Annotated in this window: 49 protein-coding genes and 3 tRNA genes (1 of these 52 running past the window's edge); 28 read left to right on the top strand and 24 right to left on the bottom strand. The window is 43.7% G+C overall.

All coding sequences use genetic code 11. The annotated features are described in order from the left end of the window. Positions 1-219 precede the first annotated feature (219 nt). The 5 genes from BTW00_RS06070 to BTW00_RS06050 form a co-directional block, all read right to left on the bottom strand. Positions 220-1,647 (bottom strand): FAD-binding oxidoreductase, encoded by a 1,428-nt coding sequence (locus BTW00_RS06070; protein ID WP_075106670.1) that lies wholly within the window; start codon positions 1,645-1,647, stop codon positions 220-222. A gap of 96 nt (positions 1,648-1,743) precedes the next feature. Beyond that, positions 1,744-3,402, bottom strand: coding sequence for an AarF/ABC1/UbiB kinase family protein (locus tag BTW00_RS06065; RefSeq protein WP_075106669.1), 1,659 nt, complete (start codon positions 3,400-3,402; stop codon positions 1,744-1,746). Between the two features lie 118 nt (positions 3,403-3,520). Further along, positions 3,521-4,225, bottom strand: a complete 705-nt coding sequence (locus BTW00_RS06060) for an SCP2 domain-containing protein (protein WP_075106668.1) — start codon at positions 4,223-4,225, stop codon at positions 3,521-3,523. 80 nt (positions 4,226-4,305) lie between these two features. Beyond that, positions 4,306-5,355, bottom strand: coding sequence for a bifunctional demethylmenaquinone methyltransferase/2-methoxy-6-polyprenyl-1,4-benzoquinol methylase UbiE (gene ubiE / locus BTW00_RS06055; protein WP_058025894.1), 1,050 nt, complete (start codon positions 5,353-5,355; stop codon positions 4,306-4,308). An 84-nt stretch (positions 5,356-5,439) separates the two neighbouring features. Beyond that, positions 5,440-6,144, bottom strand: a complete 705-nt coding sequence (locus tag BTW00_RS06050) for a hypothetical protein (protein WP_058025893.1) — start codon at positions 6,142-6,144, stop codon at positions 5,440-5,442. Positions 6,145-6,492: 348 nt separating this feature from the next. On the opposite strand from BTW00_RS06050, the gene BTW00_RS06045 reads away from it, so the two are divergent. Beyond that, a complete protein-coding gene (locus tag BTW00_RS06045) occupies positions 6,493-8,172 on the top strand; it encodes an ATPase (RefSeq protein ID WP_075106667.1) in 1,680 nt (559 codons plus the stop codon). A gap of 640 nt (positions 8,173-8,812) precedes the next feature. Further along, complete coding sequence (locus BTW00_RS06040) at positions 8,813-10,420, top strand: inorganic phosphate transporter (protein ID WP_075106666.1); 1,608 nt, start codon at positions 8,813-8,815, stop codon at positions 10,418-10,420. A 100-nt stretch (positions 10,421-10,520) separates the two neighbouring features. On the opposite strand, the gene BTW00_RS06035 is transcribed toward BTW00_RS06040, so the two are convergent. Then, positions 10,521-12,059, bottom strand: a complete 1,539-nt coding sequence (locus BTW00_RS06035) for an aminotransferase class I/II-fold pyridoxal phosphate-dependent enzyme (protein WP_371915060.1) — start codon at positions 12,057-12,059, stop codon at positions 10,521-10,523. A gap of 483 nt (positions 12,060-12,542) precedes the next feature. Here BTW00_RS06035 and msrB point away from each other — a divergent pair, with 483 nt between their 5' ends. The 9 genes from msrB to BTW00_RS05990 all read left to right on the top strand — a co-directional run bounded on the left by msrB (position 12,543) and on the right by BTW00_RS05990 (position 17,935). Further along, a complete protein-coding gene (msrB, locus tag BTW00_RS06030; RefSeq protein ID WP_075106664.1) occupies positions 12,543-12,968 on the top strand; it encodes a peptide-methionine (R)-S-oxide reductase MsrB in 426 nt (141 codons plus the stop codon). 143 nt (positions 12,969-13,111) lie between these two features. After that, a complete protein-coding gene (locus BTW00_RS06025) occupies positions 13,112-13,597 on the top strand; it encodes a glutathione peroxidase (RefSeq protein WP_075106663.1) in 486 nt (161 codons plus the stop codon). Between the two features lie 363 nt (positions 13,598-13,960). Next, positions 13,961-14,036: transfer RNA gene (locus tag BTW00_RS06020), tRNA-Val, on the top strand. A 37-nt stretch (positions 14,037-14,073) separates the two neighbouring features. Continuing rightward, positions 14,074-14,150, top strand: a tRNA-Asp gene (locus BTW00_RS06015). Between the two features lie 348 nt (positions 14,151-14,498). Continuing rightward, positions 14,499-14,765, top strand: a complete 267-nt coding sequence (locus BTW00_RS06010) for a YrhK family protein (RefSeq protein WP_075106662.1) — start codon at positions 14,499-14,501, stop codon at positions 14,763-14,765. A gap of 216 nt (positions 14,766-14,981) precedes the next feature. Beyond that, positions 14,982-15,344, top strand: a complete 363-nt coding sequence (locus BTW00_RS06005; protein WP_075106661.1) for a helix-turn-helix transcriptional regulator — start codon at positions 14,982-14,984, stop codon at positions 15,342-15,344. Positions 15,345-15,392: 48 nt separating this feature from the next. After that, a complete protein-coding gene (gene arsC, locus BTW00_RS06000) occupies positions 15,393-15,800 on the top strand; it encodes an arsenate reductase (glutaredoxin) (RefSeq protein ID WP_075106660.1) in 408 nt (135 codons plus the stop codon). Continuing rightward, positions 15,787-16,560, top strand: a complete 774-nt coding sequence (arsH, locus tag BTW00_RS05995) for an arsenical resistance protein ArsH (protein ID WP_083603586.1) — start codon at positions 15,787-15,789, stop codon at positions 16,558-16,560. Before arsC ends, arsH begins: the two co-directional genes overlap by 14 nt. Before the next feature lie 67 nt (positions 16,561-16,627). Next, positions 16,628-17,935, top strand: a complete 1,308-nt coding sequence (locus BTW00_RS05990) for an arsenic transporter (protein WP_075106659.1) — start codon at positions 16,628-16,630, stop codon at positions 17,933-17,935. A gap of 231 nt (positions 17,936-18,166) precedes the next feature. Here BTW00_RS05990 and BTW00_RS05985 read toward each other — a convergent pair. After that, positions 18,167-18,242, bottom strand: a tRNA-Asn gene (locus BTW00_RS05985). 256 nt (positions 18,243-18,498) lie between these two features. Beyond that, complete coding sequence (locus BTW00_RS05980; protein WP_075106658.1) at positions 18,499-19,701, bottom strand: pyridoxal phosphate-dependent aminotransferase; 1,203 nt, start codon at positions 19,699-19,701, stop codon at positions 18,499-18,501. A gap of 522 nt (positions 19,702-20,223) precedes the next feature. Here BTW00_RS05980 and BTW00_RS05975 point away from each other — a divergent pair. The 4 genes from BTW00_RS05975 to BTW00_RS05960 all read left to right on the top strand — a co-directional run bounded on the left by BTW00_RS05975 (position 20,224) and on the right by BTW00_RS05960 (position 25,448). Continuing rightward, positions 20,224-20,961: an SDR family NAD(P)-dependent oxidoreductase gene (locus tag BTW00_RS05975; protein ID WP_071001945.1), complete on the top strand. Its 738-nt coding sequence runs from the start codon at positions 20,224-20,226 to the stop codon at positions 20,959-20,961. A 66-nt stretch (positions 20,962-21,027) separates the two neighbouring features. Further along, positions 21,028-22,755 (top strand): NAD(P)/FAD-dependent oxidoreductase, encoded by a 1,728-nt coding sequence (locus BTW00_RS05970; protein ID WP_075106657.1) that lies wholly within the window; start codon positions 21,028-21,030, stop codon positions 22,753-22,755. A 60-nt stretch (positions 22,756-22,815) separates the two neighbouring features. Then, positions 22,816-23,871, top strand: coding sequence for a DUF1365 domain-containing protein (locus BTW00_RS05965; RefSeq protein WP_075106656.1), 1,056 nt, complete (start codon positions 22,816-22,818; stop codon positions 23,869-23,871). A 122-nt stretch (positions 23,872-23,993) separates the two neighbouring features. Next, entirely contained in the window at positions 23,994-25,448 is a 1,455-nt protein-coding gene (locus BTW00_RS05960) for a cyclopropane-fatty-acyl-phospholipid synthase family protein (RefSeq protein WP_083603585.1), read from the top strand. A 116-nt stretch (positions 25,449-25,564) separates the two neighbouring features. On the opposite strand, the gene BTW00_RS05955 is transcribed toward BTW00_RS05960, so the two are convergent. Continuing rightward, positions 25,565-26,737 (bottom strand): MFS transporter, encoded by a 1,173-nt coding sequence (locus BTW00_RS05955; RefSeq protein WP_075106655.1) that lies wholly within the window; start codon positions 26,735-26,737, stop codon positions 25,565-25,567. 105 nt (positions 26,738-26,842) lie between these two features. On the opposite strand from BTW00_RS05955, the gene BTW00_RS05950 reads away from it, so the two are divergent. The 4 genes from BTW00_RS05950 to BTW00_RS05935 all read left to right on the top strand — a co-directional run bounded on the left by BTW00_RS05950 (position 26,843) and on the right by BTW00_RS05935 (position 30,151). Next, the gene (locus BTW00_RS05950; RefSeq protein ID WP_256714014.1) at positions 26,843-27,733 is read left to right on the top strand and encodes a LysR family transcriptional regulator; all 891 of its coding nucleotides are present in this window, start codon (positions 26,843-26,845) and stop codon (positions 27,731-27,733) included. Positions 27,734-27,772: 39 nt separating this feature from the next. Next, complete coding sequence (locus BTW00_RS05945; protein ID WP_071001940.1) at positions 27,773-28,183, top strand: DUF2177 family protein; 411 nt, start codon at positions 27,773-27,775, stop codon at positions 28,181-28,183. A 154-nt stretch (positions 28,184-28,337) separates the two neighbouring features. Then, positions 28,338-28,889: an acyl-CoA thioesterase gene (locus tag BTW00_RS05940; protein ID WP_058025103.1), complete on the top strand. Its 552-nt coding sequence runs from the start codon at positions 28,338-28,340 to the stop codon at positions 28,887-28,889. A 173-nt stretch (positions 28,890-29,062) separates the two neighbouring features. Continuing rightward, positions 29,063-30,151 (top strand): cation diffusion facilitator family transporter, encoded by a 1,089-nt coding sequence (locus BTW00_RS05935; RefSeq protein ID WP_075106653.1) that lies wholly within the window; start codon positions 29,063-29,065, stop codon positions 30,149-30,151. A 188-nt stretch (positions 30,152-30,339) separates the two neighbouring features. On the opposite strand, the gene dps is transcribed toward BTW00_RS05935, so the two are convergent. Continuing rightward, positions 30,340-30,822 (bottom strand): DNA starvation/stationary phase protection protein Dps, encoded by a 483-nt coding sequence (gene dps, locus BTW00_RS05930; protein WP_058025104.1) that lies wholly within the window; start codon positions 30,820-30,822, stop codon positions 30,340-30,342. Positions 30,823-31,276: 454 nt separating this feature from the next. Between dps and uvrB the strand changes: the two genes are divergently transcribed. From uvrB to BTW00_RS05915, 3 genes are all read left to right on the top strand, one after another. After that, positions 31,277-33,388 (top strand): excinuclease ABC subunit UvrB, encoded by a 2,112-nt coding sequence (gene uvrB, locus BTW00_RS05925; protein WP_075106652.1) that lies wholly within the window; start codon positions 31,277-31,279, stop codon positions 33,386-33,388. A 201-nt stretch (positions 33,389-33,589) separates the two neighbouring features. Next, the gene (locus tag BTW00_RS05920; protein ID WP_256714013.1) at positions 33,590-33,850 is read left to right on the top strand and encodes a hypothetical protein; all 261 of its coding nucleotides are present in this window, start codon (positions 33,590-33,592) and stop codon (positions 33,848-33,850) included. Between the two features lie 213 nt (positions 33,851-34,063). After that, positions 34,064-34,441, top strand: a complete 378-nt coding sequence (locus tag BTW00_RS05915; protein WP_058025107.1) for a hypothetical protein — start codon at positions 34,064-34,066, stop codon at positions 34,439-34,441. A 107-nt stretch (positions 34,442-34,548) separates the two neighbouring features. On the opposite strand, the gene BTW00_RS05910 is transcribed toward BTW00_RS05915, so the two are convergent. Both BTW00_RS05910 and BTW00_RS05905 read right to left on the bottom strand, forming a co-directional pair. Continuing rightward, positions 34,549-34,938 (bottom strand): hypothetical protein, encoded by a 390-nt coding sequence (locus tag BTW00_RS05910; protein ID WP_058025108.1) that lies wholly within the window; start codon positions 34,936-34,938, stop codon positions 34,549-34,551. A gap of 173 nt (positions 34,939-35,111) precedes the next feature. Continuing rightward, the gene (locus tag BTW00_RS05905) at positions 35,112-35,627 is read right to left on the bottom strand and encodes a hypothetical protein (protein WP_075106651.1); all 516 of its coding nucleotides are present in this window, start codon (positions 35,625-35,627) and stop codon (positions 35,112-35,114) included. A gap of 316 nt (positions 35,628-35,943) precedes the next feature. Here BTW00_RS05905 and recJ point away from each other — a divergent pair, with 316 nt between their 5' ends. Then, a complete protein-coding gene (gene recJ, locus BTW00_RS05900; protein WP_075106650.1) occupies positions 35,944-37,782 on the top strand; it encodes a single-stranded-DNA-specific exonuclease RecJ in 1,839 nt (612 codons plus the stop codon). Between the two features lie 68 nt (positions 37,783-37,850). Here the strand turns inward: recJ and BTW00_RS05895 are convergent, their stop codons facing one another. The 9 genes from BTW00_RS05895 to BTW00_RS05850 all read right to left on the bottom strand — a co-directional run bounded on the left by BTW00_RS05895 (position 37,851) and on the right by BTW00_RS05850 (position 45,816). Then, the gene (locus tag BTW00_RS05895) at positions 37,851-38,516 is read right to left on the bottom strand and encodes a trimeric intracellular cation channel family protein (RefSeq protein ID WP_075106649.1); all 666 of its coding nucleotides are present in this window, start codon (positions 38,514-38,516) and stop codon (positions 37,851-37,853) included. A gap of 71 nt (positions 38,517-38,587) precedes the next feature. Then, entirely contained in the window at positions 38,588-39,223 is a 636-nt protein-coding gene (locus BTW00_RS05890) for a trimeric intracellular cation channel family protein (protein WP_058025112.1), read from the bottom strand. Between the two features lie 105 nt (positions 39,224-39,328). Continuing rightward, positions 39,329-40,429 (bottom strand): multidrug resistance efflux transporter family protein, encoded by a 1,101-nt coding sequence (locus tag BTW00_RS05885; protein WP_075106648.1) that lies wholly within the window; start codon positions 40,427-40,429, stop codon positions 39,329-39,331. Between the two features lie 104 nt (positions 40,430-40,533). Continuing rightward, entirely contained in the window at positions 40,534-41,265 is a 732-nt protein-coding gene (gene queE / locus BTW00_RS05880; RefSeq protein ID WP_075106647.1) for a 7-carboxy-7-deazaguanine synthase QueE, read from the bottom strand. Positions 41,266-41,510: 245 nt separating this feature from the next. Further along, positions 41,511-42,332, bottom strand: coding sequence for a 2,3,4,5-tetrahydropyridine-2,6-dicarboxylate N-succinyltransferase (dapD, locus tag BTW00_RS05875; protein ID WP_058025115.1), 822 nt, complete (start codon positions 42,330-42,332; stop codon positions 41,511-41,513). Between the two features lie 247 nt (positions 42,333-42,579). Then, on the bottom strand, positions 42,580-43,536 hold the full coding sequence (locus BTW00_RS05870; RefSeq protein ID WP_075106646.1) for an alpha/beta fold hydrolase: 957 nt from the start codon (positions 43,534-43,536) through the stop codon (positions 42,580-42,582). Positions 43,537-44,035: 499 nt separating this feature from the next. Next, the gene (locus BTW00_RS14290; RefSeq protein WP_371915059.1) at positions 44,036-44,428 is read right to left on the bottom strand and encodes a transposase; all 393 of its coding nucleotides are present in this window, start codon (positions 44,426-44,428) and stop codon (positions 44,036-44,038) included. A gap of 70 nt (positions 44,429-44,498) precedes the next feature. Further along, positions 44,499-44,849 carry an IS630 transposase-related protein gene (locus BTW00_RS05855; protein WP_075106644.1) on the bottom strand — a complete coding sequence of 117 codons (351 nt, stop codon included), beginning with the start codon at positions 44,847-44,849 and terminating at the stop codon, positions 44,499-44,501. An 82-nt stretch (positions 44,850-44,931) separates the two neighbouring features. Next, positions 44,932-45,816 carry a LysR family transcriptional regulator gene (locus BTW00_RS05850; protein WP_075106643.1) on the bottom strand — a complete coding sequence of 295 codons (885 nt, stop codon included), beginning with the start codon at positions 45,814-45,816 and terminating at the stop codon, positions 44,932-44,934. 164 nt (positions 45,817-45,980) lie between these two features. Between BTW00_RS05850 and BTW00_RS05845 the strand changes: the two genes are divergently transcribed. Beyond that, entirely contained in the window at positions 45,981-47,120 is a 1,140-nt protein-coding gene (locus tag BTW00_RS05845) for an alkene reductase (RefSeq protein WP_075106642.1), read from the top strand. Here the strand turns inward: BTW00_RS05845 and BTW00_RS14180 are convergent, their stop codons facing one another. After that, the gene (locus tag BTW00_RS14180) at positions 47,121-47,414 is read right to left on the bottom strand and encodes a hypothetical protein (protein WP_256714012.1); all 294 of its coding nucleotides are present in this window, start codon (positions 47,412-47,414) and stop codon (positions 47,121-47,123) included. A gap of 357 nt (positions 47,415-47,771) precedes the next feature. Here BTW00_RS14180 and BTW00_RS05835 point away from each other — a divergent pair, with 357 nt between their 5' ends. The 3 genes from BTW00_RS05835 to BTW00_RS05825 are packed head-to-tail and all read left to right on the top strand — an operon-like array spanning position 47,772 to position 51,343. Continuing rightward, positions 47,772-48,791: a TAXI family TRAP transporter solute-binding subunit gene (locus BTW00_RS05835; protein ID WP_075106641.1), complete on the top strand. Its 1,020-nt coding sequence runs from the start codon at positions 47,772-47,774 to the stop codon at positions 48,789-48,791. Beyond that, positions 48,769-49,329 (top strand): DUF1850 domain-containing protein, encoded by a 561-nt coding sequence (locus tag BTW00_RS05830; RefSeq protein WP_071001924.1) that lies wholly within the window; start codon positions 48,769-48,771, stop codon positions 49,327-49,329. Before BTW00_RS05835 ends, BTW00_RS05830 begins: the two co-directional genes overlap by 23 nt. Beyond that, a complete protein-coding gene (locus tag BTW00_RS05825; protein ID WP_083603584.1) occupies positions 49,301-51,343 on the top strand; it encodes a TRAP transporter permease in 2,043 nt (680 codons plus the stop codon). Before BTW00_RS05830 ends, BTW00_RS05825 begins: the two co-directional genes overlap by 29 nt. 127 nt (positions 51,344-51,470) lie before the next feature. On the opposite strand, the gene lipA is transcribed toward BTW00_RS05825, so the two are convergent. Together lipA and BTW00_RS05815 are read right to left on the bottom strand one after the other, a co-directional pair. Continuing rightward, positions 51,471-52,514, bottom strand: coding sequence for a lipoyl synthase (gene lipA, locus BTW00_RS05820; RefSeq protein WP_075106640.1), 1,044 nt, complete (start codon positions 52,512-52,514; stop codon positions 51,471-51,473). A 148-nt stretch (positions 52,515-52,662) separates the two neighbouring features. Continuing rightward, positions 52,663-53,058: a carboxymuconolactone decarboxylase family protein gene (locus tag BTW00_RS05815; protein ID WP_075106639.1), complete on the bottom strand. Its 396-nt coding sequence runs from the start codon at positions 53,056-53,058 to the stop codon at positions 52,663-52,665. Between the two features lie 336 nt (positions 53,059-53,394). Between BTW00_RS05815 and acnB the strand changes: the two genes are divergently transcribed. Beyond that, a protein-coding gene (gene acnB, locus BTW00_RS05810) for a bifunctional aconitate hydratase 2/2-methylisocitrate dehydratase (protein ID WP_075106638.1) crosses the window boundary here: on the top strand, positions 53,395-53,817 show its start. The gene runs 2,181 nt beyond the window's last position; only the first 423 of its 2,604 coding nucleotides appear in the window; it begins with the start codon at positions 53,395-53,397; its stop codon lies off the right edge, out of view.

Here is a 53,817-nt window from a genome sequence, read left to right as displayed (position 1 = left end):
GGGACAGGACTCTTTTTTGCCGCTTCATCGTTAAAAATAAGCGCTTAGAGTGACTAAACTTATTATTTTTAACATCGAATCGCCTAAAAAATAGTCGCTGTCAGTGCCATGGTCGAATGTTCAACACGCCCTAAAAAAGCGCCTATTTTTGATTGAAAGTAGGCGCTTTTTTTTGGTTATTGCTTTGACTCTATGTGTGTTTTGATTTTTATCAGATTATTAAGAAATAGATAGCGCTTCAGGCCATATTTTCCCCGGGTTCAATATATTCTTGGGATCAAGGGCTGACTTGACAGCTTGCATAAGGATTAGGGCGTTACCATGCTCTTGCTGCATGTATTTCTGTTTCCCTTGTCCAATACCATGTTCACCTGTACAGGTACCATCCATCTCAATAGCGCGCGTAGCTAGGCGTCCGATAATTGCCTCAGCGGTGGTGACTTCTTCAAGATTTTTGGTATCGACCAGCAACAGAACATGAAAGTTTCCATCGCCAACGTGACCGACAATCGGTCCAATCATCCCCGATGCTTCGATATCTTTTGCCGTCTCACTGACGCACTCAGCTAGACGTGAGATAGGCACGCAGGCATCAGTCGATAACGCGCTGGCTTCAGGCCTCAGGGCAGAACTGGCATGATACGCATTGTGCCTCGCTTGCCAAAGGCGCTTGCGCTCAGCCTCATTGGTATCCCAAGCAAAATCGCGACCACCAAATTCTTCGATGATATCGGTAAAGAGCTTGGCTTGCTCAGCAACGCTCGCTTCTGTGCCATGGAATTCGACAAATAACGTTGGTGTCTCAGTTAGACTGAGGTTGTCATATTGATTGCATGCTTTTATTTGCATCGCGTCAAGTAGTTCAATACGAGCAATAGGTAAGCCCATCTGAATAGTCAGCATCACTGCTTGACAAGCATCTTCGATGCTCGAAAAATGACAAATGCCACTACCTATGCATTCGCTAATACCAAACAGTTTCAGCGTGATTTCAGTGACAATTCCCAGTGTCCCTTCCGAGCCGATCATCAAGCGTGTTAGATCATAGCCTGCGACAGATTTTTTGGCTCGTGTGCCTGTTCTTACGAAATCGCCACTTGCGGTCACTACTTCTAGTGCGAGTACCACATCTTTCATGGTACCGTAGCGTACCGCATTGGTGCCCGACGCACGAGTGGCGACCATGCCACCGATACTGGCATTGGCGCCGGGATCTATCGGAAAAAACAGCCCTGTATCGCGCAGATAATGGTTTAGTTGCTCACGCGTCACGCCAGGCTGAACGGTAACGGTCAAATCTTCATTATGAACCTGCAAAATGGCATTCATTGCGTGCATGTCGATGCATAACCCACCATGAGGTGCATTGAGCTGGCCTTCCAAAGATGAACCGATACCAAAAGCATTCACTGGCATCTCATACTGATTACAAATATCGACCGCCGCTGCTACTTCCTGTTTGTCCTGTACCGTTAATACTGCATCTGGTGGCTGATTGGTGAGCCACGTCATGGTATGATCGTGCTGCTCACGCACTGTCGAATTCACACTCAACTGCTTACCGAAGCGCTCTTGTATGGCTGCAATGGCGTCGCTGTGGTTTGAGTTTTCGGTTCTTTGAGTCTGTGACAATGGTAGTGATAACATAAGGTCTCCTATAGACAATGCGATTGCTTGGCATTAAATTAGCATATTCAGCATCCATCTGATATGAGACAATGACGGGCATTTGTTCTTTTTGATCTAAATCAGAATGCGCCACACAACCACTAAAATCGCCAATAAGTAAAAGACAGGCGCAAACCAGCCCACTTGAGTTGCAATACCAATACTAATCCCAAATCCTGCCAACGCTAACCAGTCGCGGCGACGGTCGTTGAGCATATCAGCACGGATTTGTTGTATCTCACGCAGTTGGCTGTCTTGGCGTGATCCTTGTGAGGCAAGGCTTTGTAAACCTTGGTCCAGTAGCTTTGGGATATCGGTGGTAGACAAGAGCAGCTCAGGCAATTGCTGGCGCAACTGTTGCAGATTACGCATGGGATCTAGCTGCTCTTTAATCCAGCTACTCAAAATTGGCTTGGCAAGTGACCAGATATCAAGATCAGGATACAAGTCGCGACCAAGTCCCTCTACATGAACTAATGTTTTGAGCAAGAGCATTAGCTGCGGCGGTATACTCATATGATGGCGACGGGCAATGTCTAAAATCTGCATCAGTACACCAGCAAAATCGATATCATTGATTGATTTTTGTAGCATCGGGCCAACAGTGCGTTTCATATCACGCATTAGGGCATGTTTATCCGCATTTGGTGGTATCCAACCTGCACGGCTAACGATATCAACGACCGCAGTAAAGTTGTTATTCATGACCGCAAGTAACATACGTGCTACGATAAGCTGATCATCTTTTGATAGGGTGCCCATGATGGCGCAATCAAGCCCGATATAGCGTGGCTCATGACCCAAATCAACCGCTGCCATCCCTTCATGCAGTGTTTTGACAGGCGGTGTTTCTACGAAGACATTGCCTGGATGCATATCAGCATGAAAAAAGTTATCACGAAAAACTTGGGTAAAAAATATCGTCAAGCCTTTCTCTGCAAGCGCGGCACGGTCATAACCCAACTGATCAAACACCTCAACTTGTGAGATGGGAACGCCTTGGATACGCTCCATGACCATCACGTTTTTGGCAGCATCATAGACTTCAGGCACATACATCAATGCTGAACCCAAAAAGTTATTGCGCATCTGGGTAGTGTTGTCCGCCTCAAGGGTCAAATCCAGCTCATTGAGCATTACTTGTCGATAGTCTTCAACAATATCTATAATATGGACGGCACGCGCCGCTTCGATACGCGCCGATGCCCAACTTGCCATTTCTCGCAATAATTCAAAATCAGAGACAATCACCGTGCGAATATCAGGACGCACGACTTTAACCACCACTTCACGCCCATCATGCAGAGCTGCAGTATGGACTTGGGCGATAGAGGCTGCCGCTAGTGGTTTAATATCAAATCGTGCAAACAATGTATCGATGGACTGACTGAGGCCATGTTTTGGATGCTCAATTTGAGCGACAGCAATATCAGCATCGAAAGGTTTAACTTTATCCTGTAGCTGTACTAACTGAGCGATGATCTCAGGCGGTACCAAGTCTCGACGCGTTGAGAGTAATTGACCCAATTTGAGAAACAGCGTACCCATCTCTTCAAGCGCGTACTTGATTCCATTTGGCTGATGCTTTTTACTCCATGCTGCTGGGTGCGTACGAATTAATCGTGCTAAAGGTTGCAGCTGCGGCGCTTCTTCGACAGATAAATGGGTATCAAGGCGATAAGTTGCGGCGATACGCCAAAGCTCTAGTAGACGGGCGCGGTGAGATAGTAGCATGGGATTGGGTACTCTGGACAAAAACGAAAATAGGGTAGGCGCTATGCGTCATTATAGACAATGCTATCAGTAATAGCGTGTGCTCATTATTGATAAGACGAGCTACTAATAAAACAAACTACTGGTGAAACGAATTGTTGAGGACACGTGCTTGCTCTTCTTTGATAGCCGCAAGCTTGGCCTCTTCACGTTCAATATCAGCACGCAACTTTAGAATCTGCTGTTTGAGATCGTTGACTTCAGCGACCTCAATAGGGTCAGGCGCGCTATTGCCTGCCACATCATTGGCCCAATCGCTGACATCGTCAAATGCGCGTTTGGCACTATGACGCCAGCTGCCTTTAAGCTGAGAGATAAGAAGATGTAATTGGCTGGCCATTGGTTTGCCGATGAATGGCTCAAGCTGCCCAGCCAAATCAGGATCAAAGCCAGCCACCAGCTGTTTAAGCTGCATCAGTACTTTGTAATCGCCCGCGATTGGTAAGTTACCCTCCGCGCCGCGCATCAGATTGAGTAGCTGCGCAGGATTATCGACTGTGATGGTACAGTCCGGACGGCTATGACCAAAACGGGCACGCTCCATACTGGCTTTTTGGCGCTCATTCATCTGACCACTTGGCTCAAATACACTGTCTGTCGTGACTGGCTCAAAACGCAACCGTTCATGAGTGAACAACACGTCCAAATGAATGTCAGGCATGCCCATGTTGAGACGCAGTACTTTACCAGCAAGCGGCGCTAACCCTGCCTTGGTAATCTCGTCACCCGCAATAGCAATGTTAATCAGCTTCTCGGCACCAGCCAATAGTAAAACAGTCAGCATAAGGCTCTCGCATCATTAATTGAGCGCCTTTGAGTCAGCGCGTAGTATGTTGAGTTCAATATAGTATTGTTAATTGTATTTTATGCTTTAAAACCACGATGTACAGCGACAATGCCAGCAGTCAAGTTATGATAATCACAGTTCTCAAATCCTGCTTGTTGCATCATTTGTTTGAGTGTCTGCTGATCAGGGTGCATACGGATTGATTCCGCCAAGTATTGATAGCTTTCAGAATCATTAGCAATCAGTTTGCCCATCATTGGCAGCGCTGTGAATGAATACAAGTCATATGCTTTAGATAATGGCTCAAATACGGGCTTTGAGAATTCTAAAATCAATAAGCGACCACCCGGCTTTAGGACACGGTACATCGCACGCAGCGCTGCATCTTTGTCGGTGACATTACGTAAACCAAAGCTGATGGTGACCAAATCAAAGCTGTTGTCATCAAATGGTGCCAAAGTTTCAGCGTTCGCCAATACAAAATCAACGTTATTGCAGCCGGCATTGATTAAGCGCTCGCGGCCCACTTCTAGCATGGCAGCATTGATATCAGATAATACAACATGGCCATTTCTACCGACTTCACGGCTGAATACTTTGGCTAAGTCGCCTGTACCGCCCGCGATATCGAGTACATGCTGACCGGCACGAACCCCTGATAGGCTAATGGCGTAGCGCTTCCATAGACGATGAATACCAAATGACATGAGATCATTCATGATGTCGTATTTTTTGGCGACAGAGGTGAATACATCAGCCACACGTGCTTGTTTTTCGGCTTTGTTGACCGTCTTATAGCCAAAGTGAGTTTGCTCATTGCCATCAGTTTCAGGCGTATGTGGGTTATTGATATCATCACGCTGATTGAAAAGCGCTTGCCTTTCTGTGCGTACTGAAGTATCCGTGCTGGTTGGTTTTTCGGTATTTGGCATAGTCGTTTGTTGGCCTTGTGGCGTTCCAGTTGGTAGGTCTTGGACTTTAGTAAAGTCATTATTGCTGTTATCTTTATTAGATGCAGCTGTCTGCGCGCGTAATATTTGCGCGCTGATATCTTGGTTGTGATCGATACTGTCTTTTACCAATTTGTTCTGCAAATGAGCGTTGTTATTACTTGATGTGTCGGTCATCACATTATCCTAAGATTTGTTTTTATTAGGCTATGTACAGCCTGAGATATGCCAAGAATTAATTAGCTATTTAGCGTATTTATTCTATGATACACCAAACCCTACTGGCTTACCGCCATTATGTACTTCATCAACAATTAGCAGTTCACGTTCACAAAACGGTTCAATAAAACTGCTTACGCTACTTAAAGGTTTCATAGCTTTGAAGCCTGCGTCGATGAAATCATAAAGTGGCTGGTAATTGCTGCGATAAGCAGCACCTTTTGCCAATGCAAAGGCCTTTTTGAGCATAAAGGTATTTAAGTGTTTGTCAGTACGGTAACAAACGTCTTTTAGGTTAGCAATCTGTACTCGGCGTTCAGCTTCCTCATCAACCGCACGGTAGGCAGCTAGCATATTGTCTGCATTCACTGGTAAGTTTTGATCGAGTAGCCACTCAGCCAAATGTAGATCGAGCTCAATGGCCAAAATTGCTGCTTGAATACCCATGCTACCAGCTTCTAATGCAGACTCTTTGGCAAGACGTTCTAGTTTTTTGGCTTTTGGCAGGATACGGGCCAGTTGTTTTGCTAGTATCTCGAACTCATCACCACCATATAGCTTCGTTAAAAAGTAATCTGCCATTAGCTGGTTTTTGGGTTGTTCAAATAGTGCACGATGGGTGTGACGGATACGTACTTGTTGCCATGTTTGTACTTCGTTGAGCTTGGCTCTCAGTACATCATTTTCATGGTGAGGCAGAGCCCAAAAACGTGTCAAATGCTGTTGCAAGTCGGCTAAAGCGGTCATGGCAGTAAATCCTATAATAAAAATAGATAATATTGAAAATTTGAGGCAGCGTTATTGTGGTTATCTAACCGCGTAGGCTTTTGAATGGCTATTTTAGCAAGTATTAAAAATTGTGTTCACCATAAAAGAAAATAAATGAGAATACAAATGTCAAACTGTTACATAGCAATATTATTTACTCGATTGGCGCAATGCTATGATGAAATAGTTTTAATATTTTTGATGTAATCACTCTAGCATAAAACGCAGTGTCAAAAAGAGTCTGCCGAGCGAGAGTATCTAATATCGTTCAATGGCAAAGCAGTGTAATAACAATATCATTCAATAACAATAAAAGTGAGTCCAATCATGTCCCAGAAAAATGATACTACTGAACCAGAGGCACCACAAGCGGTCAGTTCGCAGTTTAGTGAGCAAGTCGTCGAGGAGCGTCTAACGCCTAATCCTTTGAGTCAGTTTTCTATGGACAAGGATGCACTTAGGCTCGCCTTGGTTACGGCGCAGTATGCGCTAAGAGCCACCCGGCAACAGACACCGCCAACCCTTAATAAACCAACGGGGCTTCTGGTACTTGTCAATGGGATGGAGCAGGCAGGCAAGGGTACTGCTGTTAAGCAATTGAGGCAATGGGTCGATCCAAGATTGCTTAAAGTTGAGGCAACCGTCGGTCATGCGCCGCTAAGCTATCAGCCTATTTGGCAAGTTCATACCGGCGCGATGCCGCGCCATGGCGATGTGATGGTTTATTTTGGTAATTGGTATGCTGACTTGTTATACAACGTCATGCGCATAGCAACATCAAATAATGAAGATAAAAAGAAGCAATCGAAAAATCAAAAGCATATCGATAAAAATGCGCTTCCTATTACGAAATGGCAAGCCTATTTACAGCAGCAGTTAGCTGAGCTCAAAGCATTTGAGCAGGATCTTATAGCCAATCACACTAGGCTACTGAAATGCTGGTTCCATGTGGATATGGAAACACTGCATAGCCGTCTACAAGATAGTGAGGCTGATCCGCAGTTTTTGTATCAAATTGACTGGAACAGCAAAACAGTGATCGAAAAATTTAATGAGGTTGCAGCCACTCTCTTACGGCAACAAGATGACTGGATCATCATCGATGGTGATGATAAATCGGCAGCGGCTGATGATTTTTGTCATGAAGTCTTACATGCGATGCAAATGGCGCTCGTTAGTAGTCGTACCAGTACAACTGAATCTACAGAAAAAAAATCATCGTCCAAGACAAAAAAATCCAAACTAAAAGTTGAACAGGCGCCGTTTGAACCGGTAAAGATACCGAAAAGCTTGAGCAATATTGATGATTCAAAGATTAGTAAGTCTGAATATAATGATGCTTTGGCAAAGAAGCAAACACGTCTCGCTGAATTACTACGGGCGCGTCAAGGTCGTCATGTTGTCTTTGCCTTTGAGGGCATGGATGCGGCTGGGAAAGGAGGCGCAATCAAAAGGCTAGTTGCCGCACTCGATCCACGTGAATATCAAATTTACAATATCGGCGCACCGATGTTATACGAGACTCAGCACCCTTATTTATGGCGCTTTTGGACGAAATTACCTAATGAGCAAACAAACCATGTTAGCCGTATCGCTATCTTCGATCGCACTTGGTATGGGCGCGTGCTGGTTGAACGTATTGAAGGGTTTGCCACCGATGAGGAGTGGCAGCGTGCCTATGATGAAATCAATCGTTTTGAATCAGACTTAGTGGAGGCTGGGACACTGGTCATCAAATATTGGTTAGCTATTGATAAAAAAGAGCAGCTAAAACGCTTCGAAGCCCGTCAAGATACACCGCACAAGCAATTCAAACTCACTGATGATGATTGGCGCAATCGTGATAAATGGTCAGATTACGTGCAATCTGCAGCAGATATGCTGGCACGCACCAATACAAAAACAGCGCCATGGTGTATTATCGCGACCAATGAAAAGCGACAAGCGCGTTTAGACGTCTTAGATCATGCTATACAGCAGTTATCGGAAGCATCTGATGGCAAATAGCTATCACAAAATAACTAAGATTTACAGGTTATTTATACTTTTAAAAAACCATTTTTTCCCAATTTTGCTTAGGGAAACATACGAAATCTAATCTGTCATTGATAAAGGATGAATTCTGTGGACACGCTCACAGTTACAAATCTTGCAATATCATTATGCATTATGTGATTATATTTAATATAATAGGGCCGCAATTGTCTTTACCCTGTCATAAAATGTGCTGACAGATGCATATCTTATGATGGGTACAGATATTTAAAAGACATTATCGCCGTATCTAAGTATTGATAAACACTGTATTGATAAAAAATGTACTGATAAAGACCGTAACATCACCAGAAAGATAAGCCGCAAGATGCTGTAATCAAATGATTGGGCAATATACCTTGCGGCTTTTTGATATGTGATGCGTTTTTACAGAGAAGCGTATCAACGCCCTGAATCAAGCATAGATGAATGATTCTAAGGTACGGCAGCAAAATCCGCTAAACATTATTGTTTAGTATTCATTGTTTAAAAAGCACGTTGCGCATTTATCATCATGCTACTTTAGTGTGTGGTTTTAAAACTCACATGTATGGCTGCGCAATGTTACTAATCGCATATAATTTCAATCAGCTTACGCAGGACGTATTAACGTATGGGTATTAGCAACAGTTCTACAGGGCCAACCCAATCAGTCGGCTCTACGAAAGTAAATCTATTTTTTGCCATTTTATTGATTGCGATGACCATCTACTTTTTGTGGTGGGGTTTAGATTACACCATGCGTCAGCAAACGACGCTGTTTATTGTAGCGACCGCGTTTGGTGTCTTTATGGCATTCAATATCGGTGGTAACGATGTCGCCAACTCCTTTGGTACTTCAGTGGGTGCAGGGACGCTGACTATCCCGCAAGCATTGGGTATCGCAGCGATATTTGAGGTGTCGGGCGCCGTACTGGCAGGTGGTGAAGTAACCGATACCATCCGAAGCGGTATTGTCGATTTAGATGGCCTCTCAGTCGAGCCCAACCAGTTTATTTATGTCATGCTCTCAGCGCTGTTTGCTGCTGCGTTTTGGTTGTTATTTGCTACCAAAAAAGGTCTGCCAGTGTCGACCACCCATGCGATTATTGGCGGCGTGGTGGGTAGCTCCATCGTATTGGGTATCACGTTAGGTGGTACTGAAATGGCGTTATCAACGGTAAGTTGGAGCAAGATTGGCACTATCGCTATCTCTTGGGTTCTATCACCGTTACTAGGCGGCGTTTTGTCTTATCTACTATATGGCCAAATCAAGAAAAATATCATTGAATATAACGATAGAACAGAAGCACATATTGGTGAGCTAAAAGCCAATAAAAAAATATTAAAGCAAAACCATAAAGAGTTTTTGGATGGTCTAACCGAGTCAGAGCAATTGGCTTACACGTCAGCGATGTTACGAGATCAAGAAATTTATAAAGACGATGACTGTGTTGTTGAAGATTTAGAGACCGACTATTATAAAGAGCTGTATGAGATTGAGAATGAGCGCAGCAGCCTTGATACGCTAAAAGCGCTCAAGCAATGGGTGCCTACGATTGCGGCTATAGGCGGTGCAGTTATGGCCTCACTGGTTGTCTTTAAAGGTCTGAAAAACGTCAATAACGGTATGACGACGCTGCAAGGCTTTTTAATCATGGGGATGATTTCAGCCCTCGTTTGGCTTGCAACCTACATTTATACCAAGAGTATCCGCGGTAAGCACAAAGAAGATCTGACCAAAGCCACCTTTATTATGTTTAGCTGGATGCAGGTCTTTACCGCGTCAGCCTTTGCTTTTAGTCATGGTTCAAACGATATTGCCAACGCGGTTGGTCCTTTTGCTGCGATTATGGATGTCATTCGTACCAATAGCATCTCGACCGAAGCGGCGGTACCCCCTGCTGTTATGCTGACTTTTGGTGTGGCGCTAATCGTTGGTCTTTGGTTTATCGGTAAAGAAGTCATTCAAACCGTCGGTACCAACCTAGCGAAGATGCATCCAGCTTCTGGATTCTCAGCTGAGCTGGCCGCTGCTGCTGTCGTTATGGGCGCATCAACGATGGGTCTACCTGTATCGAGCACGCATACCTTGGTTGGTGCGGTACTCGGTATTGGTATGGTCAATAAAGATACCAATTGGGCGCTCATGAAGCCAATCGGTTTGGCATGGGTCATCACCTTGCCAGTCGCTGCTGGTCTATCAGCGATCAGCTATATTGTATTGAGCAATATTTTTTAATCCTAAGGCGATAAAGTTCTGTACTAAAGCTTATTTTAGAGCCATAAAAAACGCTTATCAGCATGACGCTGATAAGCGTTTTTTAATGTCATATGAGGGTTTACTCAGTGCCAAACTGCTGGCGTTTTTTTGCAAAAAATCGGTCCAATCTATCCATTGCATTTTCTAAGTCAAGCAAGTTAGGCAAAAAGACCAAACGAAAATGATCTGGCTTGTCCCAGTTGAAGCCTGTGCCTTGTACCATCAACACGTTTTCTTCGACGAGTAAGTCCATCATAAAGTCCATATCATCCGTGATGGGGTAAACCTCTGGATCCATTTTTGGAAAACAGTAAAATGCACCTTGCGGCATGGTACAAGAAATACCTTTAATCGCATTGAGACGTGACACCGCCATTTCGCGCTGCTTATATAAGCGACCTGATTCAGAGGTCAAGTCTTGCATACTCTGATGGCCGCCCATTGCTGTTTGGATAGCGTATTGTCCTTGAACATTCGAGCATAGGCGCATAGATGCCAACATATCTAAGCCTTCAATAAAGTCAGCCGCGTGTTGTTTGCGTCCAGACACCATCATCCAACCTGAGCGAAATCCAGCAATACGGTGCGATTTTGACAAGCCATTATACGAGAGTACCAATACTTCATCAGTCAAGGTGCTCATCGGGGTATGCACATTATCATCATAGAGAATACGATCGTAAATCTCGTCCGCCATGATGATTAAGTTGTGCTCTTTAGCGACTTCGATAATTTGTTTTAATAACTCGTCGCTATAAAGGGAGCCTGTCGGGTTATTAGGATTAATAACGACGATGCCTTTTGTTTTACTGGTAATTTTAGATTTGATGTCCTCAATATCAGGATGCCAGTTGTCTTCTTCGTTACAGCGATAATGTACAGCGGTGCCACCAGCGAGGTTAGCCGCTGCTGTCCAAAGCGGGTAATCTGGCATCGGAATCAGGACTTCGTCACCATCGTTCATTAATGCTTGCATGGTCATAACAATCAGCTCAGAGACACCATTACCCAGATAGACGTCACGTACATCAACTGCTGATAAGAGGCCTTTAGACTGGTAATATTGCAAAATGGCTTTGCGCGCTGAAAAAATCCCTTGGGAGTCTGAATAACCCGTTGCCTCAGATAAATTCATCGCCACGTCACGCAAGATTTCATGAGGCGCTTCTAAACCAAACGGGGCTGGATTGCCTACATTTAGCTTCAATATGCGCTTACCCTCTGCTTCCATTTTATTGGCAGTCTGGAGTAGGGGGCCGCGAATGTCATAGCAGACGTTTTGTAATTTATCGGATTTTTTTATGGTGTTCATAGCGTGACCATTTATCGAGTGGTTGTGTGAAGTTTTATCATGATTAAAAGATGTCGTATTAGAAGATAAAATCGGTTGAGTCGTAGTTGCTTTAGTGCTCGTCGAATTGAGCTCGCTTTGCTTTGTAGATGATGCTAAATCATCGGAGTCAGCAGCTTCGTTTTTAAGCTCACCGCGCAATAAGTAGCCTTCGCTACAACCTAAAATGCGTGCGAGTGTGGGCAGCTTCGATGAGACAATACCATTAGTGCCGCGCTCCCAGTTGGAGATAGCACCGCGACTCACCTTTGCACCAGCGGCTGTCATTGCTTGTGCTAGCTGCTCAGCGGTAAATCCTTTGTCTCGGCGTAGCTGTACCAGTCGCTCTGCTTGTGTGCTTTTACTATTGCTATCAGACATCGTTATTTGAGCCTTTATCAATCAGTGAACATGTAATAGGCGATGTAACACTAAATATTGTTTTATGACTAGCCAATGCAAGATATTATTGCATTGCAAAAGATATTGCAAGAGATAGAAACGCTTTTTATAAAATGCAAGAATAACTTGCAATATTGTGTCTTTTTCCCTTTCCCTTGATGCTCATATCTATAGATAAGCGAATATTATTGGCTATATTCTATTCAAAGGTTGCTGCTCAAAGCACTATAAATCACATATCATTGGCAGTACTCTTTTTGAACATGCCTTGAATAGTGAGTCGTGAACCTTCACATATAACCCATCGTTTTTATAATAATATGGCGATAAAATAGTTATCAATAATAAATAACCGAGTAAGGGTGCATTATGCAAGACAATCAATTAAGCAAAGAAGAAATCAGCCAATTGACCGAAGCTGACTGGAAAGAACGTTTGAGTGCTGACGAGTATCATGTGATGCGTGAAAAGGGTACAGAGCGTCCATTTACAGGTGTTTATAACGATGCAACTGATGATGGTGTTTATCGCTGTAAAGGCTGCGGTGCCAGTTTGTTTGATTCAAGCAATAAGTTTGATGCGGGCTGCGGTTGGCCAAGTTTCGACCAAGGCCTAGATAACAGTGCTATCGATGAGCACGTCGATAACTCATTGGGCATGACGCGTACCGAAGTTACCTGTAGCAACTGCGGCGCACATTTGGGTCACGTATTCCCTGATGGGCCACGTGAGACGACAGGTATGCGCTATTGCATCAACTCAGTATCTATTGATTTAGATAAATCTGAGAAATAAGTTCTTCATCTGATTTTAGAAGTGTGAGAGGGGAAGTACAGAGTGCTTCCTTTTCAAGGGTTTCTAATATTCATGTGATAAAGAAAACGGCGTTATTGAAACAAATAATCAAAATAATAAAATTCTCAATTTAAGGATAGATGATGAGTACTATTTATGACTTCACCGCTGAGCGTATGGACGGCAGCTCGCAAGCGTTTTCCGAGTATAAAGATAAAGTATTGCTAATCGTTAATACGGCAAGCAAATGTGGATTCACTCCGCAGTTCGAAGGGTTAGAATCGTTATATCAACAATACAAAGATCAAGGGCTAGTCGTTATCGGCTTTCCTTGTAATCAATTTGGCAGCCAAGATCCCGGTAGCAATGATGAGATCGGCGCGTTTTGTCAAAAAAACTATGGTGTCAGCTTTCCTATGATGGCGAAAATTGATGTCAATGGCGCAGACGCTCATCCTATCTATGACTGGCTTAAAGACCAAAAAGGCGGCCTACTGACAGATGGCATCAAATGGAATTTCACCAAGTTTTTAATCGATAGCAAAGGGCAGGTCATCGATCGTTATGCGCCAACGACCAAGCCAGATGCCATCAGAAAAGACATTGAGCAAGCATTAACCAATAAGTAAGTATCGAGTCTAAAAAAATGATTTTTTATGAAAATATAAAATCAATAAAAACATATGCTTGCTAAAAATTTTGATATAAAATTGAAAAATATTTAAAAAATTGAAAAATAGCGTTTGACAGCCAAGTGTAAATCTATATAATACACACCCACAGCAAGGGGACTTACTTAGATAAGCCCAGCTGATTAAGTTAACATTGAGTGTGACAGCTAATGTTAATGAAGCAATACTTTAAATTCTATTTAAAGAATTTCTCTTGTAGTAGAAGTTAGACCTTATATTGGGTACTGAGCTTCTAGAATTTACGAAAATGTAAATTCTCTTGCGCTCGGACGAAGCAGTGCTTCGTTTGCTCCTCGCTCAGGGTGATTAGCTCAGTTGGTAGAGCGTCTGCCTTACACGCAGAATGTCGGCGGTTCGAATCCGTCATCACCCACCACTTCTTAGCAAGTGGCTAAACAAGCTAAGAGACCTAAGCAGCGGTAGTTCAGTTGGTTAGAATACCGGCCTGTCACGCCGGGGGTCGCGGGTTCGAGTCCCGTCCGCTGCGCCATATTTAAAACGAATTTAGACTGTAAAGTTTAAGCAAGTTTCGCCTCAAACATTAGATTGTTTGAGGTTTTTTTGTGTCTGGGTGTTTTTGCTTAATGTCATCATATTTTGGTATATTGCAGATGAGCCCCCACGATAGCACGATCATCAATCGAAAATCGTTTTTGCCACTATTTTCAGTAATATGAAATATAAGTAAAAATTAGCCTTAAAATTATTGGATAAATAAGCCATAGCAGGTATTAATCTCTTTATTTTCGTACGCCTTACAGCGCCTTCTGTTGACAGCGGCATTTGCAGACTGATATATCTGTTTGCCTAATAAATATAGATATATAAGGGATGCATTTTGAGTGATAGTAAAAAGCTAGATTTAGGGGTTGGACAAGACCATATTGTGATACAGCGCCGCTATGATGCATTAGGCGCAGTCAATGATTTACTTATCGCTATTTGGTTTTTGATTGGTAGTTTTTTCTTTTTAAAGGAATCACTGACAACGGATGGTACATGGTTATTTATCCTCGTCAGCGCGCAGTTGCTTATAAAGCCACTGATCAAGCTGATCAGCTTGATTCATGTTGGTCGAGTATACAACCCATCAAATCAGCGGTAATTTATAGCGTTAGGTAGTAATGAGCTTGTTATAACCCATAAGCTGTAACTATAAATACAATCAATTTATTCAGTATCACTCCTAAGGATAATAGCCACTAGTGCTAGAAGTAGTTTGGCTCATTGAACGATGGTGAGTGTTCTTTGATACTTCCAAAAGAAAAAATTTCATCCAAAAATCATTGAATTATTTCCATATGTCTGTATTATTGGACATATGGAGATAACTACTGCTACTGCAAGCTTTGCAGCACTTTCTCAAGACACTCGTCTAAAGGCTTTTAGGTTGCTGGTCGGCCACGAGCCTGACGGTCTCCCTGCGGGTGAAATAGCCCGTCAGCTCTCTGTGCCGCACAATACCATGTCGGCGCATCTAGCGGTGCTGGCACGAGCAGGGTGGGTGGTCTCACAGCGACAGAGCCGGCAAATTATCTATCGGGCGTCGCTCTCACATATGGATAGCGTCATTCAATTTTTATTACAAGACTGCTGTGCAGGCCATCCAGAATTGTGTGCCTCACTCATCGACAGTTTAAGTGGCTGCAGGGTAAGTGAATCTGCTGAGCAAGATAATCATTAAACCAATAATCGATTCAATAAACATACTGATAAAATAGGTAAGATGACGATGAAACCTTTAATTTTTCATAACCCTAACTGCGGAACCTCTCGCAACACACTTGCCATTATGAAAGCGTCAGGGGAGACGCCAGAAGTAGTGGAATATCTAAAAACTCCACCAACGCGAGCACGCTTAGTTGAGTTATTAGCCCAAATGCAAATCTCTCCAAGAGAGTTGCTAAGAAGTAAAGAGGTGATTAATGATGAGCTTGGCCTAGACAATCCTGAGCTCTCTGATGATCACATCATCGATGCCATGATCGCGCATCCTATTTTGATCAATCGTCCGATCGTAGTGACTGATAAAGGTGCGGCCTTATGTCGTCCTTCAGAGCGCGTGTTTGAACTGCTAGCCAATCCAGTAAATAGCTTTACAAAAGAAGACGGCGAGGTTGTTACTCATGACAAACACTGAGGTTGACCAAACATTAGCCGTTGATCCTACTGTTTCGCCAGAATTTAGCTTAGACGATTTGCCCAATATTGATATAGATAATCTTCAGCCTATCGATATTGATTCTTTGGTTGCGCCAAATGACTCACGTCATCCGCCAAAAATACTAGTGCTATACGGTTCTGTCCGTGCGCGCTCGTTTTCTAGATTGGCCGCTGAAGAGTCTAGCCGATTGCTACGTTGGTATGGTTGTGAAGTAAAAATGTTTGATCCATCCGGCTTGCCGTTGCCTGACGATGTAGACTCAGACCATCCCAAAGTACAAGAATTGCGGGAGCTGGCGCAGTGGTCAGAAGGCATGCTGTGGGTGAGTCCAGAGCGTCACGGCAGTATTACCAGTATCATGAAAGCGCAAATCGACTGGATACCGCTGTCACTAGGTGGCGTGCGTCCAACTCAAGGTAAAACCCTAGCACTGATGCAAGTCAGCGGCGGTAGTCAGAGCTTTAATACAGTTAATCAAATGCGTATTCTCGGGCGCTGGATGCGGATGATTACTATCCCCAACCAATCTTCGATACCCAAAGCGTTCTTAGAGTTCAACGACGACAATCGCATGGATATGTCTCCGTTATATCTGCGTCTTGTCGATGTCTGTGAAGAACTAGTGAAGTTTACCTGGCTCACACGCGGACGTTCAGATTATCTCACTGATCGTTATTCAGAACGCGTTGAGAGTGCTGAAGAACTATCGAGCCGCGTCAATCAAAAATCGATCTAACCTCCTAATCGATCTAATTTCCTATATGAAATCGGCTGAATAAAATCAGCTTAAGTAAGGTTGTACAATGCTTGCATTTGCTATTTTTGTGGTCACTTTAGTCTTAGTTATCTGGCAACCTAAAGGATTGGGCATCGGCTGGAGCGCCATGGGTGGTGCTTTAGTCGCATTAGCGCTTGGCGTCGTGCAGTTATCAGATGTGGGTATCGTCTGGGATATTGTTTGGGATGCGACCTTTACTTTTGTGGCGTTGATTATCATCTCGCTTATCTTAGACAGAGCAGGATTTTTTGGTTGGGCAGCGCTGCATGTGGCAAGGCTTGGTAATGGACAAGGGCGACTGCTTTTTCCGATGATTGTCATATTGGGTGCGTTTATTTCTGCCTTTTTTGCCAATGATGGGGCGGCGCTATTACTGACGCCGATTGTGATTGCTATCTTGCTGCGCCTTAATTTTTCGCCGCCATCCGCTTTAGCCTTTATCATCGCGACGGGTTTTATCGCTGATACGGCAAGTCTGCCCTTGGTTACCTCAAATTTAGTCAACATTGTCAGTGCCAATTATTTCGATATTGGCTTTGGTCGTTATGCGGCGGTCATGGTGCCTGTGAATATCGTGTCCGTATTGGCGACGCTACTGGTATTGTGGATGGTCTATGCCCGTCATATTCCCAAGCACTATCCAGTCGATAATCTAAGCGCCCCAGCGTCCGCTATTACCGATCCATTGGTCTTTCGTGCCGCTTTTCCATTGTTGGGTTTGCTATTGGTTGCTTATTTTGCGACCGAGCCGCTAGGGTTACCTATTTCACTGGTCACGGGTATCGCTGCTGTTGCGCTAATGGCAATCGCTGGCCGCATATGGCAGGGCGGTCGCGGTGCGGTGGTCTCTGTGAGCGATGTAGTACGTAAAGCGCCTTGGCAAATCGTACTATTTTCAATTAGTATGTATCTAGTGGTATACGGTCTGGGTAATGCAGGACTTACGGCCTATGGTGCGCAAGTACTCAACTGGTTGGGTCAACAAGGCGCAGTCATTGCTACCGTTGGAACTGGGTTTTTATCAGCGATAGTCGCTTCTGTTATGAATAATATGCCAGCAACCCTAGTCGGCGCGCTTGCGATTGATCAAGTACAAGTACCTGCAGCAACACGAGAGCTTATGATTTATGCCAATGTCATCGGTAATGATTTGGGCCCTAAGTTTACGCCGATTGGTAGTCTGGCTACTTTGCTATGGTTACATGTGTTGGCAGAGAAGGATTACAAAATCAGTTGGGGACAGTATATTAAGATTGGATTAGTGATTACACCGCCAGTGTTGTTAGTGACCTTGTTAGCCTTGGTGTTCTGGTTGCCACTGTTGCCAAGTTAACTGATGAAAAACTTACTACAGTAATATCCTATCGTGACAATGATATTTATTTTTAAATATCATTGTCACTATCAAGTATGAAACAAAGTAGTTATTAGCGTTTATCAAAATGGCAACGGTAATAAAGCATATTAAATGAGACACATAAAAAAACCCCCATCAAAGTGATGAGGGTTTTGGCAAATGCCATAATTGAATTAATCATAATTCAAAAAATTTACTACTAAAATGTGGCTCTCCAACCTGGGCTCGAACCAGGGACACACGGATTAACAGTCCGTTGCTCTACCAACTGAGCTATTGGAGAATAGGCTGTAAGTAACTAATCGCTTACAACGAGCCTTAGAAGTCTCTAACGAGTTCTTGCTAAGTGGGGCGTATTCTAGCAAAGTTAAAAAATACGTCAAGCCTTTTTTTGCATAATTAGTAAAAATTATCATTTTAATGATGAGATAGCGTGTTTTTCCTAGTTATGCCTAAGACTCTCGCACAAAAAGACGCCCTATAGAATGTATAGGGTGTCTTTTTAATGAACAGCGGTAAGACTCGTTGCTATTTAAAATTTATTCAGCAACGTCTAAGTCAGCCACTGCTTTTTCGATACGCGATAGTGCATCTTTCAATGTTGCCTCATCAGTAGCGTACGAGATACGCATATAGCCACCAAGACCGAAAGCATCACCAGGTACGACTGCGACACCGACTTTTTCTAGCAACCACTCTGAAAACTCAGTACATGATGATAGGCCAGCGGCTTTGATGAGTGGCTTGATTTCAGGATACACATAGAATGCACCATCAGGGCGCAAGCAAGTGATCCCTTTAATGGCGTTTAGACCATTAACAACTAGGTCGCAGCGCTTCTCAAATGCCGCTACCATTGGCTCAAGTACGCTCTGATCGCCACTGATGGCTGCTTCTGCAGCGACTTGGCTGATGGAGGTTGGGCATGAAGTAGACTGTGACTGTACTTTTTTCATCGCGCCGATGAGTTTGGCAGGGCCGCCAGCGTAGCCAATACGCCAGCCTGTCATCGCATAAGCTTTAGACACACCGTTTAGGATAATGGCACGGTCTTTTAGCTCAGGCGCGGCATTGAGGATATTGTAGAACTTATCACCCGTCCAGCGGATGTGCTCGTACATGTCGTCTGATGCCACATACACGTGTGGATGCTTTTTCAATACTTCAGCGATGGCTTTTAGCTCGTCCAACGTATAAATCATACCAGTCGGGTTAGAAGGGCTATTCAATACCAACAGTTTGGTTTTTTCAGTGATAGCGTCTTCTAGCTGCTCAGCGGTGATTTTGAAGTCTTGTTCAGCGGGGCATTTTACGATGACTGGCACGCCTTCTGCGATGATAACCATATCAGGATAGCTCACCCAGTATGGTGCTGGGATGATGACTTCGTCGCCAGGATTGATAAACGCTTGGGCAAGGTTAAAGAATGACTGCTTACCACCGACCGATACTAGGATTTCGTTTGGCTCGTAGCTGATGTCATTGTCACGCTTGAATTTCTCTATGATGGCGGTTTTTAGCTCTGGCGTACCATCAACAGCGGTGTATTTGGTGAAGCCATTATTGATGGCATCGATTGCTGCTTTTTTGATGTGGTCAGGGGTATCAAAATCAGGCTCGCCTGCGCCCAAACCGATAATGTCTTTGCCAGCTGCTTTTAGTTCTTTTGCTTTATTAGTAATCGCTAGCGTAGGAGAGGGTTTGATGCTATTGACGCGGTCAGACAGTTGCAACTCGCTCATGAGAGATCCTTTTTTATATGGGAGTGGGATTGGTAAAAATCGATATTAATTATATAACGCTTTTATCACTATCAGGACAAGATATCAGGCAGTTTAGACAATCACCTCATTTTATCGTGAAGATAGCCACCATTTGATCATAAATGAGACGCTCATCCATGTCTGCGCGGCTATTTTAATATTGTAGCATGCTGATATAGCGCTGTCTTATCACACTGATAACAAAACATTGCGGACTGTCTTTTAGCATGACTCACTGTATAAATATGAAGACCACAGTAAAGATAAGATGCTTTTGTTGTGGCAATTGCGAAGACACAACAATAAACCTATAGCCGACCACTATAACTATTTAGGTTTGTTAAATAAGATGGCGTATAGGTTAATAAAAACAAGCCATATAACAGAGCACAAATACGCTCAGATGAAAGCTTGCATCCGAATTTAAAGACAGATCTATTCAGCTCTTTGTTGAGCGATACGCTTTTCATATTATAAGAACATTTAAAAAGGATATTCACGATGACAGATTCTGCTGAAAAACAACACATTCTTATTACTGGTGCGACCTCTGGTATTGGTAATCAATTGACCAAGGATTATCTGCTAGAGGGCCATACCGTGTATGCTGTCGGCCGTGATGACGAGGCGCTGGCTGAGCTAAAATCGCTCGGCGCAGAAACGATTGATTTGGACCTGATGGATCGGGATAAAGTCATTGCAGCGTTTGAAAAAGTCGACACCATTGATTTGGCGATTTGCGGTGCTGGCATGTGTGAGTATTTAGATATGCCAAACTTCGATAGCGAAGTATTTATGAAAGTGATGTCAGTCAATATGGGTACGTTGTCTCATGCCATCGAAGGCGTATTGCCAAAGCTCATTGCGTCTAAAGGTCGCCTAGTCGGTATCGGTTCAGCGTCTGCTTACGTGCCGTTTGCCCGTGCTGAAGCTTATGGTAGCTCAAAAGCTGCTATCCATTATCTGATGAAAACATTACAGATTAGCCTTGCACCACACGATGTGTCGGTCAGCTTGGTCGTACCGGGTTTTGTCGAGACGCCGATGACTGAGCAAAATGATTTTCCTATGCCGTTTATCCAGACGCCAAAGCAGGCCAGTCAAGCCATCCGTGATGGCATAGAAAGCGGTCATGAGGTTATTGAGTTCCCAAAAAAATTAACGATGCCACTAAAAGCATTGGGCACACTACCTGATTTAGTCTGGCAGCAAGTCAGTGAAAAGCTCAATAAAAAGTAATTTATCATTATTAACAAACCTATCATCCACTATAAAAACAGCAAAAATATAGAAGGGAATGCTTTTATGCCGTTTATTCGTTTCAAGCGTGCAAATAACCAAAAAATTACGGACAGCAATGATGCCAAAAATGCTGACCATCAGGGAACGCAAAAACGTATTGCCGTTATTGGCTCGGGTGTGTCAGGGCTGACTTGTGCGCATTACTTAGGCGCGCAACATGAGGTGACCGTTTTTGAGGCCAATGATTATATCGGCGGGCATGTAAATACCATTGATGTGGCACTACAGGACGGCAAAAAAGCAAAGACTAGTAACGTAGAGAGCAGCGCCATAGACACCGGTTTTATTGTTTTTAATGAGCGTACTTATCCTAATTTCTTCCGTTTGCTCCACGATCTGCAAGTGCCATTTCAGGCGACGGATATGAGCTTTTCGGTCAAAAATACCGCACGTCGTTTTGAATACAATGGGCATACGCTCAACACCTTATTATCGCAGCGCAAAAACGTACTCAATCCAAAGTTCTGGCAGTTTATCAAAGATATCTTGCAGTTTAATAAGCACATCAAGCAGCTCCGTCAAGATTATGATAGTGCGCGTGCTGCGGGGCAAGACATTAGCGGATTTACTGAGCAGACGCTAGGTAATTACTTGGCTCAACAAAACTATGGTCAGCTGTTTACTGATAACTATCTACTGCCCATGGTATCTGCCATTTGGTCAACCAGTCTGGATGAAGTGCAAGATTTCCCACTGGTGTTTTTTGCGCAATTTTTTGACAATCATGGCTTACTTGATGTGGTCAATCGTCCGCAGTGGTTCACGATTAAAGGCGGCTCAAAACAATACGTTAATAAACTGATTCCACGCTTTATCAAAGCAGGTGGCAAAGTGCGAGTCAACAGTCCAGTACAGTCTGTGACGCGTGATGGTGAGCAAGTGACTTTGACAGTACAGAATGCTTTGACAGTGCAGGATAAAGGTAACGCTGACAATCGTAGCGAAAACCTTGTATTCGATGAAGTCATTTTTGCCTGCCATGCAGACACCGCATTGAAGATTCTAACAGATGCCAGTACCACTGAAACTGAGGTGCTGAGTCACTTCCGCTTTACCAAAAACACGGCTGTATTGCATACCGATACGAGCGTCTTACCCAAGAAGCCACTGGCATGGGCAAGCTGGAATTACCTTATTGATGAAAAACCTTCAGACAATGTGACAGACAAGAATCAAGCTGGCGTAAATACACAAACACCTGAAAAACCCGTGCTAACGTATCATATGAATATCTTGCAACGTCTGACCAAGAAGCATAATTATTTGGTCACATTGAATCATGAGATAGATGATCAGCAAATCGTCAAAAGCATTGATTATAGCCATCCAGTGTTCGATCTAAAGATGATTGAGGCGCAAACCAAATGGTCAAGTATCTCTGGCATTGGGTTGCATACGCATTTTTGCGGAGCATATTGGTTTAATGGCTTTCATGAAGATGGCGTACGCAGCGGTCTACGTGTGTGTCAGGCGCTCGGTCATGATATCGATATAAAAGATGAAGTTGATCCAGCGCATTTGCCTGCTGCGGATAGCGCACATACGCCGTTTCGTTATAAAGACTTGCCAGTAAAGGCTGACACAAAGGCACGCACCCTTGATAAGCGTCAGATTAACACTGCGACCACCAATCAGGAGCTGGTTGAGTATGCTGAGCGCTTACAGAGTGAGGATCATGATAGTTCCCAAAATAAAAAACGTGGTTTATTTGCTCGCCGTAAAGCCAAATAGCTTTGCAAGCAATATTGCAAATTGTTCTATCATCATGTGCCTTTACCGAAGAGAGTGTCTATGACCGTGTCCACCAAACCTACTAATGATATGTTACGTCATGAGCTAGATTGTGATACTACTGTTTTACCGCATCAATTGCTTGAGGGCACGACATGGCATAGTCGGTTGCTACCTAGTGTGAATAAGTTTGTTTATCCGTATCGCTATTGGGGTATCAATATCAGTGCATTGGCGGCAGGACAGGCACTGCCAGAAGTAAACACGGCAGCTTTGAGTGACCATAAGGTTTTAGGCGTATCACACCTGAGCAAGGTATTACCAAAGAAGTTATTGGCAAAGGGATTGCCTTTATTTTCAGCCAAGACAAAGGCGCTACAACAATTTTGCCCTAATGATTATCTAGAGGGTTTCAATAGCCTAAGTAACAATGAAAGCCTAAATGACAATGAGAACATAAGTGACAATGAGAGCATAAATAGCAACGAAGATATTGATAATGACCTACCGTCTAATCAAGCGCTAAAGCAGCGTCTGAGCCAAGCATTTATCAAACATGCAGGTAGCAGTCCTACAGGAGATATGTTGGGATTACTTGTCTGCCGTAATGCAGGTATGTATTTTAGCCCAGTTAATTTTTACCTAGGGTTTAATGAGCAGCAGACGCCTACGCACTTATTGGCTGAAGTATCCAATACACCTTGGGATAAGCGTCATTACTATGGGTTTTTGCTAGAAGGAGAGGAGACTGAGTTTTGTCATGACAAGGACTTTCATGTGTCACCTTTTAATCCTATCGATCAGCTATACCGCTGGCAGGTGACGATAAAACGTACACAACAACATACGGCAGATAAGCAGTCAAGCACAGGCTTGCAAGTTCGTATCGCTATTGATATCAGTGATGAGCGTGGGGAGGTCCTAAAAACGGGTATAAAGATATCAGGGGTGCCGCTGACAGAAACCACCGTTCGCAATAGCTTACGAAAAAACCCACTGATGAACATGACCTCGTTAGCGCGTATTTATGGGCAAGCCTTTAAACTCTATGCGATCAAAAAGGTGCCTTATATCAATTATGATGAAAAGTTAGCGGATAGCCAACAGCAAAAATAAAACAGTCCAAAAGACAGCCATTAGCAATTCAAAGCCATTAGCTATTTAAAGTCATTAGCAATCCAAAAATTTCATGAATGTTAGACCAACTAATAAAGCATTTAGACAAGGATAAATACACGATGCCAGCCAGACTGACCGATCGAGCACCAGCCACAAAACTAGAAAAATTAACTGCTCGTGTGAGCAAAGTAGTTAATGAAAGCGCGGTACTACAGCCAGTCAGCAATAGTGTGAATAACTTAGCGAGAAAGCTAATCTTTCGTGCGCTACAGCATATACAGTTTGGTAGCCTCACGCTGATTGAAACATTTGACGAGCAGGAACCTAAGACAAGTAGTTTTGGTAAGGTAGCTACTAATGACGCTAGTAGCTCGGCGGTTGGTCGCCATTCGCTACACGTGACATTACAGATTCATGATTCTGCTGTCTATCGTCATCTATTACTTGGTGGCTCTATCGCGCTAGCAGACAGCTATATCGATGGTGAATGGGATACGGATGATCTAACAGGTTTGATTCGTTTGGCAGCTCGTAACTTAGCAGTGCTCAATAAACTAGAGAATCGTTTTGCTGGTATTAGTAAAGCCTTTGAAAAAGCGAAGCATCAGCTACGTAGCAATGACAAATCTGGCTCCAAATCCAATATTCTAGCGCATTATGACTTGGGCAATGATATGTATCAGCGTTTTTTGGATGATACGATGATGTACTCGTCAGCCGTATATCTGACGCCTGATGTGACGCTTAGAGATGCGCAGCAGCACAAACTGTCGCTCATATGCCAACGTTTACAGCTTAGTGCTGATGATAATGTGATTGAAATTGGTACAGGGTGGGGTGGTTTTGCTATCTTTGCAGCCAAGCACTACGGCTGCCATGTGACCACCACGACTATCTCTGATGCCCAGTATGATGAAGCGAAGCGACGAGTCGAGGCGGCAGGTCTGTCTGACAAAATTACACTACTCAAGCAAGATTACCGCGAGCTGACAGGTCAATATGACAAGCTAGTCAGTATCGAGATGATTGAAGCGGTGGGACATGAGTACTTACCAACATTCTTTGCCAAGTGCAATAGCTTGCTCAAACCAACGGGTCTTATGGTATTGCAGGCCATCACTTTTAATGATCAGAATTATCAAGACTATATCGATTCGGTCGACTTTATCCAAACGCATATTTTTCCAGGGGGCTGTCTGCTATCCAATCAAGAGCTGACGACACAGTTTACTGAGCAGACTGACATGGTCATCAAGCAACTACATGATTATGGCTTTGATTATGCGTACACGCTGCGTGATTGGCGTGCTGCGTTTATGGCACAGCGTGCAGAGATTCAAGCGCTTGGCTATGACAATGCCTTTATCCGCCTATGGGAGTTTTACTTCTGTTACTGCGAAGGGGGATTCTTGGAGCGCACGATCGGTGTGGTTCAAGTCACTGCGGTGAAGCCTAACAATATTGACACGCTGCATTTTTCCGATTTGCCAAGTGCGGTCTTAAAAAACGAAACGGTTTCGAACGATGAGACGGCCTTTAATGACGCAGATATGGCAGACACAGCGACAGTATAAGTTAAGTGATATAGATACGGCTTTTTCATAACACTTATATGGTCTCATACTGTATAGACAGTTTGAGACCCTTATGTTGAGAGGTTGTATATTGAAAAGTTTTACATTGAAAGGTTCTATGATGCTTGCAGGGCACGCTTATCACGTAGACCTGAATAACGTGTAACCGCTAGTGCCATTAAAGATATGACAGCACCGATCCAAGCTGTATCTTGCAATGACATATTTTCAACCACGCTACCACCGATGATTGAGCCTAGTGCAATACCGATATTAAATGCAGCAATGTTCAATCCAGAAGCGACATCGACGGCATTCGGTGTATATTTTTCAGCTTGCTTGACCACGTAGATCTGTAGGCCCGGTACATTACCAAAGGCAAAAGCACCCCATACCAAAATAGTCAGCACAGCAGCAATCTTGGATTGCATAGTAAAGGTAAATAGTAAAAGAATGACACTTAAGGCGCTAAATATAATGCTAAGCGCACTAATAGGGCCACGTTTATCTGCAAGTTTTCCGCCCCAGATATTACCAATAGCAACGGACACGCCATATACGAGCATGATAAGACCAATGGCTGATGGTGCAAATTTGGTCTGCTGCTCTAAGATAGGTGCTAGGTAGGTAAATGCCGTAAACGTACCGCCATAACCAAGAATAGTCATTAGATAAACCATTAGTAATTGTGGTTTTACAATGACTTGTAATTGCTCTTTGAACGTTGCAGGAATAGATTTTTTTAGGTTTTTCGGTACTAATATGGCGCTACCAATTAAAGCGATTAAGCCCAGTGCTGAGACGACCAAAAACGTAGCGCGCCAACCGAAATGCTGTCCAATCCATGTACCTAAAGGTACGCCAGTGACGAGCGCTACAGTAAGCCCAGTAAACATAATGGCAATTGCGCTGGCTTCTTTCTCTTTACTAACAAGGCTAGTAGCAATCATGGAACCAATAGAGAAAAACACACCATGCGCCAGACCGGTCAAGATACGGGCAAGTATTAAGGTTTCATAACTGGGTGCTTGCCAAGCCAGCAAGTTGCCGATGACAAACAGACCCATTAGGCTCATCAGTACTATTTTACGATTCCAGCGACCAGTGAGTGCAGTAAGGATAGGGGCACCGATAGCGACACCAACGGCATATAGGCTGACGAGCAACCCTGCTGAAGGCAAGCTCACGCCCAAATCGGTGGCAATAGTTGGTACCAATCCAACAATGACAAATTCGGTTGTCCCAATTGCAAATGCGCTTAGAGTAAGCGCCCATAAAGCGAGTGGCATAACGACATCCTAATAATTAAATAATGCGCGTAGTTTGACCGATTTATAGTTTGCAAAAAACAGCACAAATGACAAAATACCTTTGTTAATTTTGTAAAGGTCATCATGATGATGGGACATGCTAAAACAGAAGATATAGAGATATTTTTGACCGTAGTGGATACGGGCAGTTTTACTGGCGCTGCCAACTTGCTGAATCAGCAAGTCGCTAAAGTATCTCGTGCGGTGTCCAGACTCGAAGATACGCTGCAATGCACGCTATTGAATAGAACGACACGGCGCTTAGAGCTGACGGAGGAAGGGCATGTCTTTATTATATATGCGCGTGAGAGTTTAAATACGTTATATACCGGTGAAGAGGCAATTAAGCTGTTAAAACAAGCGCCGAGTGGGCATCTACGAATTGACGCTGCGAGTCCGTTTGTATTGCATCAGCTGACGCCTTTGGTTGGTGAGTTTGTGCAGCAGTATCCGCATATTACGCTTGATTTGACCTCGCATGACAATGTTATCGACTTGCTTGAGCACAAGACGGATCTGGCTATCAGAATTGGCGATTTAAAAGACTCAAACTTGCATGCGCGTCTATTGGGTAAAAGTCAGCTGCGGCTAGTAGCCAGTCCTGAATATTTATATCAGCATGATGAAGTAGCTCATATTGATGACTTGAGCACTCATAAATTAATTGGCTTTAACGATGCGTCGAAGCTAAATAGCTGGCCACTAAAAACACCAGTGAAACTGAACTTTCATATGACTGGCAGTAGCGGCGAGACCTTGCGTCAGCTGTGTTTAAATCATCAAGGTATCGCTTTACTGTCACATTTTATGATTGGTGACGATTTGAAATCTGGACGATTGGTTGAGGTGTTGCCTGAGGCGATAGTAACACCAAACAATCGCGAAGCCATACAGGCGGTCTATTACAAAAATAGTGCTTTATCATCGCGTATTTTAGCATTTTTAGATTTTATTCAGCCACGACTGACATTATAAGTTTTATCCGTTTTTATTCATTTTATAAGGGGTATTATCATGGGTTATGTTTTTATTTATCTCGCCGCGGTGGTTATCTTTCTAGGCGTAGATGCTGTTTGGCTAACGACCATGAAAGGGGCTTTTTATGAGTCGCGTATTGGTCATCTATTGGCGGATGAGCCAAATATGATGGCAGCTGGTATCTTTTATATGTTTTATATCTTGGCACTCTGCATATTGATTCTATATCCACAAATCAAAGCAGGTGCATCAGTTGGTCATATTTTCTTACTTGGTGGTTTGATTGGTCTAATGGCCTACGGTACATATGACTTTACTAACTTGGCACTATACAAGGGCTTTACGCTAGATACCGCACTCGTTGACTTTGTATGGGGCGGTGTTTTAACGGGGTCAGTCAGCGCGATTGTCGCTTGGCTGGCTTATCGTTTTCATTGGTTGAGCTAACCAAGATCGCCCTTATTCATAAAAGCTGGCCCTATATAGCTCTAATTTACATAACCTAGACCGATTAGAGACATAGGGCTGTTTGCGCTATTTGGTGTCCTACTGTATAAATGGTAGGCACAACAAATAAGTGTCAAACCATTTAAGGAACGTTATGTCGCAATACAATACCAGCTCGACTGCCAAAAAAGCCCCACTGAAACATGAACTATATATGTCGATATTGATGACGCCTGATATGGCAAATTTTATTGGTAATGTCCATGGCGGTGATTTGCTAAAGATGCTCGATCAGGTCGCTTACGCTTGTGCCAGTCGTTATAGTGGTAGCTATGTCGTGACATTGTCCGTGGACCAAGTTATGTTTCGTGAGCCTATTTATGTGGGCGAATTAGTAACCTTTGCAGCCAGTGTCAATCATGTGGGAAATACCTCAATGGAGATTGGCATTCGTGTTGAGGCAGAAGATGTGCGTGCTCGTACCGTGCGCCATACCAATAGCTGCTATTTTACAATGGTTGCTATCGATGATAATGGCAAGCCAACTCCTGTCCCTCCGCTTGTCATCAAAAATAAATTACAGCAATGCCGTGCCGATGCTGCAAAAGAGCGAAAAAAACTGCGTATGGAAAGCGCACATCGTCCCAGCTGTGACCTCGAAACAATGAATAGCAAGTTTGATGAAGTTGAAGATATTGCTAAATAAGCTAGCAATTTTAATTATCAACTTTTAGCTGACTAATAACCAACACCTTATACAACGACTCACTAAAAAGACACTGATATTGTAAAGCGCTTACTTTAAGCTGATAGGTATTTCAAGCCATTCGTCCATGGTGAATATATTCACTATCAACATGTTATTCCAGTGAGTTTAGTATGAGTCTAAAGCCATCCGTTGGTAATCCCCAACATCATTCGTCAGCTTCTTCTAAAGTGCCGAGTCATCGTGCGCGTGTAGCTGGCAACCTGACAACCTTCAATGATCCTAAATTAAAGCATACCCTTAACCAAAGTCCTGAAACCAACGATGAACACTCAGGCTCGCTCATTACGGTGTTGATTGCCGTTGGTGCCAATCTCATTATCGCCATTGCAAAAACAGTGGCCGCTTTTATAACAGGATCTGCTTCCATGATTGCTGAAGCAGCTCATTCATGGGCGGATGCGGGCAATGGTACGTTGCTGATTGTCGCAGAAAAAAAATCTGTTAAACCTGCTGATAAGAGCCATCCATTAGGCTATGGCAAAGAATCCTATGTCTGGTCAATGATTGCTGCTTTTGGTGTATTTACGGCAGGCTCGATTGTGTCTATTTATACGGGTATTAAAGAGTGGAATGCTACTGAATCTGGGACCAACTATACGATTGCTTTTATCGTTTTAGCGGTAGCGTTTGCACTTGAAGGATTTTCATTGATTCAAGCATATAGACAAAGTAAAAAGCATGGTGAGGCGCTCGATATTAGCGCGCTTGGCTATGTGGTAGATACCTCTAATCCTACCTTGCGCGGTGTGTTTTTTGAGGATTTAGCTGCCGTTATTGGCTTGGTGGTTGCCGCCGCCGCTATGGGCATGCATGCCTATACTGGAGAGGCTTATTGGGATGCGCTTGGTTCTATCATTGTAGGCTTGTTACTGGGGGTGGTCGCGATATTTTTGATTAGCCGTAACCGTGATTTTTTGGTGGGGTATAGAGTCACTGACCGTATGCACGAGTATGTGTTGAGCGAACTGCTAAATCATCCAGATATCGATAGTGTGTCCTATCTACACCTAGAGTGGGTTGGTCCTAAAAAGATCTTTATGGTCGCCGCAGTGGATATCGCAGGCAATCAGAAAGAAGAACATGTCGCTCAAAAGTTTGAGGAGATTGAAAACTTGTTCCGAGATAACCCTGTATTCCAAGAGGCAATTTTGACACTATCGGCACCAAATGCTGATATTCTGAAATTAGAAGATATTTGAGCTATACAGCAAGTCAATAAAAGAGAATACAGTAGACGGATTCATTGACAGCAGGTAGATTGTTAAATATTCGATACGTGATTCATTGTGTAAGACACAAAAAAGTGTAAGACACAAAAAGCCGTCAATAATGACGGCTTTTTTTATTCGTAATTATGAGCCTAAAATACCCATTAATTCACGGATACTTATTTCTTTGGCGCATTCGCACCGATGAACCAAGCATCTTTATCGATGATGCGACTAGCTTCAGTGAATAGGTCAGCGGTATCTTCATCACCGGCGTCGCCAGCAGTAGCAATGGCTTCTCTTAATGCCTCTGCTACTTTTTTGTAGCGGTTAGTTAGCTCGCGTACGTGTTGATCTACTTCAGTAATATCAGTTGGGTAATCATCTAAGATAGACTCTTTTACCACACGACTTGCCAGACCGTTTGGTTGGCCACCCAAAATCACAATACGCTCAGCGATAGTATCTGATACTTCAAGGATACGATCTGATGTTTCGTCTAACAACTGATGCACACCGATGAAACCAGTACCTTGTAGGTTCCAATGGCACTGTTTGCCATCTAAGGTTAGGTCGATGACGTTTGCTAGGTTAGCGTTTAGCAAATCAATCATTTTTTTGGCGGTATCGTCTGAAATTCCACTTGCGTAACGTTCTCTCATATTTTACTCCGTTATTTATTTAAAATTATTATATTGAATGAAAATCTCAATGTATTGTTATTAGTCTTTTACTCTTACCTGATGACAATCAATCCAAAATAAATATCAGAAATATCTCTATCAATCGGCTGATAAGTCACCTGCTTGTTAATTCATGATCGATAATAACAGCTTAAATCGATGTTGGAACCCCTGAGTGTTAGGCTTTGTTAGGTGGTCGTGTAACGGGTTTGTTAACCGTGAAAATCTTTGTAAATTTATCAAAGTCTGTGTGCGTTTTTTATAACAACGGCAGGTTTATTTATCGATAAATAGTATCTTTACAGACTTATATTTGTGTAGCGCGATATGGCAATATGTATAAGATAAGACTCGTCATTATCCGTTAAAAAGCCTTTAAAAACCGCTGCTCAGACTCCATATTGTTATAAACTTTAATAAGAAGAAAATTACTATGAGAATGCCTGAACCGCGCTCATCGCGTCAGTTAAACCAATTGGCCACTCAGCTCCAAGGCGAAGCTGAAATCAGTGGTGTCAATGCGTCTGGGACGAAAATATCCAGCCGTGCCTTTGAGATGGTCACCGATTTTGAGCCAGCAGGCGATCAGCCGCAAGCCATCGAAAAACTGGTCAATGGTATCAATTCTGGTATGGATGAACAGCTATTGCTAGGTGTGACGGGCTCTGGTAAAACTTATACCATGGCTAAGGTTATCTCAGAGTGTCAGCGCCCAACCATCATCATGGCGCATAATAAGACCCTTGCCGCGCAGCTATATGGCGAGTTTAAGTCGTTTTTCCCGAACAATGCGGTTGAGTATTTTGTCAGTTACTATGACTACTATCAGCCAGAGGCCTATGTCGCTGCTAGCGATACCTTTATCGAAAAGGACAGCGCCATCAATGATCACATCGATCAGATGCGTCTGTCAGCCACTCGTGCACTACTTGAGCGTCGTGATGCGATTATCGTTGCATCGGTATCGTGTATTTATGGCTTGGGTGATCCAGAAAGTTATTTAAAAATGCTATTGCATGTGGTGGTTGGTGATCAGATAGATCGTACCGCAACTATTAAGCGTTTGGTTGAGATGCAGTACACCCGTAATGAGTTAGATTTTGGCCGTGGTACCTATCGTTTGCGTGGTGAGCTGTTAGATATCTATCCTGCTGAGTCTGAGCAGCTGGCGGTACGCGTGCATTTGTTTGACAATGAAGTGGAGAAAATTACGTGGTTTGATCCTTTGACAGGCAAAACTGTACGCAGCGTGCCACGTATTACCATTTATCCAAAATCACATTATGTAACGCCGCGCAATAAGTTAGAAGCGGCCAGTGAAACCATACGCGCTGAGCTGGAGCCGCGGTTGGAGTACTTTCGTGAAAACAATAAGCTGATTGAAGCACAGCGCCTCAAAGAGCGTACCCAGTATGATCTTGAGATGATTCAGCAGCTCGGCTACTGTAACGGTATCGAAAACTACTCGCAGCATCTCTCTGGTCGTCCATCAGGGGAAGCGCCGCCGACGTTGTTTGATTATATTCCAGAAGATGCTCTGCTGTTCCTTGATGAATCGCATGTTACGGTCTCTCAGATTGGCGCGATGTATAAAGGGGATAGATCACGCAAAGAAAACTTGGTCAACTATGGCTTTCGTCTGCCAAGTGCGATGAACAATCGCCCAATGAAGTTTGAAGAGTGGGAGCGCATCAAGCCTAAGACGATTTACGTCAGTGCCACGCCAGCGCTGTATGAGCTTGAACACAGTGAGCAGGTGGTAGAGCAGGTTGTACGTCCAACGGGTTTGATTGACCCTGAGATTGAGATACGCCCTGTCTTAACGCAGGTCGATGATGTGCTATCTGAGATTACCAAACGCCGTGAAAAAGACGAGCGTGTATTGATTACCACATTGACTAAGCGTATGTCAGAAGATTTGACCAGCTATTTAAAAGAATATGGTGTTAAGGTTGCCTATTTGCATTCAGATATCGACACGGTAGAGCGTATGGAGATCATTCATGAACTACGTACTGGTAAGCATGATGTGTTGGTCGGCATCAACTTGCTGCGCGAAGGTTTGGATATGCCTGAGGTCTCATTGGTGGCGATATTCGACGCAGATAAAGAAGGGTTTTTGCGTTCTGAGCGTTCACTTATTCAGACCATTGGTCGTGCAGCACGTCATTTGAACGGCAAGGCCATTCTCTATGCAGATCGCATTACTCCAAGTATGCAAAAGGCGATAGATGAGACAGAACGTCGCCGCGACAAACAGATTGCTTTTAACCTTGAGCATAATATTACGCCAAAAGGCGCGCGCCGTAGCATCACTGATAAGATTGATACAGGCGAAAGCCTAGATGCCAATGACAATCAGGCCATCCCAGTCAAGAGCAATTTGCCTGATGTCGATATCAATATCTTGCGTAGTCCTGATTTATTGGCCAAAGAAATCAAACGTCTTGAGAAGCAAATGCAGCAAATGTCGCGTGATTTGAAATTTGAAGAGGCGGCGAAGACCCGCGATAAAGTGCTGGAGCTTAAAGCGCATTTGATCTGATTGTCTGTATTAAATAATATAAAAAATGGGGTGCGCACTGAGCACCTCATTTTTTTGGTCTATTCGATAGGAGGGCGCTGACAAAGATTGAAATAGAACCCAATGCCACTTACCATATCGGTATCAATCTTATAATTCATACAGCATTCCAAAGCATTGGCTCATGATGGGTTCGGTAGTTTGCCATATACAGTGGAGTTTTTGGAATCGACAAAATTTAGGCGTATTGTTTATGGTGCTTACCAATATCTACCCTCACAAGCCAGCTTTATATTTCATGAGATAAAGGGAGACGTACAAACCTATATCAACAGAATGCGCGAGCATGGTATTGCGGTTGGTCGCGAGTTTGCGCCCATCACAGGTTTCAATCGTCTAACGCTTGGCAGACCTGATGAGATGGCAGTATTCGTTGAGGTGCTCAAATCATTTCGTGAACAAGGCTGGGTTCAATCACTATAAATAGGATAGTGTCATGATAAGACTTGAGGCAAGCTCTTTATTTTTACCAACATCAAACGCAGTTTTACATATCGCACCTTAAAAAATTTCTCTCTATCTTATAGAATAGCCGTATAAAGCATGATCTACTCAGCATATACATAAAAGCTTTATTACAGCAATAGAAGTAGGCATGCTCATGTATTTTATAATTATAAAGTTAGGGAAGTACTTATGTTTGATATCAAGTCGTTTTTTAAGCGGGAAGTAGAAAAAAAGCTTATCAACGTGGACGATTATATTTTTATGCCTGAGCGGGTAGAGATGGAGCTTGAAGGTGGTCAACTAAACTGTGTGTTAAATAGTGATGGGCGTGTAGATATTTTTTATAGCAAGGAAGGGGTAACTGAGGTTGGTTCAGCGTCACGCAAGCATCCTTTTACTGCATTTGAAAAAGAGCTGTATCATGGTATTTATGATGATGTTATTACCGAATTAGTAAAAGAGGTGGATAAAATTATTGATGGCTCTTCTAAGTATTTCCGACGCAGCCAGACATTGCCTTTTACAGCTGCTCTATCCCAAAACCCAGCTGATTCAAACAAATTTTAGGCAAATGCGATAACGTAAGTAGATAGTATAAAGCGTCAAAAAAAGGGGTGTGCTATTGGTAGCGCACCCCTTTTTTTGTGACGTTTTTTATTTATTAATATTGTGCTCTATTTGACAAAACTAGCATAGCAGCTTTGAAGCGATTTGGCGACAACTCTAGTGACCAGTTGAGCGCGATACTGAGAATCGATAGCGGCATTACCCAATTCAACGATGGTCACTTGCTGCGGGGCTTGCTCACTCACGCAACCACAAACGTTACTTTTAACAGACTCTTGCTGCGCTTCCGTCATGGCGACGCTTGCAACACGCCAAGCGGTTTGTTTTTCAATTTGGCTACGGCATTGGTTGTCGATCGCCGCTCTAAAGACATTCATGCCAATCTCATTTGCGGTACCAATTGCTGTGCCTGTGCCGTTATTTGTAGCACCTGTCGTGGTGCAGCCTGCTAGCGCGACAGTAGCCAGCATAACGGTCGATGCCAGAAGTTTTTTCATAAGTGAATCCTTTAAGGTATTTGATAATCTCTAAAGTGGTATATTATCAGTAAAACATGGTAATGGCATCATCAACCAGTCGCCTGAGACAGTCTGCAATGCAGTCATTCACAAAAAAGCCAGCTAAAAAATCTCATAGCTGGCTTTGTAGATATGGCGTTGCCTAATGTTTATTAAACATTTTTACCATGTTGTTTTTGCTGAATGTCTTTTGCAAGCTTATAGCATTCGTTGATGTGATCAGTGGCGATTTTCTTAAAAATCGTATAACCCATGGTCGCAGCAACTAGTTGACCGCCTAATGGGATAAATTTGGTGACTTGTTTGGCTGCGATACGACCACCAAAGCCTTGAATGGTTTTCTTAACGATACCACGCGTTGCCATCAACCCTGCAAAATCTACAGTGCGGTCTTTGACAGCACTCCAATGAACTTCACGTGACTGAAGATCGATTGCTGACTGACGGTCTTCAATCAAACCAAAGCGTTCGCTGATCTCAGGGATCAATTGCGTCAGCATACCAGCGTCGACTGCCACATCAAAGAACGGTACAGGAACGATGGCAACACCAGCAGAAACTCTGGCACGTTTTTTGACCATACCAAGGCATTCTTTTTTGACTTTATCAAGATCTAAGCTAGGATCAATCGTATTTGGTAGTTTTTCAGCAGCTGGTGTGGTTTTCATAAAGTATCCTTATAAATAATTAAAATATTAATGATGTAAAATTCAATAATTAGCAAGTCTCTCAGTTGTTTACTATTCTATGGATTTATAGGCGCCATACAATCATTGCTTTGTAGCAAAATGCAGAAAAGTACGGTCACTATGCATCCTTTTTGTAAATGAAGAGCCACATGCGATACGTGTTCACTGAATAAATCCTTTTTCCAAATTACCATTTAAGCCAACATCTTTGGTAAATAAATGCAATATTAGCTAGTGTACAGAGACGCTATAAATTGTCGTTGAGGCCGTGCCTTAAAGGCAGTAAAATACGCTCATGCTAAATTTAACCCCCCGTAATACCAGCACTCGCATTGACGAGTTGCCCGCCGCGTTGCAACCACTTGCCGCCCAATCATTGACGCTTGCTCGCTTATATGCAGGCCGAGGTATCACTGCACCTGATGAGCTGGAGACCGGTTTGTCTGGCCTGTTGCCTGCTGACATGCTGCACGGTATCACTGAAGCCGTGCGTCTATTGGATATCGCTATCGATGACGGTCAGCGTATCCTGATCGTTGGTGACTTTGACTGTGATGGTGCAACCAGTACCGCGCTGATGATGCGCGCACTCATAAAGATGGGTGCAGTCGTCGATTTTTTGGTGCCCGATCGTTTTAAATATGGTTACGGGCTAACGCCAGAGATTGTCGAATTGGGCATCGAAACCTATCAGCCGGACATGATCGTGACAGTCGATAACGGTATTTCCAGTCATGAAGGTGTGGCGCGCGCCCAAGCGGATGGTATTACGGTAATTATCACTGACCACCATCTCACGACCAAAGAGACACCACCTGCTGAAGCCGTCGTCAATCCTAATCAGCTTGATTGCAATTTCACCAGTAAAGCACTGGTCGGGGTAGGGGTCGCGTTTTATGTGCTCGGACGATTGGCAAAGCTGCGCCGCGACGCTGGCAAGTCTACGGTACAGGTTAGTCAGTATTTAGATTTGGTAGCGCTTGGTACGATCGCAGATGTCGGCGTACTCGATAAAAACAATCGTATCTTAGTACATCACGGGCTATCTGCTATTCGTCAAGGTCGCTGTTGTATGGGTATTTTAGCGTTACTTGAGCAAGCAGGCCGTGACCCCAAGCAATTACACGCACAGGATTTTGGCTTTGTGTTAGGGCCACGTATCAATGCGGCTGGACGTATGGATAATATGCGTATCGGGATTGAGTGCCTATTGACCGAAGACTGGAGCACCGCCCAGCGTTTGGCGCAAGAGCTTGAGCAACTAAACCGTACACGCCGTCATGTAGAAGGCGAGATGCGTACGCAGGCAGATAGTATCGTACAGACATTGGCTACTGAAACTGATATTGAGGTCGATGAAAATACAAGCGACAGTGGCGATGACATTACTCAGGAAGTTAATACTCAATTCGCCACTACTCATAAGACAAGCCATACAGACACTCGTAGTATCGTTCTGTATCAGGATGATTGGCATCAAGGGGTGATTGGTATTGTCGCTGGACGTTTAAAAGAAAGTCATTACCTACCTAGCATTGTTTTTGCGCCAGCAGATACGGAGCAGACTGGTGAAGACGATGCGATTAAGGGATCAGCACGGTCAATTGCTGGCGTGCATATTCGTGATGCGATTGAGCAAGTCGCTGAGCGTCAGCCTGATCTCATCAGTCATTTTGGCGGTCACGCGATGGCAGCAGGTCTGACCCTCAAGCGTCGTAATTTTGAGCCATTTGTCGCCGCGTTTAACGAAGTTATGGCACAAATGGATGATGACGTGTTTGCAGAGCAGAAATTCACTGATGGACCTTTGCAAGCGGGAGATTTTAGCTTGTGGTTTGCTGAGCATTTAGCAGATGCTAGCATTTGGGGTCATGGATTTGCACCGCCGATATTTGACGGTGTGTTTGAGGTATTGAGTTTTAAGATATTAAAAGACAAGCATCTTAAACTATCGCTGCGTTATCCAGACGTCCAATATCCAATCGAGGCAATCTGTTTTAACTTTGATAATGACGCTTGGGATTATCGTGCCAAAAAAGTGCATTTACTATTTCAGCTAGATATCAATGAATGGAATGGCAAACAAAGCTTACAGCTGATGGTAAAAGACTTGGCTGTGGTAGAGCAGGGTTAAGGCTTAAATGCTATCAGTACAGTCAAGTTTGAGTGTGCTGATACTATTTGCTACTTTTTGACTTAACATCAGTACTTCCACTCAAGAGTGGGGAACTGCCAATCATAACGAATAGCCAGCATACGCAAGGTAAAAATCGTACTCATTGCAGAAACATCAGCAACCCAATCAGCAACGCCTAAGTTCTTTAGAGCAAAGTATAGAATACCCCCAGTTAACGCCGCAGTGATATAAATCTCTTGCTGCAATACCAGTGGAATCTCATTACAAATCATATCGCGAATGATGCCACCAACGATGATGGTGATCACGCCCAATAACAGTGCCACTGGCACATTGGTACCCATACTATCAGCGACTTTGATACCTATAAGCGTAAAGGCGGATAGACCGATGGTATCGGACAGTTTGAGGAACTTATCAACGCGTCTTGAGTTTGGATGAAAAAATATCTGCATCACAAGCGAAGAGAGCGTAATGAGCGTCAGATAGCTCATATCTACCATCCAAAACAGCGGATGACGATCCAAAATCACATCGCGTACGGTGCCGCCACCGATGGCTGTGACGATAGAGACTAGTAGGCAACCAAAGACATCAAAGTTCTTATGCTTGGCCAGTATCGTCCCTGAAACGCTACAGGCGATAATCCCAATCATATCAAAAAAATAGATCAAAGAGCGCGGGTCAAAAGTAGTGATTAGAGCTGTAGGATCCAACGCGATAGCCAACATAAGCCATTCTCACTATTTTTGATGATTGTCAGCTTTTATGTACAAAAAGCATTGCATTTTTGATCAGCTATTTAAGCAACCAAACGGATAGAGGGCAAATGCCAGTCGAATCTGAGCGCCAGCATGCGTACCGCAAAGATGACAAACAACATAATAAACTCATTGATGCCAGCGCTGACACCGACATACTGTAGGCATAAATACGTTACAGATCCTGCGATACTGGCCGTGATATAAATCTCACGCTGCAATACTAATGGTATCTCATTACAGATAATATCACGGAGCATCCCACCAATAATGGCTGTCCAGACGCCCATCATAATAGCAATAAGAGGTGACATGCCTTGGGTCAATGCGACCTTAAAGCCAATCACGCTAAATGCCGCGAGACCAATGGCATCAAAAAGCTTAAGCGCATTGTCGATCTTGTGATATAGATGAAAGAATATTTGTAATATAAGGGATGTCACGGTAATGACGATCACATAGTTGAGATCCGTCATCCAAAATAGTGGGTGACGATCTAGTGCCATGTCACGTAGCGTACCGCCGCCAATGGCATTGACCATCGAAACCAAGATGCAGCCAGCAATATCGAAGCCTTTGTGCTGAGCGAGCAATGTCCCTGCAATTGCGCAGGCGATGATACCCACCATGTCCAATAAATATAATAGAATATCAGGAAAAATTAAATCATTAACCATACTTATATTGCCAATTCTTGATCATAAAAAATGATGGGTATTCTCGTTTTAAATGGGTGTTTTGTAGATGAGCCAAACAAAATCAGCCCATTGTTAAATTGTCGTCTAGCCATCTTTTGCAAACAGTATCAAGCCGATGATAATCAGTACAATACCGACCAGACCTAAGGCTGAGGGTAGTGGATTTCCCAGCAGGATCATACCACCAATCAAAGCAAAAATGATTTCACTGGCTTGGGTCGAGTCAACGCCCGCAACCTCGCTTGAGGTCACCGCTTGCTCACGCGCATATAAAAACAGACTGGTCGCGGCCACCCCTGATAACAAGGCGACCAGTAGCGTGTTAAACACCTGCGCGCTGCCCGGTAACTCAGGGCGCACCATGATGCCTAAAACGAGCCAAAATGGCAAACTCCCTACGGTCATCAACCACACTTTGTTAAAGGCATTTTGTAACAGATTCGTCTCGATAACAGGAATACGTCTGATCAGGGTTTGCAGTGTGGAGTTGTTCGCAGTATCACGGTCAGCGCTATGCGTATCAGTAGCATCGTGGGCACTGGCCAATAGCGCTGTTTCTGCACGCATCGGCTGAGAATGCGGCTCACTGTCTTGAAGTTTGGCCTTGTGCTGCTTGGCATTGTAAGAGGCCTGCCAAACCAACTGATTGCCAATAGGGTAGCTAAACGCCGCGATCAGTGCTGGCAGCGCGCCATACAGTAGCATTTGCGTCAGTGGTATGGCATTGGCATCACTAGGCGCGTGCAAACCTTCACTGACGTTGACCAGTACCACGCCTACGAAGACAATCAGGGCATAAAAAATGAATTTTTTATCAAAGCGTTGTCCGAATGCCAGTAAGACAAGCAAACTGGTCACGACGGTAAACATAAAGGTCGCCGCCACAACCCAACCACTGGCGTGATCACCTGCATAACAGATGCCAGTATAAAACACGCCGAAGCCAATACTACCAGTAATGCACCAGAAGCCTATATGTTGACGAAAAATCGTCCAAAGCTCTTTGATGCGTCCCATACCGTGTTGAACAGCAATCATTGCCGTCAGTAGTAGTAGCATAAATACGTAGCGCAAGCTCGCTGACCAAAACCAATGCCCACCAGCAGCGCTCATCAGCTCATTTAATACAAAGGTTGAGCTAAAAAACGCACCTGATAGTAACCCTAGTAAGATCAGCCGAATCATGTTTCCTCCTTGAAAGTACGTGCCTGTATATGGATTTGTATTTGTATTTATATTTATTGTTCTAAATGGATGTTCTATCAGTGACTAGCGTATGGTTTGTCTTTTTATTTGCCTTTGGCATCTGCCCAAATAATTTTGTGTAGTTGCAGCTGAAAACGAACGGGCAAGGCATCTGCCAGCACCCATTCAGCAAGCTCTCTTGCCAACACAGGTACCTCAGGGCTGAGCGCTTCATCGACATCATCTGTCACGTTGAACATCGGCGAAAACCAAACCGTACCGACCAATTCATCTAACTTATGCTCGACTAATTTTTCTTTTGCCCAGTCATAATCTTTGCGGTTCATGATGACAAACTTGATCTGATCGTGCTCGGTGAGATGATCGAGATTTGACCATAAGTTTTTGTCCACTTCGCCTGAGCTTGGTGTTTTGAGATCCATCACTTTGCTGACGGCTGGTGGTACATTTTGCACCGAGAGCGCGCCCGCTGTCTCAAGGGATATCTCATAGCCATCGCTGAGCAAGCGTTTCATCAACTCAATCGCATTTGGCTGTGCTAATGGCTCACCGCCAGTCAGGCAAATGCGCTTACATGGATAGTTTTTGATCGTGTCTATGATGGTTTCTAATGATTGACGCTCGCCGCCCGTAAAGGCATATTCGGTATCACAGTAGACGCAGCGCAGCGGACAGCCCGTTAGACGTACAAATATCGTCGGCAAGCCAGAAGTCAGGGCCTCACCTTGTAGGGAATAGAAAATCTCAGTCAAACGTAACCCCGCTTCAGGGTCAGTGACGGGGATAGCGGCGGTGCGCAATAGTGATTCACTCATAATATGTCAAATACAGTTAAAGGTTGATAAGGCGATGGAGCGGTTATCAATCGTAATAAAGAAGAAGGCAGGCTGTGGTATTTGTCGTTTTATGTTTGGATAAAACAAAACCAAAAAACGGATTATAACGCAACGCTCTGCATTAGGGTGCAAAAAAGACGCTGAAGTTTTCTTCAGCGTCTTTAGTAACTATGATTTATCGACGTCCGTACCGTTCGGGTACGAGGCTATAAATATTAAAAATACTAGTCTAAACGTAATAGCTCATTCACAGCGGTTTTAGCACGCGTTTGTGCGTCTACCTTTTTCACGATGATAGCAGCGTACAAGCTGTGTGTGCCGTCTTCTGATGGTAAGCTACCTGGTACGACAACAGAGCCTGCTGGTACACGGCCGCGATGGATCTCGCCAGTCTCACGGTCATAGATGCGTGTAGATTGACCGATATAGACGCCCATAGAGATAACAGCGCCTTCTTCGACGATCACGCCTTCAACGATTTCAGAGCGCGCACCGATAAAGCAGTTGTCTTCGATGATGGTTGGGTTGGCTTGTAATGGCTCTAAAACACCGCCAATACCAACGCCACCTGATAGATGCACGTTTTTGCCGATTTGCGCACATGAGCCAACGGTCGCCCACGTATCAACCATCGCGCCTTGATCGACATACGCACCGATGTTGACGTATGATGGCATCAATACTGCGCCTGCTGCGATGTATGAACCTTTACGAGCAACGGCTGGTGGTACCACACGGACGCCTGCTTCTTTGAACTGTGCTTCGGTCCAATCTGCAAATTTCGTTGGCACTTTGTCATAAAACTGTACATGCTCGCCCGCTGCTTGAACGTAGTTGTCGTTCAAACGGAACGATAGCAGTACCGCTTTTTTGGCCCACTGATTGACGACCCATTCGCCATCTTTCTTTTCGGCAACGCGTAGGCTGCCATTATCTAACTGCTCGAGTACTTGCTCAATCGCGTCGCGCACGTCTTGTGGCATGTTGCTTGGGCTGTATTCGTTGCGGTTTTCAAAAGCTTGTTCGATGGTTTGTTGTAATGACATAAAGGTTCCTAAAATAAGTAAAAGGGAGAGGTGACTCGTATTTATAGTGACATAACTTGGGCGGACCTGCTTAAAATACAATACTTGTAAAATATGGACGATTGTACAAGATAACTGGGCCAAAAAACTTGCTTGCCATATTGTCGCTAATTTGACCACTTTTAGCAAACAAGTTCAGTATTTCATTGTGGCAGTGCTCGAGAAGAAGCGCTCACAAGACTGCTCAAGATGAATTGTTTATCGTGCTTTAAGCGCCTGGTGCAATGTTTTTTATCCACGCTAAAATGTCTTGATAAACCGTTTGATTGTCTGTCTCGTGTAATACTTCATGGCGCATATTGGGATACAGTTGAATGTCAACATGGTTAAATTTTTGTTTATGTAGGCGTTTGACCACGCGGCGAATACCGCGTCCCATGTTACCAATAGGATCATCTTCACCGCTGATAAATAGCATTGGGAAGTTTTTGGCAATGGTGGTAGCCCAGCCTTTATTTAGTCCGGTATCCATCAAAGTAAATAATGTCATAAAGCCATTATTGGTAAAGTCAAAACCAGTCTTTGGATCAGCTTCATAGGCTTCAATATTTGCAGTATTTTCACTCAACCAAGCAAACTTCGATGATGCGGTGCGATCCTTTAGTTGACTGTTCAATACCTTATTCATGGTATTGGCAAGTACTGAGTTCGGCTGTCTAGGTGCTACTTTTGCCAATACTTTATTGATAGGTAGCAAAACTTTGGTCAATGGATTGACGTCTGCTGAACCCATCAATATCGCTCCAGTGAAATTATGCGCATGATGCTTAAGTACGTTACGCACGATAAACGAGCCCATGGAGTGGCCCATCACAAAATGCGGTACATCGGGGTGACGTGCTTTTAGGCTATCTGCCATGACAATCACATCTTTTAGCAGCGACTGCACGGGATGCTCTTCACCAAAAAACCCTAAATCTGCTTCGGTTTTGATGGTTTGACCATGACCAAGATGATCATAGGTTGCGACAGCGATGCCATGATCTGCCAAGAAATGTGCAAAATCTGCATAGCGACCACTGTGCTCTGCCATCCCATGCACAATCAATAGCGTCGCGCTGATGGCAATATTTTTGTCACTTGGCTCAAAAAAGTTGTGGTGTAAGTAGTGAGTGTTGTCGGAGGAGAGAATGTTATCATTACTGGTATTGAGAGTGTTACTCATATAAGCTTCCTTGACAGGTTTTAATGGTCTATAGTCAATCCACTATAAAAGCGTTACAGCGTTAACCTCGCTTGAAGTATGACAGATACATCTGCACTCGGTTGCCTTGTACCGCTCTTAAATTGGATCAACTATATATTTTTTATGGATCGTTATTTCAAAAATGTCGATCAGTTAGGTGGCGTCGTTATGATTTTATTTTACTACGCGCTGATTGGTCGACCATTTTACCTTATTTTTTTGTGTTACGTGACAGGGTAATGAAATCTATATTTGCTAGCACCATTTAACGACAAAAATGAATGTGATCAATATTCTCTACGCCATTTATACCATCCACCCGATCATCATGGGCGTCTATCAGACATACCTTATTTGTAAGAAGCTTTTTGTGCTACTTATTATGATAGGCACTAGGGCGTGTTCCTTATTCAAACGTTTATCACTATTTTTAACATATAGTCAGTTCAAAATAAAATTGTTATGGTTAGGATGAACATCATAAAACAATTTGGCTAAGTCGTTTTCCATCCAGCCTTGGCGTAAAAACTTCACTTGAGCCCATTTTTTTCTCGATAGGATTCAGATCAGGGCTGTACGGCGGCAACCATAGAATACGATGACCATGTCTATTCAGTAGCTTTTGAATACGCTTACTCTTATGAAATCTGGCATTATCCATCACAATCACGCATTTGGTTTTAAGATTTGGGATTAGCTTGTGTTTGCACCAGTGATAGAAGACGATGCTGTTGATGTTTGTCTCAAAGTAATCTAGTGCAAACAGCATCTTTTCATACAGAGCACCGATAACGTTGGTTCGCTTTTTACCTTGCCAGTTGTAGCGATCAATGCAAGGCTTACCAATCGGTGAATAACCATGAGAGCGAATGGTCTGACTCTCAAAGCCGCGCGCGTATATATAAACGATGGGATAGCCTTGCTGCTTAAAGCTATAAAGCTTACTGTGGTATATCGCTCTTTTGATCGGACAGGCTTTTGGATGTTCTAAAGTCTTTTTTTTGACTGATGCCTAGGCGCTTTAGGGCATGATGAATGCCTGTTTTACTACAGTTCAAACGACGTGCTCGCTCATACTGATAATCATCAGGATGTTCTTTGACATCATTAAGTAGCACGTCATCTGGTATTTTATAGGGTTTGGTTTGCCTGGTTGTTTTACTATGAACACGCCGCTTCCAGTTTTGTATGGTGGTTGGGCTGAGGTTATAGAATTTAGCTGCCTCGGCAAAGGTCATACCCTCGTCTAAGCTTTTTAGTACTTGTTTGCGAAAATCTAGAGAGTAAGTCATGGTCTTTATAATAACAATTGAATTTGATAGTTAGTTTATAACACTTTTAGGTGGGATTGACTATACTAACTACTCCTATCCATTATAAATCTCGTAATTGCTCGATTAGCCAACGGTGAATGCCACTGTCATTGGTACGTGGATGCCAAGCGGCTATTATCTTAAAGGTAGGCGGTAGGGCTTCTACTTTAAGCGCTTTAACTTTACTGTTTGGCAGTAGTCGCGCGGGATAAAAGGCAATCATGTCAGTGGTATGCAAAATATCTGGCACAGCTGAAAAGCTAGGCACTGACATCACAATGTTTCGCTTAAGCCCTTTTTCGGCAAACCACTGATCATGAGAACCGCGCAAGTTGGCACGCGAAGGCGATACCACCAGCTGCGGGTGTGCTGCAATTTGTGCCAGTGTTAACACCTTTGTTGCGAACTCGTTTTTATAACCTGTAATGCATAAATGTTGTTCTTCAAACAAAGTGACATAAGATAAATTATCAGGGATAAACTCTGGAAAGGTAAGCAGTAAATCAAGTTCGCCTGCCGCAATAAGCTGATTGATGTTGTCTGAGGCAAAATCTCGCACTATCAATTTTAAGTTAGGCGCTTCACGGCGCGTTAGATTAAACAACTGCGGTAATAATGCCTGCGTCGCATAATCGGTCGCACTAATCGTAAAAACACCTTTATAGGTTTGCGGCGTAAACACATCCGGCTCCAAGAGCACCTCTAACTGTCTTAATATATCGTTAATAGGTTGCTGCATCGATAGTGCTTTTGGTGTGGGCACCATGCTATTTCCTTGACGAATAAACAGACGATCATCAAATAGATCACGTAGCTTACGCAGCTGCTCACTGATAGCTTGTTGGGTTAAGCCCATTTTGCGTGCAACTTTTGATAGGTTCTTTAGATCAAGCAATGCCTGTAGCACTCTGAGCTGTTTGATATCAAGCCGATTTATACCATTCATCATCTGTACCATTAATAATTGTATCTTCAACAAGAAAACGTTGTTTCTAATTGTACCTCTAAAACTTTATGCTTACTCATATTACTTAAGTGATCAATCAAACCTTAAAACAACGGATAAATTTCAAGTAATAAGCCTATCTGTTTGCTATAAAAGAGAATGTTATGAAACAAACTATTCCTAATACCAGTGCACTGTTTTCGCCTGTAAAACTTGGGCCTTATACGCTTAAAAATCGTATTGTGATGCCACCATTGACGCGCTCTCGTAGCACGCAACCTGGCAATATTCCTAATGATTTAATGGCAAGTTATTATGCCCAGCGTGCTTCTGCAGGCTTTATGGTGACGGAGGGGACACAGATCGAACCCAGAGGCCAAGGTTATGCATGGACGCCAGGTATTCATACGCAAGCACAAATTGAAGGCTGGAAAAAAATCACGCAAGCGGTACATGCCAAGGGCGGTATTATTTTTGCTCAGCTATGGCACGTTGGCCGTGTGTCTCATACTAGCTTACAACCCAACCAAAATCAGCCTGTAGCGCCCTCTGCTATTACTGCTGATAATGTCAAAGTATTCATTGAAACAGGTCCAGGCGAAGGTGCTTTAGCTGATCCAAGTGAGCCGCGGGCACTGAGCACAGAAGAGGTGAGCGAGTTGATAACGATGTACGCTCAAGCCGCTCGCAACGCCTTAGAAGCGGGTTTTGATGGGGTAGAGCTGCACTGTGCCAATGGTTATTTAGTGAACCAGTTTATCTCTGAGCATAGCAATAAACGTGATGACCAGTATGGTGGCTCGCTAGCGAATCGTTTGCGGTTCCTAAAAGAAGTGGTTGCTGCTGTCAGTAATGTGGTCGGTGCTGATCGTTTAGGCGTCCGTTTTGCGCCTTTGTTTGCTAGTACCGGTGAGGATCGTGTGTACTTAGGGCTGGTAGAATCAGATCCTCATCATACTTATATTGAAGCGGTTAAAGTACTTGAGAAAGCGGGCATCGCTTATTTGTCCATTGCAGAAGCTGATTGGGATAGTGCACCTGATTTACCAGAGCCCTTTTATCAAGCGGTTAGAGCTGAGTTTTCAGGACGTATTATTTATGCGGGAAAATACACTGTAGAGAAATCGCTCAATATGTTATCTAAAGGTTATGGTGATTTATTTGCTTTTGGTCGTCCTTTTATTGCTAATCCTGATTTACCAGAGCGCATAGCTCATCATTGGCCGCTCAATGAGGTAGATCCAGCCACAATGTATGGTGGCACGGAAATAGGCTATAGCGATTATCCTTATTATCAAAAGTAGCTATTGAAAAAATAAGGCCATTCGTGGCCTTATTTTTTTATAAAGTGAATACTGGATTATGAAAATAATCGAAAATGGCGTAGATAATCTTAGGGCGTGTTGAACATTGGCGACAAATTTATGACCTTGACCATGCCGCGTCAGAAAAGCAACTGTTACGCCTTCTAATTCACCCAAAACAATGTCATCGGATGGACGGCCATAAGGGGTCTGTATCGTCACGCTGCGCTTATTAGTCAGTGCTTGGACCTGATACAAGCCACTACCACCAATGATGGCAATGTCAGCAGACAACGATTCCAGCGCCTCTGTTGTAGATATTGTGATAAAAAATAATGATTTCGGTTCATATAATGAAGCATTTGTCGGCTTACATAAACCGTGATAAAGGTTTACAACAGCATCGAAATTTGCTTAAATAAAGTTGAAACTAAGTTTCACATAGCGAAACAAGATAAGTTTTGGCTATTATAAAAGATGCAAGTTTTTTCTCAAAAAGCCTGAAATATAAGGCATTGAAAGCAAAAGAGAAAACAGTCTTTGGTTTATTTATCACAAAAATTGCTATATCATTACTCAGGTGTAACGGATTAATACCTATATATTAATGCCGTTTATTGTATTAAATCGATTATTTCAAGGATGAACTCAATGCTCACTTCTCTAAAATCTCCCTTACTTTTTTCAGCGATATTAAGCGCCATGCTAGGTTTAACCGCCTGCTCATCGCCAAGCTCAGAAGGCAATGAGACGGCTGCTGCGGATAGTACGTCAGCTGATGCGGCTACCGATACACTCGATACTAAGTTCCTAACCATTGCCACAGGCGGTGCGTCTGGCCCTTATAACATCATCGGCACTGCATTGTCCGAAGTCTATGTAAAAAACTTTGGGGTCAACTCAAAGACACAAACCACGGGCGCATCGGTCGAAAACGTCAATCTATTGACCCAAGGCAAAGTCGATATGGTCTTGGCGCTCAGTGATGTGGTCACGGACGCGGTCGAAGGCAAAAATAACTTTGATAAGCCCATTACCAACATTCAGCAGATTGCAGTCTTGTACCCGAACGTGGTGCAAATCGTGACGACAAAAGACTCTGGTATCAAAAATATTGAAGATTTGAGAGGCAAGCGTATTGCCGTTGGCGATCAAGGCTCTGGTACGGAAGTCAATGCTCGAACGCTACTAGAAGGCTTTGGTATCACCTATGATGACATCACTGTTGATTACTTGGGCTTTGCTGAAGCAGCTGATGGTATGAAAGCGGGCAAGATTGAAGCCGCATTCTTTAGTAGTGGTCTGCCAAACTCATCGCTTATGGAGCTAGAGCAAGGTTTAGATTTGCAGTTGGTTACTATCGATCAAGACAAGCTAAAAGAAATCATTGCAACCAAGCCTTACTTCAAAACCTTTGAAATCCCTGCTGGAACGTATGGCAATGATGCTGCGATTCCAACTGCCGCAATCATGAATGCGCTATTGGTGAGCTCTGATCTGTCTGAATCTGATGGCTACAAATTGACTAAGGCGTTATTTGATAATCTGGACGGTCTAAAAACAGCACACCAAGCAGCCAACGACATCAGTCTAGAGACGGCTAGTGAAGGTATGGTCGCTCCAATTCATCCTGGCGCTAAAAAGTACTATGACGAACAAGCAGCCAAATAATTTATTATGGTTATCGACTGGCGCAGCATGTATTGCAGCGCTGGTTTTTTTGACCCTATGGATAGGTGTCGCGCGTCAGTCTGTGGTCGAGGTTCGCGTTGCAATAGAGGGTAGCGACGACAAGGTATGTTATTTCACTGACCCTGACTTTCAGCTGCGCTGGATACATTCTGTAGAAAAGCAGTGGTGGGAAGAGCAGTACCAACGCATAGAAAAAAGCAGCACAGAAGACGCTATGCTACTCCTCACCACCACATACTTTGAAGCATTTGGTGCTGGTACGCCTTCGACCGAACCCCTTGCACCCATACAAAAACCTGGCTATCTGGGTTATCAAGTCAATGAAAAACTACCTAGCCTAAATTGGGTAGTCTCTAGACTGACCAAAGGCGAGATCGATTATACTGGTCACCGTTTTTTGATTCATCAGTGGGTGCCAGATTATTCTGAAGTGGTGATCATGCCTAAGACGTATGGTTTAATTGATAGATTTAAAAAGGACTTGTGTCATGAACTCCCAAGTGACGGATCACGGTAGCGTGAATACCACGCCAGATGCCAATGTTGATAAAGATGCTGATGCAGATGCGATCAACAAAGCAGTACTGGAAAAATATGACCGAGAGTCAATCACACGTCATATTACGCAAGGACCAGTAAAGTATTTCATTGCTGGTATTTGTATACTCTATTCACTTTTTCATCTTTATATTACCTTTAACCCGATGCCTGCATTGCTACAGCGCTCTGTACACGTCGGTGTTGGTTTTGCCTTAATTTTCTTGATTTTCCCCGCCAGTAAAAATAGCAGTCGCAGTCGCGTCGCTTGGTATGACTGGATTTGGTTTTTATTGTCTTTGTCCGGTATGAGCTATTTGATCTACGAATATCAAGACATTGTGACCTCACGTGGTGGCATGGCCAATCCGCTTGACGTGATATTTTCGCTGATCACTGTGGTCTGTGTGCTAGAAGGCAGTCGTCGTATCACCGGTTGGATTTTGCCAATATTGGCAGGGATATTTTTGGCCTATCCGTTTGTCAGTCACATGGATTTCATGCCTGATAGATTGCTGACTCGCCCTTATGACATGGGCGATATTTTTGGTCAATTATTCCTAAAAACCGAAGGTCTTTATTCTGTTGCGATTGGCGCGTCAGTGACCTTTATCTTTTTGTTCATTCTCTTTGGTGCATTCTTGGCACGCTCTGGAATGGGACAGCTGTTTAATGATTTGGCATTAGCCATCGCAGGTCACAAAAAAGGAGGACCTGCAAAAGTCGCGGTGATTTCTAGTGGCTTTATGGGCAGTATTAATGGTTCTGCATTATCAAACGTGGTAAGTACGGGTGCCTTTACCATTCCATTGATGAAAAAGGTTGGTTATCATAAAGATTTTGCAGGCGCGGTTGAGGCCAGTGCCTCGGTTGGCGGACAGATTTTGCCACCGATTATGGGAGCCAGTGCGTTCATTATGGCGGAGACCACTGGTCTGCCGTATAGCACGATTGCGCTTGCCGCTTTGTTGCCTGCGATATTGTACTACTTAGGGGTCATTGCACAAGTGCACTTCCGCGCTGGACGTCGTGACCTAAAAGGTATCGCCAAAGAGAGCTTACCCGCGGTAAAAGAAGTGTTAAAAGCTCGCGGTCATATGCTATTACCGATTGTCTTTTTGATTTTCTTATTAATCAGAAATGTACCTGTGGGATATGCCGCGGCTTATACGATTGGTTTTACCGTGGTAATCAGTATGCTACGTGCTGAAACACGTATGAGCTTCTCTGATATTTTGGGTGCATTAGAAGACGGTGCGCGCCAGTCGCTCGCGGTTATGGCGGCCTGTGCAGTCGTCGGTATTATCATTGGCGTGGTCAGTCTGACCAGCTTTGGTACGGTAATGACATCTTCTATCGTGACCTTAGGCGCAGGGTCATTGTTCTTTACGCTTATTTTGACGATGCTCGCATCAATGGTCTTGGGCATGGGGCTACCTTCTATCCCTGCCTATATCATTACGGCGACCATGGCAGCCCCGGCATTGGCAGGGTTTGATATTCCAATCTTGTCAGCGCATATGTTTGTCTTCTACTTTGGTATCTTTGCCAATATTACCCCGCCTGTGTGTCTAGCAGCCTTTGCTGGTGCAGGTATATCCGGTGGCGACCCGATGAAAACAGGGTTCTTGTCGCTCAAACTGGCACTTGCCGGATTTATCGTGCCATTTATGTTTATTTATAGTCCGACGATGCTCATGATAGATCCAACTGGTCTGGCAGTTACGGCGAAAGACTTCCCGCTACCGCCTATTTTGGATATTATCACAGTCGTTGTGACCTCAGTGACAGGTGTGATTGCATTAAGCTCAGCGCTTGAGGGGTACTTCAGAGGTGAGATGAATACCATAACCCGTATAATCTTAGCGATTGGTGCCTTGTTATTGATTTATCCTGAGTTGATGACAGGTATCGTAGGCGGTGTGATTGTACTTGGTATTGCGGTATTCAATATAAAGACAAGTGCGGCACCAACGCCGACAGTGAGTGTTTAGTTTTAGTCACTGATATTAGAGTAAGTCATAAAAAAGGGTGAATAACAGATTTGTTATTCACCCTTTTATATTTTTAGCTATTATCTTTAGTACTTTGATATTGGTTTAACAATAATCAAATCAGCAATTAGCAGCCAAGTTTGCCTTCCGCTTCTAATGCTTTTTTGCTGCGGATAGGTGCTGGGCAATCTTCGCCATAGTACTGACGATCAGCAAAGTAGCTTGAGCGTACCATTGGGCCTGCCCAAATGCTAAAGAAGCCAATCTTTTTGCCGTAGTCCATATAGCGTTGGAACTCGTCTGGATGGACATAACGATCGACAGGGGCATGGTTCTTACTAGGCTGTAGATATTGACCGATAGTGATCATATCGACATCATGCGCTTTGAGATCATCAAGTAGGGCATAGATCTCTTCTTCGGTCTCGCCCAAGCCAACCATAAACCCGCATTTGGTCGCGATATCAGGACGGCGCTCTTTATAAATCTTGAGCAAGTCGAGTGAATGCTGATAATCAGAACCTGGACGGAAGGCTTTGTATAGACGTGGCACGGTCTCGATATTATGGTTAAACACATCTGGCGCAGTCTCTGTCAGTAAGTCCAATGCAATGTCCATACGACCACGGAAATCTGGTACTAGGATTTCAATTAAGCAGTTTGGGCTAAGCGCTCTTGACTCGTTTAGCACTTCAACGAAATGCCCAGCACCGCCATCTTTTAGATCATCGCGATCAACAGACGTAATCACGGCGTATTTAAGACCCAAGCCTTGAATGGTCTCAGCGGTATGACGTGGCTCATCCTTGTCTAGCTCATTAGGGCGACCATGACCGACATCACAGAACGGACAGCGGCGAGTACAGATATCACCCATGATCATAAAGGTCGCTGTACCATCCGCGAAGCACTGCGGCAGGTTAGGGCAGGCCGCTTCTTCACAGACGGTATAGAGCTTTTGCTCACGCAAAGTCGCTTTGATACGCGCTACTTCAGCAGGCGAGGACATTTTTACCCGAATCCAGTCAGGCTTTTTCTTGGCCTCAACGGTCGGGATGACTTTAATTGGGATACGGGCAACTTTATCGTAACCACGTAGTTTTTCGCCTTGAATGGCTTTTTTTGGTTTGACCTTAGCAGCAGGTACATGAGTTTGTACGGCAGTTGTCATAATAGAATTATCTCTTAACCCTTTATAGTATAAGGGTTTATGGAATGATCAGAATGTTTTATGAGTGGTGATATTATAGCAGAAATTTAACAGGCAGTTTTTGTACAATGTCGCTAAGATTACTACGATTGGCCGAGTGACCATAGTTTTAAATATCTATATCGATTTCCATCTCATTTAGGGTATCTATGGCGGCGCGAAACGCCTCTTGTGTGGTCGGCGCACCGCAGTATGGTAGGCTATGCATCAAGACCTCTCGAATCTCAGCGACACTCGCGCCATTATTAATCGCGCCTCTGATATGTCCTTTTAGCTCATTTGGGCTTTTTTGTGCAATTAAAAAAGCAATGGTGATTAAAGAGCGATACTTGCGTGGTAGTACTGACTCATCTTGCCATGTGCTGCCCCACGCGTGCTCAATGATCCAGTCTTGTAATGGCTGAGTAAATCCAGTCGCCGCATCGAGTGAGCGTTTTACATGTGCTTCACCCATCACTTCTGTACGTACCTTGAGGCCATTATCATAATTGGTGTTGCTATCCATATTGGCTCGTCCTTTGATGTTTTATAGAAATGTCTGATAAAAGCGTATAACAGTCATATGGTGTCTGCGCACTCATAAAGCAAGTTTTTATCAATCAGTGCAGGTACGTAAATACGAGCGATTATAAGGTGTGCAATCATATTATTGATGGGACTATTTTGATAATAAATGTTGGATATGGCCTTACTATGAGCCTTTTGAAGGCTCAGCCATTAACATTTAGAGCGTTTTAAGCTATGATTGCACGGATAATTATTCCCTATAGTATATAGACGCAGGCGGTCATGCTGACTACCCACGTAATGTGCTAAACCCCAACTGACGAGGACGACTATTGTGTTAGAAGCTTATCGTAAACATGTCGAAGAACGTGCTGAGCTAGGAACGGTTCCGCTACCATTGAACGAAAAACAAGTAGCAGAGTTGGTTGAATTACTAAAGAATCCGCCAGCGGGCGAAGAAGCATTTTTGATGAACTTGCTAGAAAACCGTATCCCTGCTGGTGTTGACCAAGCAGCCTACGTGAAAGCGGCATTTTTGGCAGCTATCTTAAAAGGTGAGACGTCATCACCATTGATCAGCAAGCAAAAAGCGGTTCAAATTTTAGGTACGATGCAAGGTGGTTACAACGTTCAGCCATTGGTTGCGGCACTAGATGACAGCGAAGTCGCACAAGACGCTGCTGAAGCATTAAAGAAAACTTTGCTAGTATTTGACGCGTTCAATGACGTGACTGAAAAAGCCGAAGCGGGCAACACC

It is taken from the genome of Psychrobacter sp. C 20.9, from assembly GCF_001921765.1.
Lineage (GTDB): Bacteria > Pseudomonadota > Gammaproteobacteria > Pseudomonadales > Moraxellaceae > Psychrobacter > Psychrobacter piscatorii_B.
The sequence above is the reverse complement of the archived record's forward strand: the minus strand, read 5'-3'. Positions and strand labels throughout refer to the sequence as shown.

Excerpts from the sequence above, each read along its gene's own strand:
- ubiE (WP_058025894.1), bottom strand. The coding sequence starts at position 5,355 with ATGACCGACACATCAAGTAATAACAACGCTCATTTGCAGAACAAATTG.
- BTW00_RS05890 (WP_058025112.1), bottom strand. The coding sequence starts at position 39,223 with ATGGTTAATGATTTAATTTTTCCTGATATTCTATTATATTTATTGGAC.
- uvrB (WP_075106652.1), top strand. The coding sequence starts at position 31,277 with ATGAGAATGCCTGAACCGCGCTCATCGCGTCAGTTAAACCAATTGGCC.
- BTW00_RS05915 (WP_058025107.1), top strand. The coding sequence starts at position 34,064 with ATGTTTGATATCAAGTCGTTTTTTAAGCGGGAAGTAGAAAAAAAGCTT.
- BTW00_RS05935 (WP_075106653.1), top strand. The coding sequence starts at position 29,063 with ATGAGTCTAAAGCCATCCGTTGGTAATCCCCAACATCATTCGTCAGCT.
- BTW00_RS05895 (WP_075106649.1), bottom strand. The coding sequence starts at position 38,516 with ATGTTGGCTATCGCGTTGGATCCTACAGCTCTAATCACTACTTTTGAC.
- BTW00_RS05960 (WP_083603585.1), top strand. The coding sequence starts at position 23,994 with ATGCCAGCCAGACTGACCGATCGAGCACCAGCCACAAAACTAGAAAAA.
- BTW00_RS05970 (WP_075106657.1), top strand. The coding sequence starts at position 21,028 with ATGCCGTTTATTCGTTTCAAGCGTGCAAATAACCAAAAAATTACGGAC.
- arsH (WP_083603586.1), top strand. The coding sequence starts at position 15,787 with ATGACAAACACTGAGGTTGACCAAACATTAGCCGTTGATCCTACTGTT.
- BTW00_RS05940 (WP_058025103.1), top strand. The coding sequence starts at position 28,338 with ATGTCGCAATACAATACCAGCTCGACTGCCAAAAAAGCCCCACTGAAA.
- BTW00_RS06035 (WP_371915060.1), bottom strand. The coding sequence starts at position 12,059 with ATGACAGCCGCTGGTGCAAAGGTGAGTCGCGGTGCTATCTCCAACTGG.
- BTW00_RS05945 (WP_071001940.1), top strand. The coding sequence starts at position 27,773 with ATGGGTTATGTTTTTATTTATCTCGCCGCGGTGGTTATCTTTCTAGGC.
- BTW00_RS06040 (WP_075106666.1), top strand. The coding sequence starts at position 8,813 with ATGGGTATTAGCAACAGTTCTACAGGGCCAACCCAATCAGTCGGCTCT.
- BTW00_RS05990 (WP_075106659.1), top strand. The coding sequence starts at position 16,628 with ATGCTTGCATTTGCTATTTTTGTGGTCACTTTAGTCTTAGTTATCTGG.
- BTW00_RS05850 (WP_075106643.1), bottom strand. The coding sequence starts at position 45,816 with ATGAATGGTATAAATCGGCTTGATATCAAACAGCTCAGAGTGCTACAG.
- dapD (WP_058025115.1), bottom strand. The coding sequence starts at position 42,332 with ATGTCATTACAACAAACCATCGAACAAGCTTTTGAAAACCGCAACGAA.
- BTW00_RS05975 (WP_071001945.1), top strand. The coding sequence starts at position 20,224 with ATGACAGATTCTGCTGAAAAACAACACATTCTTATTACTGGTGCGACC.
- BTW00_RS05885 (WP_075106648.1), bottom strand. The coding sequence starts at position 40,429 with ATGATTCGGCTGATCTTACTAGGGTTACTATCAGGTGCGTTTTTTAGC.
- BTW00_RS06005 (WP_075106661.1), top strand. The coding sequence starts at position 14,982 with ATGGAGATAACTACTGCTACTGCAAGCTTTGCAGCACTTTCTCAAGAC.
- queE (WP_075106647.1), bottom strand. The coding sequence starts at position 41,265 with ATGAGTGAATCACTATTGCGCACCGCCGCTATCCCCGTCACTGACCCT.
- msrB (WP_075106664.1), top strand. The coding sequence starts at position 12,543 with ATGCAAGACAATCAATTAAGCAAAGAAGAAATCAGCCAATTGACCGAA.
- BTW00_RS05870 (WP_075106646.1), bottom strand. The coding sequence starts at position 43,536 with ATGAGTAACACTCTCAATACCAGTAATGATAACATTCTCTCCTCCGAC.
- BTW00_RS06050 (WP_058025893.1), bottom strand. The coding sequence starts at position 6,144 with ATGACCGCTTTAGCCGACTTGCAACAGCATTTGACACGTTTTTGGGCT.
- BTW00_RS05965 (WP_075106656.1), top strand. The coding sequence starts at position 22,816 with ATGACCGTGTCCACCAAACCTACTAATGATATGTTACGTCATGAGCTA.
- BTW00_RS06060 (WP_075106668.1), bottom strand. The coding sequence starts at position 4,225 with ATGCTGACTGTTTTACTATTGGCTGGTGCCGAGAAGCTGATTAACATT.
- BTW00_RS06070 (WP_075106670.1), bottom strand. The coding sequence starts at position 1,647 with ATGTTATCACTACCATTGTCACAGACTCAAAGAACCGAAAACTCAAAC.
- BTW00_RS05980 (WP_075106658.1), bottom strand. The coding sequence starts at position 19,701 with ATGAGCGAGTTGCAACTGTCTGACCGCGTCAATAGCATCAAACCCTCT.
- BTW00_RS05955 (WP_075106655.1), bottom strand. The coding sequence starts at position 26,737 with ATGCCACTCGCTTTATGGGCGCTTACTCTAAGCGCATTTGCAATTGGG.
- BTW00_RS05825 (WP_083603584.1), top strand. The coding sequence starts at position 49,301 with ATGAACTCCCAAGTGACGGATCACGGTAGCGTGAATACCACGCCAGAT.
- recJ (WP_075106650.1), top strand. The coding sequence starts at position 35,944 with ATGCTAAATTTAACCCCCCGTAATACCAGCACTCGCATTGACGAGTTG.
- lipA (WP_075106640.1), bottom strand. The coding sequence starts at position 52,514 with ATGACAACTGCCGTACAAACTCATGTACCTGCTGCTAAGGTCAAACCA.
- BTW00_RS05845 (WP_075106642.1), top strand. The coding sequence starts at position 45,981 with ATGAAACAAACTATTCCTAATACCAGTGCACTGTTTTCGCCTGTAAAA.
- BTW00_RS05905 (WP_075106651.1), bottom strand. The coding sequence starts at position 35,627 with ATGAAAACCACACCAGCTGCTGAAAAACTACCAAATACGATTGATCCT.
- BTW00_RS06065 (WP_075106669.1), bottom strand. The coding sequence starts at position 3,402 with ATGCTACTATCTCACCGCGCCCGTCTACTAGAGCTTTGGCGTATCGCC.
- arsC (WP_075106660.1), top strand. The coding sequence starts at position 15,393 with ATGAAACCTTTAATTTTTCATAACCCTAACTGCGGAACCTCTCGCAAC.
- BTW00_RS06025 (WP_075106663.1), top strand. The coding sequence starts at position 13,112 with ATGAGTACTATTTATGACTTCACCGCTGAGCGTATGGACGGCAGCTCG.
- BTW00_RS05830 (WP_071001924.1), top strand. The coding sequence starts at position 48,769 with ATGACGAACAAGCAGCCAAATAATTTATTATGGTTATCGACTGGCGCA.
- BTW00_RS05950 (WP_256714014.1), top strand. The coding sequence starts at position 26,843 with ATGATGATGGGACATGCTAAAACAGAAGATATAGAGATATTTTTGACC.
- BTW00_RS05910 (WP_058025108.1), bottom strand. The coding sequence starts at position 34,938 with ATGAAAAAACTTCTGGCATCGACCGTTATGCTGGCTACTGTCGCGCTA.
- BTW00_RS05835 (WP_075106641.1), top strand. The coding sequence starts at position 47,772 with ATGCTCACTTCTCTAAAATCTCCCTTACTTTTTTCAGCGATATTAAGC.
- BTW00_RS05855 (WP_075106644.1), bottom strand. The coding sequence starts at position 44,849 with ATGACTTACTCTCTAGATTTTCGCAAACAAGTACTAAAAAGCTTAGAC.
- BTW00_RS06045 (WP_075106667.1), top strand. The coding sequence starts at position 6,493 with ATGTCCCAGAAAAATGATACTACTGAACCAGAGGCACCACAAGCGGTC.
- dps (WP_058025104.1), bottom strand. The coding sequence starts at position 30,822 with ATGAGAGAACGTTACGCAAGTGGAATTTCAGACGATACCGCCAAAAAA.
- BTW00_RS05815 (WP_075106639.1), bottom strand. The coding sequence starts at position 53,058 with ATGGATAGCAACACCAATTATGATAATGGCCTCAAGGTACGTACAGAA.